We start from the raw sequence: 56,996 nt of genomic DNA on the forward strand, positions 1-56,996 counted from the left end.
CGAACTCATCAGGGTAAGATGTGCTGCGGACGCACGCCTGTGCAAACCCTGATTGCAGGGAAGGAGGCGTGGAGTGAGAAAGTCACCAGCTTGAATTTGATCTGACAATCCAGCACCGTCAGAACGGGAGACTGTCAGATCTGGTCGCGACTTCTACACTTTACCCCACCTTCGCGTCGTCCCCGCGCAGGCGGGGACCCAGGCAAGCGGCCACGGCGTGGCGATGGTGAAAGCTTGTTGACCGCTGCTTGTTGAGTCATTTACCTGCCCTACGCTGTTGCGCGACCTGGATTCCCCATCCCCCTGCCTCACCTCAATGCGCCCCCTCCCAGTTCTCCCCGCTGCCCACGTCCGCCACCAGCGGCACTTTCAATTCGGCCACCTGCGCCATGGCTGCCACTACGCCGGCTTTCACGGTTTCCAGCTCGGCATCCGGCACTTCCAGCACCAGTTCATCGTGTACCTGCATGATTAGCCGGCTGCGCAGGCCGCTGCTGTCCAGCCAGCCTTGCACGGCAATCATCGCCAGTTTGATCAGGTCGGCGGCGGTGCCTTGCATCGGTGCGTTGATGGCGGCGCGCTCAGCCCCTTGGCGTTTCATGGCGTTGGCGGCATGGATGTCGGGCAGCCACAGGCGGCGGCCAAACACGGTTTCCACATAGCCTTGCTCGCTCGCCTGTTCGCGGGTGCGCGCCATGTAGTCAGCCACGCCGGGGTAGCGGGCAAAGTAGCGGTCGATAAAGCCCTGGGCGGCGCTGCGTTCGATTTCCAGCTGGGCGGCCAGGCCGAAGGCGCTCATGCCGTAGATCAGGCCAAAGTTGATGGTTTTGGCGTAGCGGCGCTGCTGGCTGTTCACTTCGGCCAGCGGCACGGCAAACACTTCGGCGGCGGTGGCGCGGTGGATGTCTTCACCGTCGGCAAAGGCTTGCAGCAGGCGCGGGTCGTCGGACAGGTGCGCCATGATGCGCAGTTCGATCTGCGAGTAATCCGCCGACACAATCTGGCAGCCGGGCGGGGCGATAAAGGCCTTGCGCACGCGGCGACCTTCTTCGGTGCGCACCGGGATGTTCTGCAGATTGGGTTCGCTGCTGGCCAGCCGCCCGGTCACCGCCACCGCTTGCGAGTAATGGGTGTGTACCCGCCCGGTATCCGGGTTGATCATGGTGGGCAGTTTGTCGGTGTAGGTGGATTTCAGCTTGGCCAGGCCGCGATATTCCAGCAGCAGCTTGGGCAGCGGGTGGTCGGCGGCGAGTTTTTCCAGGGTGTCTTCGTTGACCGAAATCGCCCCTGTCGGGGTTTTTTTCAGGCCTTTGCTGCTGATGCCCAGTTTGCCGAACAGGATTTCCTGCAACTGCTTGGGTGAGTTCAGGTTAAACGGCTGGCCGGCCAGTTCGTATACCCGGTTTTCCAGCCCCTGGATGCGCAGGCCGATGTCGTGGCTTTGCCGGGCCAGTTCCTCGCGGTCGATCAGCACGCCGGTGCGCTCCATGGTGAATAGCACGTCGGCGGTGGGCAGTTCGATGCGGCGGTATACGTCGTCCAGCGCGCCGTGCAGTTGCGGGGCAAAGGTGTGCGCCAGGCGCAGGGTGATGTCGGCGTCTTCGCTGGCGTAATGGCTGGCGGTGGCGATGTCCACTTCGTCAAAGCCAATCTGCTTGGCCCCCTTGCCGCAGAGGGCTTCGTAGCTGACGGTGCTCACCCCCAGATGGCGTTCGGCCAGGTCGTCCATATTGTGGGTGAGGTGGCTTTCCAGCACGTAGGAGGCCAGCAGGGTGTCGTCCACCACGCCGGCCAGGGTCAGGCCGTGGTTGGCCAGTACATGGCGGTCGTACTTGAGGTTTTGCCCGAGCTTTTTGCAGTGGGGGTCTTCCAGCCAGGGTTTGAGTTCGGTCAGCGCGGTGGCCAGGTCCAGCTGGTCGGGCAGCAGGCCGCCAGCGTCGCGGTGCATCAGCGGCAGGTAGGCGGCTTCGCCGGGGGTGATGCTGAAGCTCAGGCCCACCAGCTTGGCGTGCAGTGGGTCGAGGCTGGTGGTTTCGGTGTCAAACGAGACCACTGGCGCGGCGCGCAGGCGGTGGATCCAGGCTTGCAGGCTGGCCAGGTCGGTGAGGGTGGTGTAGTGGCGTGCGTCGGGCGCGGCGCTGGGGGTCTCGGCGTGGTGTGCTGGGGCCACGCTGGCCGGCGCTGCCTGGGCTGGCGCACTGGCCACGGGCGCAGGGTCGGCAAACAGGTCGGTGTGGCTGCCTTGCGCCTGCGGGGCGGCGGCTGGGGGGCTGGCGGTGTCGCTGGCACTGCTGTCCAGTTCGCGCAGCCAGGTGCGAAAGCCGCACTGGCGGTACAGCGCAATCAGCTCGGCTGGGCGTGGGCTGCCATGTTGCAGCGCTTCCAGCCCGCTGGGCAGGTGCGGCTGCAGGTCCACATCGAGCTTGATGGTGACCAGCTGGCGTGACAGCGGCAGATGGCCCTGCGCAGCGCGCAGTTTTTCGCCAGCCTTGCCCTTGATGCTGTCGGCCTGGGTCATCACTCCATCCAGGGTGTCGAATTCGGCCAGCCATTTGGCGGCGGTTTTTGGGCCGCAGCCGTCCACGCCGGGCACGTTGTCCACTTTGTCGCCGGTGAGCGCCAGAAAATCAATAATGCGCTCGGGCGGTACGCCGAATTTCTCTTGCACCCCGGCGCTGTCCAGGGTTTCGCTGGTCATGGTGTTGACCAGCGAAACCAGCGGATTGACCAGTTGGGCCATGTCCTTGTCGCCAGTGGACACCACCACCTGCCAGCCCAGCGCGGCAGCCTGATGGGCCAGGGTACCAATCACGTCGTCGGCTTCTACGCCGTCCACCATCAGCAGCGGCCAGCCCAGCGCCTGCACCGCCTGGTGCACAGGCACCACCTGGGCGGCCAGCTCTGGCGGCATGGGCGGGCGGTTGGCTTTGTAGTCGGGGTAGAGATCGTCGCGGAAAGTCTTGCCTTTTGCATCAAAAACGACGGCGCTATAATCAAAGACCCTATCCTTCTCCAGCCTTTTCAGCATGTTTACCATGCCGTACACCGCGCCGGTGGGGTCTCCCGCTGGTGAGCGCAAGTCCGGCATGGCGTGGAATGCGCGGTAAAGATAAGAAGAACCGTCGACCAGTAACAGGGTTTTCATGAAAGCAATCCGCAATGAGCGTGTCTGATAAAGTGCCGCAGGCGAGCGATCGCCCGGACAGAATGCAGCGCTTCCGTTCCCGGGAAGCCTGGCATGTGATGAAAATCATGGCCGAATTTGTTGAGTCCACCGAGGAGCTCAGCGATATCGGCCCGGCGGTGAGCATTTTTGGCAGCGCCCGCACCGCCCGTGACCATGACTATTATAAGCTGACCGAGGAAATTGCCCGCCGGCTTTCCGACGCCGGGTTTTCGGTGATTTCCGGCGGCGGGCCGGGTATCATGGAGGCCGCCAGCAAAGGGGCTTTTTTTGGCAAGAGCCCGTCGGTGGGGCTGAACATCCAGCTGCCACACGAACAAAAACCCAATGCCTACCAAGACCTCAGCCTGACCTTCAATCACTTTTTTTCCCGCAAGGTGATGTTTGTCAAACACGCGGTGGCGTATGTGGTCATGCCCGGCGGCTTTGGCACGCTGGACGAAATGTTTGAAGCGCTCACCCTGGTGCAAACCGGCAAGAGCCGCAAAATCCCGATTATTCTGGTCTGCCGCGCCTTCTGGCAAGGCCTGGTGGACTGGTTTGCCGACCGGCTGGTGGCCGAGGGCATGATTGCCGCTGACGACCTGCATCTGATCCAGCTGATTGATTCGCCGGCAGAGATTGTCGAGGCGATTTTCCTGCACTACGAAAAACGCGGCTTTGCTCCCCTGCCGGAAGAGCGCGAACAACTGCTTAATCTTTAACCCTTGCGGGTTTGACTGCTTAATAGAGGCTCCCCTATGCGCCGCACCCTTGCCCTTGTTTGCCTGACCTTGCTGCCGGTTGCCGCCAGCCACGCCGCCCCGGCGGACGCGCCGCCGCCGCCGGTGATTCAGGACAATATTTCCGCCCAGTCTGAACCTGAAGTGCGCATCATCCAGAAAACCGGGCAAAAAATCGAAGAATACCGGCTCAATGGCAAGCTCTACGCCATCAAGGTGACCCCCAAGGTGGGTGCGCCCTATTATCTGGTGGACGAAGAAGGCAACGGCAAGATGAACCGCATTGACACCCACGGTGACAAGCTGGTGATTCCGCGCTGGGTGCTGCTGACCTTCTGAGCCGCGCGCTACCCTGACTGACGCCAGCCCGACCGCAGGTCGGGCTGGCTTTGCCCCCCATCCCGGAAACACACGAGACGCCCCATGTCGGTTTACACCACCGTCACGCCCGCCGAGCTGGAAAGCTGGCTGGCCCACTACACCCTTGGCAATCTGCTGGAGCTGAAAGGCATTGCCGCCGGCATTACCAACACCAATTACTTTGTCACCACCACGCAGGGGCGCTATGTGCTCACCCTGTTTGAAACGCTGACGCTGGACGAACTGCCCTACTACCTGAACCTGATGAGCCACCTGGCCCGTCATGGCGTGGCCTGCCCGGCACCGATGGCCGACCGCAGCGACCGGTTTGCCAGCCTGCTGGCCGGCAAGCCGGCGTGTCTGGTGTCGTGCCTGAACGGTGGCGATGTGCCCGAACCCGGTGCCGCGCACTGCCGCGCCGTGGGCGCAATGATGGCCGACATGCATCTGGCCGGCGACACCTACCCGGCACGCATGGCCAACCCGCGCGGCCCGGCCTGGTGGAGCGCCACCGCACAGGTGGTGTACCCGCACATGCCCAAGGCCGACGCCGAGCTGCTGCACGCCGAAATTGCCTTTCAAAGCCAGCACCGTTTTGACACCCTGCCCAGCGGGGTGATCCATGCCGACCTGTTCCGCGACAATGTGCTGTTTGCCGGCGAAACCGTGGCCGGCTTCATCGATTTTTACTATGCCTGCAACGATGTGCTGGTCTACGATCTGGCGATTGCGCTGAACGACTGGTGCAGCCTGCCCGACGGCGATATCGACCCGATCCGCGCCCGCGCCCTGCTGGCCGGTTATCAGTCGGTGCGCCCGCTGACCGAGGCAGAAAAGGCCGCCTGGCCAGTGATGCTGCGCGCCGCCGCCCTGCGCTTCTGGACCTCGCGCCTGTACGACAAATACCTGCCGCAGGCCGGCGAGCTGACCTTCACCAAAGACCCGGCCCAGTTCCAGCAGGTGATTGCCCATCATAGCCGCCGGGATGATTTCTGGTTGTTGTAAGGAGGCAGGCTGAAAAAATTGCATTCTGGCAGCAGATAAATCATGCATGAGTGGACAGGCTCGACGGGGCTGAACTGAATCTAAAATTTACCTATCAGGTAAAGATTGATAGACTGAGGTGGCCTTGCAAGTTCGATACAAGGACAAAAAGCTCCGCGAGCTGTGTGAAAAACAGGCCGTTGCCGAGAAAAAACTCGGGGCGGCCTCTGCACGTAAATTAAAGGTGCGGTTGGTCGCGCTGGAGGCGGCAACGCGTGTTACCGATCTGGTGGCTGGCAACCCTCACCCGCTCAAGGGTGATCGGCTCGGGCAGTTTGCGCTGGATCTTGCTGGTGGCTGGCGGTTGGTTTTTGCCCCCGCTCACGACCCGTGTCCTGCACGCCCTGACGGCAGTATCGAATGGTCCCTGGTCACGATTGTTAGCATTGAATATATAGGGGATTACCATGACTGAACTGAGTGTGCCTTTTGCGCCAGACTGGGTCTTGCCCCCTGGCGAATCGATTCTGGACATCGCCGAAGAACGGCGTTGGACGCAAGCGGAGTTGGCTCAACGTTTGGGTTACAGCGAAAAGCACATCAGCCAGCTCATCCACGGCAAGGTGCCCCTTTCCGTGGATGCCGCTCAACGCCTTGAGCGCGTGCTGGGCAGTACCCTGGAATTCTGGCTGTCGCTCGAAGCCAATTACCAAAAACATCAAGCCCGTCTGGAAGCCGCCGAGCGCCATGCTGGCTGGGTGCCCTGGCTGGATGAGTTGCCCATCAAGGAACTGATGGCATGCGAGGCCATTCCCAAACTACGCCTAGACAACAAGCACAAACCCGGCCTGGTGGAGGCTTGCTTGCGCTTCTTTGGTGTCGCCACGCCCGATGAGTGGCGTGCGCATTATGGCGGCATGCAAGTCGCTTTCCGCCGTAGCCGCGCAGAACAGAGTGATGTCGGTGCCATTTCGGCCTGGTTGCGCCTGGGTGAACAGCAGGCTGAAAAGATTGACGGCCCCAAGTACGACAAGGCTCGCTTTGAAAAGGCGCTACACACCATTCGCGGCCTGACCAGCGAACCTCCCGACGTGTTTGAGCCATACATGCGCAAATGCCTGCATGAAGCTGGCGTGCTGCTCATCTTGGTGCCGGCCATCCCTCGCGCTCATGTGAGTGGTGTGGCGCGCTGGCTAAACCCGACACGGCCACTTATTCAGCTTTCCCTGTACGGCAAAACCAACGACAAATTCTGGTTCAGCTTCTTTCACGAAGCCGCGCATATCCTGCTGCACGCCAACAGCAAGGAAGAAAAGAAGTCCATTTTTCTGGATGATCCCAATGCAGCGCACACCGACGACCCGCGTGAGCACGAAGCCAATGCATGGTCAGGCAGCTGGCTGATTCCGCACCAACACACTCCGGTATTGACCACCCTCAGAAGCAAAACGGCGGTCATCGACTTTGCCCGGCAAATCGGGGTGCATCCCGGCATTGTGGTGGGGCGGCTTCAGCATGATGGATTGATTGAACCCTCATGGATGAATGATTTGAAGCAGAGCTTCCGGTTCAAGGATGCTCCCGATGCATCGTGCAGCTGAATAACGCCACGCGCTGAACGCCCCCCCCCACATCGCTGCCAAGTGCGCCAGCGACGAATTGCCCAAGGGCTTTCGCCTGCGCCCGAAGGCAAATGACAAAGTGTGCAGGAGCCTATCCTGCTGCGCAAAGTGATCCACGAAGCGCCGGCCAACGCCGCGATGCACCACCGCAGATGCCCTGCCCCCTCGGCAGGCACCGCCACCTCAGCCGTTCAGCGCTCGCACCGCCAGGCAGATCTGGCAGCCGAATTCCCCCGTTTCCGGGTCAAAAAAGGCGTCTTCCGGGTAAAACTCGAAGCACGGTCGCGCATCCAGCGCCCAGCCGCTGTCTGGCAGCCAGCTGGCAAACAGCGCCGTCCAGGCCTGGGCAATTTCGGGCACGCCGCCGCGAAATTCATATACCGCATACACACCGCCCGGAATGGTCATGGTCAGCATGTCGGCTGGCGGGGTGTAGCCGGGCGGCAGGGCCACGCAGGCGTCGTAGCGGCATTGCGCCGGGTCGGTCAGTTGCGGGTTGTCGTAGCCGATGCCGTATTTGGCGTAGGGCAGCAATTGGTGGGCGTGCAGCCAGGGCACAAAGTGGTCGCGCCAGAAGGTGGCGATGGGCTGGCCATACGGGCCGGTGTGGCGCTGATAAGCCACGGTAACGGGCGGGCGTTGGCAAAGGGTGACGTGCATGGTGGGCTCCCGATCAGAAAAGACCGGCCTATCTTGCCGCAGTGCCTGATTGTCTGCCTGATCCAGATTGCGCAATTCTTGCCATCTGGCGGCGCTGGTGCGTCGCCACTGGCTGGGGCTGAGGCCAAAACGCGCCTTGAAGGCGCGGCTGAACGCTTCGCCAGAGGCAAAGCCGGCGCGCAGCGCCAGCATCAGCACCGAGGCTGCGGGTTCGTTGCATAGCCAGCAGGCCGCCAGCGTCAGCCGGCGGCGACTGAGGTAGTCACCCAGGTTCTCGCCGGTCCAGGCGTGAAACACCCGATGAAAATGAAACGGCGACACATGCGCCACCGCCGCCAGCGCCGGCAAATCCAGCGGCTGGTCGAGGTGGCTGTCGATATGGCGCAACACGGCATGCACGCGCCGCTGTTGACGCTGGCGTGCCGCCGGATGGCCAGATATGGGACGCTTATGCTGCGTGATAGCTGCGCGACAGCCGATGCACCGCTTCCACCAGCACGCCGGCGTTTTCCGGCGGGGTGAACTGGGAAATGCCGTGGCCCAGATTGAACACATGGCCGCTGCCATGGCCGTAGGCGGCCAGAATCCGGGCGGCTTCGGCTTCAATTGCCGCCGGGTTGGCAAACAGCGCGTTCGGGTCGAAGTTGCCCTGCAGGGCAACCTTGCTGCCTACCCGCTGCCGCGCCTGGGCAATGTCAGTGGTCCAGTCCAGCCCCACGCCGTCGCAGCCGATGGCGGCGATTTTTTCCAGCCACTGGCCGCCGTTCTTGGTAAACACAATCGACGGCACCCGACGGCCTTCGCGTTCACGCGGCAGGCTGGCAATGATTTCTGCCATATATGCCAGCGAGAAGGTTTCGTAAGCGGCGTGCGACAGTGCGCCACCCCAGGTGTCGAACACCATCACCGCCTGCGCGCCGGCTTCAATCTGCGCGTTCAGGTAGTCGATCACCGCGCGGGTGGTCACTTTCAGGATGTGGTGCATCAGGTCCGGGCGGTCGTACATCAGCGCCTTGACCTTGCGGAAGTCCGACGACGAACCGCCTTCCACCATATAACAGGCCAGCGTCCACGGGCTGCCGGAAAACCCGATCAGCGGCACCCGGCCATCCAGCGCCTTGCGGATGCTGGACACGGCGTCGAGCACATAGCGCAGGCGGTCGGTGGGGTCGGGGGCGGCCAGTGCCAGAATCGATGCTTCGTCGGTCAGCGGGCGCTCGAACTTCGGGCCTTCGCCTTCGGCAAAGTACAGGCCCAGGCCCATGGCGTCGGGCACGGTGAGGATGTCGGAAAACAGGATGGCCGCATCCAGCGGAAAGCGCTCCAGCGGCTGCAGGGTGACTTCGGTGGCCAGCTCCGGATTGGTACACAGGCCCATGAAGTTGCCGGCGCGGCGGCGGGTTTCACAGTATTCCGGCAGATAGCGCCCAGCCTGGCGCATCATCCAGATTGGGGTGTAGGGAACCGGCTCACGCAGCAGGGCGCGCAGGAACACATCGTTTTGCAGTGCAGTCATGGTGGCTTCAACAGGTCAGGATATGCCGCGATTATACGGGTTTCGGCCTGGCTGCGGACAGGGCGCACGCCATGGCCTGTCCGGTGCCAGAAGGTGAACCTTAGCCGGCGTCAGACATACGCGCGCCAGAAAAACACCCCGCTCATCAGCAGGCCAAAGCCCACCACGCCCCGGCGCAGCCAGTGCTGCGGAATGTGGTTCATCACCCGGCCCCCGGCGTAACCACCGAGTAAATAGCCCAGCGCCAGCGGGGGCAGGTGTTCCCAGGCCGCCAGGCCGGTGGCCAGCAGCACGATCACCGAGGCGGTGTTGAGCACCAGCGACAGAAAGATTTTCAGCGCGTTTTGCGTCAGCAGCGAGGGAATGCCGCTCAGGCTGAACAGGGTCATCATCATCACCCCCATGCCGCCACCAAAAAATCCACCGTATACGCCAATCAGCCAGCTGCCGGCGCGGAGAAGAGGGTGGTTGACCTGATGCGGCGCATGGCCCAGCCAGGCCAGCAGCGCCTTGCCCTGCCAGAACAGCAGGGTGGCCAGCAGCAGCAGCCAGGGCACCAGATAGCTGAAAAACCCCGGTGAAATCACCTTGAGCAGTGCCGCGCCGGTGATGCCACCGGTCACGCCGGTGATCAACAGCAGCCTGAGCCAGCGGCGGTGCTGGCCCAGCTCGCGGCGCATGGCCACGGCAGCGGACACATAGCCCGGCCATGAGGCAATATTGGCGGTGGCATTGGCCAAGAGTGGTGGCACACCCACCGCCACCAGTGCCGGAAAAGTGAACAGCAGGCCGCCGCCGGCCAGGGCGTTGACCACGCCGGCCAGGCAGGCGGCCAGAAACAAGGCCAGCGCGGTAAGCATCAGAAACTCTCTTTCGGTCGCACACACAGCGCCCCGATGCGGGTAGGGGCGTGGGCCGGGCCGCGCCTTTTGCATGGCGCGTATGGTCCGGAACGAAAGAAATTATACCGAATAATGGCTGAGGGTATCGCGCTGGTGGCTGGCTTGTTGTTCCAGCACATTGGCTGCCTGGGCGGCGTCGCCGGCAGCGGTGCTGGCATCCTGCGCCATGCGGGCAATGCGTTCTACCTGTTCGGCAATGCTGTTGCTGGCCTGGCCTTGTTCGCGGATGGCGGCGGAGATTTCATTCACCATCGATACGGTATTGCCGGAGGCCTCGCCCATCTGGCGGATGGCGTGATCGGCATGGTCGGCGCGGTCCACCCCGGTGGTGGCCAACTGCTCGGCAGACTGAATGAACTCCGACGCCTGGCGTGAGCACGAGGTCATCGCTTCCACAATCAGGGTGATTTCCTGGGTGGAGCTGGTGGTGCGTTCCGCCAGCTTGCGCACCTCATCGGCCACCACGGCAAAGCCCCGGCCCTGCTCGCCAGCGCGGGCGGCTTCAATCGCGGCATTGAGCGCCAGCAGATTGGTCTGGTCGGCCACGTCACGAATCATCTGCACCACATCGCCCACCTTGGCGCTATGCCCGCTGAGCTGATGAATGCTGCTGGCCACGGTGCCTACCGCCTGGGAAATATCGCGGATGTCCTGAATGGTTTCGCCAATCACCCGCGAGCCATCCTTGGCCAACTGGCCAGACTGGGTGGCCAGCGCCAGGGTTTCGTTGGCACGCTCGGCCACATGGTTGACGCTGACGGTCATTTCTTCCACCGCCGCCGCCACTTGCGACGAGGCATCGCTTTGCGCACGCGAGGTGTCCGACAGCTTGTTGGCGCTGCCGGCAATCAGGCTGGCCGCCTGCGACACTTCATTGGCCCCTTGTTTCAGGCTGCGCAGATTGTCCTGCAAGCGGTTGAGCAGGCTATTGAACGCCGTGCCGGTTTCGCCCATTTCGTCCATGCGTGCAATCTTGGCGCGCTGGGTAAAGTCCAGCGACTCGGCCACCTGTTGCGAGGTATTGCGAATGCCGTGCACCCCCTGGCGTACCGCCATTTGCAGCGAAATGGCCAGCCACAGATTCAGCGACAGCGCCACCACCACCACGCCGGCCATCACCCAGCGGGCGGTGTTGTACGACGCCTGACCATTTTCGCCCTGCTGATGCGCCAGTTCCACGTTGTACTTGATCATCTTGGTCAATGCGGCGCTGGCGTCTGCACCCTGCCGGCCATGTACCACGGTGTCCATGGCCAGCGCCAGCTGGCCGGATTTCAGCTGGCCGAGCGCCTGGCGGGTCATCTCGTGGTAGGCAGCCAGCGCCTTGCGGGCTTCGCCCAGCAGTTGGCGGTCGGTGTCGTCCGACAGCAGGTCTTTTTCATACTGGCTGAGCAGGCTATCCAGCGCCGTCCCGGCCTGGCCCAGGTGTTGTTCCAGCGTGGCCAGCTTGGCCGGGTCTTTTTCCATCATGGCCTTGTGCAACACCACCCGTTGTTCGGCCAGCGCCGCCTTGCTCTGTTCCAGCAGCTCCATGCTGGGCAGGGTGTTGTCCAGCGCATAGTCAAAGCGCGACTGCGCCTGACCCAGCTGGAGCAGACCGCCGCCGGCAATCAACAGCAGGGTGATCACGGTGACAATCAGGGAAAATACCAAGCGTTGCATGATGGACATGCCAGACTCCTTGTGCGACTGAGGCACTTGAATAGCAAAATCAATGGGTTCGCGGGATGATACGCGTCATGCATTTTTCTGTCATTACCCGGCGCAGGGGGTATGTTTATAGCATGGCGATGCGGCGGCAAACAGCTTCTGGCCCATCCTGACCGCAACAGGCTGTCAAGCCCGGCGCAAGCGGGTAGAATCCTCTGTTTCCTGCTTTGACATCCTGACCCTGACCGACTATGGCTGACGCTAAAAAACCCGAAGAGAAAAAAGACCCCTGGCTGAACTGGCTGGCACTGACCACGGTGATTTTTGCTGTGTGCGCCACGCTGTCCACCTTCAAGGGCGGGGGGTATTCCACCCGCAGCGTGATCAGCCAGGCGCAGGCTTCCGACCAATGGGCCTACTACCAGGCCAAGAGTATCAAGGCCAATCTGTACCAGATTCAGCGCGAACGCTTGCAGCTGGAATTCGACACCTTGCCGGCAGACGCAGCCGCCAGCAAGCGCAGCGCCTATCAGGCCAAGCTGGACGAGTACAGCAGCAAGATCAAAAAATACGACAGCGAAAAAGAACAGATTCAGCAAGCCGCCCACGATCTGGAAGCCAAGCGCGATGACGCCCAGCGCCATGGCCAGCCGATGGGGGTGGCGGTGATTTTCCTGCAGATTGCCATTTTGCTGTCGTCGGTGGCTGGCCTGTTCAAGCGCCGGGAGCTGTGGTTCTGCGCCCTGCCGCTGGGGGCGCTGGGCATGGTGTTTTTCGCCAATGGTTTCTGGCTGTTTCTGCCGTGAGTGTGGAGCGCGCCGTGTCTGCTTGTTCATCCGCTGAAACGCTGGATTCTGCCACCGCCGTCAAACTGCTGGCTGCGCTGGCGCAGGAATCGCGTCTGGCGATTTACCGTTTGCTGGTCGAGCGCGGCGAGGAGGGGATGACGGTGGGCAAGATTGGCGAAGCGCTGGGCATCTCGCCCACCACGCTGTCGTTTCACCTGAAAGAACTCAGCCATGCCGGGCTGCTGCATTCGCGCCAGCACGGCAAGTATGTGATTTACGCCATCCATGCCCGGCCCTTGTATCAGCTGGTGGATTTTCTGGCCGAGCGCTGTTGCGGCGGTACGCCGTGCCGTGATTGAAGCGGGGCGTCGGGGTGTCACTGCCTGTGTCAGTGGACGCCCAGCCAGTACAGCGCCACAAACAGCCCGGCGCTGATCAGCAGGGCCTGGGCCAGGGTGACGATCCATTCGCGCAGGCTGGGCCGCTGGCCGGGCGAAAACAGCAGGCGCACCAGCGCCAGCAGCACGCAGGCAATCACAAAAAATTTAAACAGGCGTCCGAGCATGATGGACCTTATCCAGAGGGCCGGCGGATTATCCGGCTCCGCTGGCCGGCCAGCAAGCGTGCCATCCTGCGCGGGCCGGCAGCCATGGGGCAAGCGGCGATGGGCGATTGCATGGCCCGCCACCGCCTGACGCATGCCTGACCAGTCTGATGTACAATTATGCGTTTAGCTTATTGCGTTTGCCCCACGGGCGCAGGCCGCGCGCCTGCCGTCGGGCGCGCATCCGATAACTGGGTTCAGACCCGCACCCGAATGATAATGTGATGACTCCTGATCCGCATTCCGTCGGCCTTGTCAGCCCGCAAACCGCTCACTTTGCCACGCCGTTGCCGCTGGCCAGTGGCGCGGTGCTTGACCATTACGACCTGGTGTTTGAAACCTATGGCCAGCTTAACGCCAGCGCCAGCAACGCCATCCTGATCTGTCATGCCCTGTCTGGCCACCACCATGTGGCAGGCCGCTACCAGCCAGACGACAAGGCGCCTGGCTGGTGGGACAATATGGTCGGCCCCGGCAAGCCAATCGACACCTCGCGCTTTTTTGTGGTCGGGCTGAACAACCTGGGCGGCTGCCATGGCAGCACCGGCCCCTCCAGCCTGAATCCGGCCACCGGCCTGCCCTGGGGGGCGGATTTTCCGGTGGTGACGGTGCCCGACTGGGTGACCGCACAAGCGCGGCTGGCCGACCGGCTGGGGATTGACCGCTGGGCGGCCATCATTGGCGGCAGCCTGGGCGGCATGCAGGCGCTGCACTGGACGCTGGCTTACCCGGAGCGGGTGGCGCATGCGCTGGTGATTGCCTCGGCTCCCAAGCTGACCGCGCAGAATATTGCCTTCAACGACGTGGCCCGCCAGGCCATCCTTACCGACCCGGATTTTCATGGCGGCCATTACTACGCGCACCACACCGTGCCGCGTCGCGGCCTGCGCCTGGCGCGCATGCTGGGCCACATCACCTATCTGAGCGACGACGGCATGGGTGAAAAATTTGGCCGCATGCTCAAAAGCGGCGAATACCGCTACGGTTACGAGGTGGAATTTGAAATCGAATCCTACTTGCGCTACCAGGGCGACAAGTTTGCCGATTACTTCGACGCCAACACTTATCTGCTGATGACCAAGGCGTTGGACTATTTCGACCCGGCCAAGGCCTTTGGCAGCGATCTGACCAGCGTGCTGGCGCGGGCGCAGGCGCAGTTTTTGGTGGCGTCGTTCACCACCGACTGGCGTTTTTCGCCGGCGCGCTCGAAAGAAATCGTCAAGGCGCTGATCGATGCCAAGCGGCGGGTGTCGTATGCCGAAATCGAATCCACCCACGGCCATGACGCCTTTCTGATGACCGACGAACCGTATGTCCGCCTGATGCGGGCCTACCTGAATAATGTGGCCCGGGAGGTGGGAGCATGACCCTGCGCAGTGACCTGCAACAGATTGCCGATGAAATTGCCCCGGATGCCCGCGTGCTCGATCTGGGCTGCGGCGATGGCGCGCTGCTGGCCCACCTGGCCTTGCGCGGGGTGAGCGGCTACGGGGTGGAAATTGACGTCAACAACGTGATTGCCTGCGTGGAAAAGGGCGTGGACGTGATCCAGGGCGACCTGGAAGCCGGCCTGGCCGGCTTTGCCGACCAGTCGTTTGACGTGGTGGTGCTGTCGCAGACCATCCAGGCGATGAAGCAGACCGAGCAAATCCTGCTCGACATGCTGCGGGTGGGCCGCGAGGCGATTGTCACGTTTCCCAATTTTGGCTACTGGCAAAACCGCTGGCAGATTTTTCTTGGGCGCATGCCGGTGTCGGAAACCATCCCCTACGCCTGGCACAACACCCCCAACCTGCATTTGTGCATGCTGGGCGACTTTGAAGCGCTGTGCGCCAAAAATGGCATCCGCGTGGTCGAGCGGGTGGTGATGGACGGCGAACAGAAAATTACCTTCCTGCCCAATCTGCTCGGCAGCCTGGCGTTTTACCGGGTGAGTTACTGAGCATCGCCGTCTGACGGCGTTTGCCAGCGCGCCCAGGTATCCTGCGGCGCAGCACCGGCCAGCCGTGCTTGCAGGCGCTGTTGCCAGCGCGCGGGCAATCCCGGCAGGGCGGCCAGTTGTGCCAGCGTTTCGCGCGGCACCGGCGCGCCGCGCAGTGCCAGCATCACCTGCGCCAGATTGGCCTGCGGCTGTGGGCGTGCCAGCAGGCGCAGGGTTTCCCCGCCCTGTAGCCAGCCCGGCGTCAGCACGCGGAAATACCAGCCGGTGCAGCCCGATTGCTCTACCCAGCGCGCCATGCCGGGCTGGCCAAAGCGCACATTCAGCTTCCAGCAAGGTTGCCGCCCCTGCGACAACTGCACCTGGCACGCACCCAGGCTAAACACATCGCCCACACACACGTCGGCTTCACCCAGGCCGTGGCCAGACAGGTTTTCGCCAAACGCGCCCACCACCCAGTTCAGCCCCGGCCAGTGCCGCGCCAACGTAACGTAGTGCTCGGCAGGAAAATAATGCAGCGCCTTGTCCGGCCCGCCATGCACCCGGCGATCCGCCTGCTGGTCGCCTGCCAGCCCCTGCCTATCCAGATAGATCGGCCCTGTCACCGCCTGTTTGTCGATGGCGCTGCTGTGGCCCGGCGGGCCAAATGGCCGCGTCTGGCCAACCCGCAGCGGCCCCAGCGTGGCGCTGAGCGTTGGCCGTGTCACTGTAGCGCCCACCAATCCGCCACACACTGTTGCGCCTGCTGGCGCAACGCCGGCCCCAGCGCGGCACTGGCCTGGCGCAACGCGGCCAGGTCGATCCGATGCTGGGCCAGCTCGCTGGCGTGGCCAATCAGCCAGGCTTCCAGCCGCTGGCTGTCGGCTTCCGGATGACACTGAAACGCCAGACAATGCCGGCCCCAGCTGAACACCTGGTTGGCGCAGGCCGGGGTGGACGCCAGCCGTTGCGCGCCGTCTGGCAAGTCGAAGGTGTCGCCGTGCCAGTGCAGCATGCTGGTGTGGGCACCATCCAGCGCCGCCACCGGCGATGCCCGCCCGGCGTCGGTCAGGCTGAGCGGCTGCCAGCCAATTTCCACCGCCGGGCCGGGGTACACCCTGGCCCCCAGGGCGCGGGCAATCAACTGCGCGCCCAGGCAAATGCCCAGCACGGGCCGGCCAGCGTCCAGCCGGGCGCGAATCAGCGCCAGCTCGGCGTGCAGAAACGGGTAGAGGGCTTCCTGATACGCGCCAATGGGCCCGCCCAGCACCACCAGCAAATCTGCCGCCAGCGGGTCCACTGTCTCCAGCGGGTCCAGCCCGGCGTCCAGATAAGCGATATTCCAGCCATGCTGGCTGAAATAGTCCTGCAAGGTGCCCAGGTCCTCAAAATGCACATGACGAATGGCCAGCAGCTGTTTCATGCGAGTTGCTCCAGGGGTTGAAATGACACGTCGTGTCATATATTACACTGTTTGTCTTCTGGGTAAAGAGGTATCGCATGAGTGTTCGCATCAAACTGCTCCGGCACCAGCATGGCCTGAGTCTGGAACAGCTGGCCCAACGCAGCGGGCTGACCAAAAGTTACCTGTCCAAGGTGGAGCGTGGCCTGTGTACCCCTTCCATCAGCAGTGCGCTGAAACTGGCGCAGGCACTGGCGGTGGACGTCGCCCTGCTGTTTGGCTCGCCCACGGATGACAGCCAGCTGTGCATCACCCGCGCCGGCGATGCGCTGCGGGTGAGCAGCGCCGAACCGGCTGGCCGGGTGATTGAGCTGCTGGCCAGCCAGATCAGCCACAAGCAGATGCAGCCTTTTGTGCTGACGCCGCCCGAAGACTTTGCCGATGGCCCGCAACTGCACGGCCATCCGGGCGAGGAACTGGTGTGGGTGCTCAGCGGCGACATCGAAATCGCCTTCCCCGAACGCACCGAACAACTGGCCTGCGGCGATTGCGCCTACTTTCGCGCACAACTGCCGCACCGCATCCGCCGGCTGGGCGATGCGCCGGCCAGGGTGCTGGTGGTGATTGCCCAGGGGGCATGACCCGCGTCAGGCGGGCTGGGGGGCGCATGGGGCCGCTGGCGAGGCTGTGACCCGGCAAAACGCCAGGTCAGCTATGGCATGCTGCCGCATTCCCGCATACAATCCGCCATTGCCGGCGGCATGCCGGATTCAAGCCATTGATTGCCATGACAAAAAATTCCAGCGCCAGCGAGCAGGCCGCGCACACCCCAATGATGCAGCAATACCTGGCGCTGAAAAGCCAGCATCCCGACAAGCTGCTGTTTTACCGGATGGGCGATTTTTACGAGCTGTTCTACGACGATGCCGAAAAAGCCGCCCGTTTGCTCGATATCACCCTGACCGCGCGCGGGCAGTCAGCCGGGCAGCCGGTGCGCATGGCCGGCATTCCGTATCACGCGGTGGAGCAATACCTGGCCAAGCTGGTCAAGCTGGGCGAATCTGCCGCCATTTGCGAGCAAGTGGGCGATCCGGCCACCAGCAAGGGGCCGGTGGAGCGCAAGGTGATGCGGGTGGTGACGCCAGGCACGCTGACCGACGCCGCGCTGCTGGACGATAAAACCGACAACCGCCTGCTGGCACTGGTGTTTCAGCAAGGCACCTTGGGCCTGGCCTGGCTGTCGCTGGCCAGTGGCGAATTTGTGGTGCAGGAAACCAAGGCCGAGCACTGCCTGAGCGAGCTGGAGCGCTTGCGCCCCGCCGAGGTGCTGGTGGCCGACGATGCCCGGCTGGCGGTGCTGGACGGGCTGCGCGTGCCGGTAAAACGCCTGCCGCCGTGGCAGTTTGAACGCCGTAGCGCCGTCGAGCGGCTGGCGCGGCATTTTGGCGTGCAGGATCTGGCCGGGTTTGGTGCCCAGGATTTAGGCCCGGCGCTGGGCGCAGCAGGGGCCTTGCTGGAATACGCCCGCGCCACCCAGGGCTCGCAGCTGCCGCATCTGGACAGCCTGCGGGTGGACAGCAGCAGCCAGTATGTGCAGCTGGACGCTGCCACCCGGCGCAATCTGGAACTCACCGAAACCATTCGCGGCGAAGCTGCGCCCACCTTGTTCTCGCTGCTGGACCAGTGCGCCACCAGTCTGGGCAGCCGCTTATTGCGCCACTGGCTGCACCACCCGCTGCGCGACCACGCCTGCATCCGCGCCCGGCTGGACGCAGTGGCGGCGCTGCTGCCCGCCTACGAGGCCCTGCTGGCCGCACTGCGCCCGGTGGCCGATATCGAGCGGATTGCCTCGCGCATTGCCCTGCGCAGCGCCCGCCCGCGTGACTTGTCCGCCCTGCGCGACAGCCTGCTGGCGCTGCCCGACCTGCACCCGCTGCTGGCCCGGCTGGATAGCCCGCTGCTGACGCAACTGGCCGGGCAGATTCCGGCGCACTCGCCGGTGGCGCAGCAGCTCAGCCTGGCCATTGCGCCCGAGCCGGCCAGCCTGGTGCGCGACGGTGGCGTGCTGGCCGATGGCTATGATGCCGAGCTGGACCAGCTGCGCGCGCTGCAAACCGACGCCGGCAGCTATCTGCTGGAGCTGGAAGCGCGGGAAAAAGCCCGCACCGGCATCAGCACGCTGAAAGTGGGCTTCAATGCCGTACACGGCTTTTACATCGAAGTGACCAAGGCGCAGGACGCCAAGGTGCCCGACGATTACCGCCGCCGGCAAACCCTGAAAAACGCCGAGCGCTATATCACCCCCGAGCTGAAAGCCTTTGAAGACAAAGCCTTGTCAGCCAAAGACCGTGCGCTGGCGCGGGAAAAACAGCTGTACGACGCGCTGCTGGACAGCCTGCTGCCGCAGGTGACCGACCTGCGCCTGACCGCGCAGGCGGTGGCCGGGCTGGACGTGCTGGCCACCTTTGCCCTGCACGCCGCCACCCGCCAGTATGTCAAACCCGAGCTGGTCAACCGCCCGTGCCTGGATATCCGCGCAGGCCGTCACCCGGTGGTGGAAGCCCAGGTGGAGCGCTTCATTGCCAATGACTGCACACTGGGCCCCACTCGCAAGCTGCTGCTGATTACCGGCCCGAACATGGGCGGTAAATCCACCTATATGCGCCAGACTGCGCTGCTGACCCTGCTGGCACATTGCGGCTGCTTTGTGCCAGCGGATGCCGCCGTGTTTGGCCAGGTAGACCGGATTTTTACCCGGATCGGTGCCTCGGACGACCTGGCTGGCGGGCGCTCCACCTTTATGGTGGAAATGACCGAAACGGCCAATATCCTGAATAACGCTGGTGAACAGGCGCTGGTGCTGATGGACGAAGTGGGCCGGGGCACTTCCACCTTTGACGGCCTGGCGCTGGCCATGGCCATTGCCCGCGCACTGATTGAAAAAAACCGCAGCTACACCCTGTTTGCCACCCATTACTTCGAGCTGACCCGGCTGGCACAAGACTATCCCACCGTGGCCAATGTGCATCTGTCCGCCGTCGAGCATCAGGACAAGATTGTCTTTTTGCACCATGTGGAAGACGGCCCGGCCAGCCAGAGCTACGGCCTGCAGGTGGCGGCGCTGGCCGGCGTGCCCGGCACGGTGATCCGCCAGGCCAGGCGCTATCTGGCTGCCCTGGAAAACCAGGCGGTCAGCCAGCACGGCCAGCCAGACCTGTTTGCCACGCCGCTGCCCGAGCTGCACCAGGCCGAACCCAGCCCGCTGCTGGCCAGCCTGGCCGAACTCGACGTGGACGCACTCACCCCGCGCGAGGCGCTGGCGCAGCTGTACCAGATTCAGCAGCAGGCCAGAGAGGCGCTTGGCAATGGCTGAATTCTGCCGCTATAACACTCTGTAGCAAGGCCGTGCGCGCCATCCCCCGTCGCACGGCTTGTGCGAGAAGGCCTTGGCGTGCATGGCCGCGTGTCCTGCCCTGACAGGGGCTGCCGCCAGTCTGGCGCTTCTGGATGCAATTTACCGGCCTGCCGGCAAGGCCGGAATCACCGGCGTTCCGCCGCCTTTCGATTGACCATGCGTCGCATTCGTATCTTGACGACGCCAGGAGACAGGCCATGCCTACCGAGCTGTTTGCCGGCAAGATGTCACGCCGGAGCCTTCCCGTTCCAGGTTATCGCCTGCGGACCGACGCCCCCCAACTGCAACGCCAGGCCGCCACCATGCTGCAAGCGTTTGCCCAGCGCCTGCTGACCGACCTGGGCCACCACGGCATTTTGCTGCCGCCGGCCATTGAGCTGTGGCTGGATCACACCGAGCAGTTTCAGGTGCGCCACAGCCACCCCGACGCCGACGAAATCCGTGCCGTGCTGGAAACGCCCTCTTACTATCTGCACTTCAAAACCCTGGAAACCCTGTACGAACTGCTGGAATGCACCCGCACCGGCACACTGGCCGACAGCAGCCACCTGCATATCGGCCTGAGCAGCGGCGGCCCGCTGGCATTTTTATGCGTGCGCGCCAATGGTACACACCCGGCAGGCCAGCAGATTCGACATCAAGGATGTGCCGCATCGGGGTAGGGAAAAAGGCGCGGGGGGCGCAATGGCCGATATCGCCGTTGCGCCGGGCGGCCATGGTGTTAATAGTCTGTCATGCGAGGGGGGGGGGGCTCGCCACAAACGCTCCGCCGTCTTCTCCACCCTTGCCAAGGACTCCCCACCATGACCCTCACCCCCGGCGAATCCTCCCCTCTGCTCGCGGTGGACCCCGCAGTACATTTCCACCCCACCGGCCTGGAGGTCACCCCCGGCGCGCATTACCGCTTTATCGCCAGTGGCCAATGGCGGGATGGTTTTCTCAAGCCCGTTGGTCCGGAGGGCTGGCACCTGCCCTGGGCCGAGCGCTTCAACCGTCTGCCTGGCCAGCCGTTTTTCCTGCTGTGCGGCTGTGTGGGCTGTGACCTGGCGCAGGCGTTTGCCATTGGTGCCGAGCTGGCGGATTGGGTGGCACCGGCGGCGCTGGCCGAGCAGGCTGACCGGCAACTGTATCTGTTTGCCAATGACTGGGCTGGAATGTACTGGAACAACCGTGCGCTACGTTCTGGTCAGGGCGAGCCCTTGTCGGTGCAGATCACCCGGCTGAGTTGAGCCCTACCGCCACACCACCGCACACGCAAACAAATACCCCGCCCCATACACCGTCTTGATCAGCTTCGGGTTTTGCGGGTCGTCTTCCAGTTTGCGGCGCAGGCGCGAGATGCGCACGTCGATGCTGCGGTCGAACGAGGATAAATTGCGCTCCCCCATCAGTTGTTCGCGGGTGAGGATGCGGTTGGGGTGTTGCAGCATGGTTTTCAGCAGCTGCGCTTCGGCGGTGCTGAGGGTGGAGCTTTCGCCGTCGGCTCCCGATAGGGTGTTGCTGCCGGGGGCAAAGCGCCAGCCGGCAAATTCGGCCACGGTGGCAGGCGGCAGCGGGGAGGTGTCGTTGCCGCGTCCGCTGCAGCGGCGCAGGATGCTGCGCACGCGGGCAATCAGTTCGCGCGGTTCAAACGGTTTGACCATATAGTCGTCAGCGCCCAGCTCCAGGCCCATGACCCGGTCGATGGTGTCGCCGCGTCCGGTCAGGATCAATACCCCGCAGCGGCCATCGCTGCGCAGGGTGCGCACCAGTTCCAGGCCATCCATGTCGGGCAGGCCCAGGTCAACAATGCACAGGTCCGGGGTGTCTGCGCGCAGGCGGCGCAGCAGGTCGGCACCGGTGCGGCACCAGTCGTGGGCAAAGCCAAAGTCCCGCAGGGTGTTGCCGATCAACCGGGCTACCTGAGGGTCGTCTTCCACCAGGCAGATGCGCTTGTGTAAATCTTCAGCCATATGCCGTCCTTCAATGTTTTCTGTGTGTGGCCTGCGCGGGGCACAGGCCGGATTACGGCAAACGTATGTCTGTCCGGGCGCGGGGCCAGGCAGTCACGCGCCTTGGTGCGCACGCGCGGTGACATGCGTTGCTCATGTCAGGGTGTCCTGCAGCGCGTTGGCCAGGGCTTCGCGGGTGAACGGTTTGCTTAAAAAGCGAAAACCATGGGTTTCGGCGTCGCCGTCTTCCAGGCCCTTGGCGTAGCCGCTGACCAGCACAATGCGCATGGCCGGGCGGAAGCGGCGGGCAAAGCGGGCCAGGGCGGTGCCGTCCATGCCGCCGGGCATGACGATGTCCGACAGCAGGATGGCGATGTCGGGGATGTTTTCAATCATGTCGGCGGCTTCCAGGCCGTTTTCGGCTTCCAGCACCGGGTAGCCCATGTCGGTGAGCAGCAGGCGTACCACCTTGCGCACTTCCGGGTTGTCTTCCACCAGCAGTACCAGCTGGCCACGGCCATCGCAGGGCGGGGTGACTTGCGGGCGTTCGGCGTCGCGCGGGGTTTGTCGGGTGCGTGGCAGCAGCAGCGCCACGGTGGTGCCGCGTGCCTGGCGGCTGCGCAGCAGGATGCCGCCGCCGGATTGCTTGACGAAGCCGTACACCATCGACATGCCCAGGCCGCTGCCCATGCCAAACTGCTTGGTGGTGAAAAAGGGTTCAAACACGCGGGTGAGCGTGCCCACGTCCATGCCGATGCCGTTGTCGCTGACGGTAATCTGCACATATTCGCCTGGTGCAGCTTCAATGTCGGCAGCGTCTTCGGCGTTGAGCTGCTCGCCGGACGATTCAATCCGCAGTTCGCCGCCATTGGGCATGGCGTCGCGGGCGTTCAGCGCCAGGTTGAGCAGGGCGTTTTCCAGCTGATGCGGGTCGGCCATCACAATCAGGTCGTCTTCGTGGGCAAACGGGGTGATGGTGATGGATTGCGGCAGCGAGCGGCGCATCAGCTGGGCCATGCCGCGAATCAGGCTGTTCACTTCCACGGGTTGTGGCTCCAGCGGCTGCTGGCGCGAGAAGGTGAGCAGGCGCTTGATCAGCTCCACGCCGCGCTGCGCCGCCTGCATGGCCGGGTCGAGGTAGTCGCCCACTTCGCTGCGCTCGCCCAGCTGCTGGCGCAGCGCCTGCAAGTTGCCCATCACCACGGTGAGCATATTGTTGAAGTCGTGCGCCAGGCCGCCGGTCAGCTGGCCGATGGCTTCCATTTTTTGCGCCTGCACCAGCGCGGCCTGGGTGCGGCGCTGTTCCGAAATATCAAACGAATGGACAAAGCAGCCCAGCGTGGCACCGCTGGCATCGATTTCCGGCACCAGCGTGCTGCGCGCGTACACGGTGCGGCCATCGCGCAGGTCCATGGAATATTCGTAGGTGACTTGCTGGCCGCTGAGTGCCACCTTGACGTGTTCTTTGACCGTGGCAAACACCTGTGCGCCGATGATGGTTTCAATTGGCTGGCCCACCACGTCGTCGGGCTGCCAGCCAAACCAGCGGGCGTAGCCACGGTTGGCGTACTGGTAGGTCCACTGGTGGTCAAAGTAGGCAATGTGCGCCGGGATGGTGTCGGTGATCAGCCGCAGCCGCGCTTCGCTGCGCTTGAGCGCACTGGTGATTTCGGCATTGGCCACCATGGCCTGGGTGAGCCGGGTGTAGGCGGTTTCCAGCTCGCTGGTGCGTGCGCGCACATGGCCTTCCAGCTCGGCGTTCTGCCGTTGCACCAGTTCGCGGTACAGCTTTTGTTCGGTGATGTCGGTGTACAGGGTGATGAAGCCCTGGTGCGGCAAGGGCGCGCCGCGTATGGCCAGCACCCGGCCATTGGGGCGGGTGCGCTCGGTGTAGTGGCCGCAAAAGGTGCGTGCGGCGTGTACCCGTTCGGCCACATGGGCGTTGACGTCGCCGGGGCCGTACTCGCCGCGCTCGGCGTTGTAGCGGATGAATGCCTCGAAAGGCATGCCGGCCATCGCCAGGGATTCGGGAAAGTCCAGCAGGCGCAAAAACGAGCGGTTCCACGCCACCATGCGCAGATCGTGGTCGAACACGGTCAGGCCGGGATCAAGCAGATCCAGCCCGGCCTGGACCATTTCACGGAACAGCCGGTCGGTTTCCGGCCTGGATTCACCCGCCATCGGAGCGCCTGTGTGCAAAGACAATTCACTTATTTTAAGAGTCTGGCGGCAATCTGTCGCGGCTGGCGCAGTGGCGGGGAAGATAAAGGTGGCGCTGTGACGGTGTCAGACCCGGTCTGATTGGGCTGTCAGGCAGGTCTGTGCCTTGCTGTAGGGCAAATTCTGCCTTATGGATCAAGCGGCTGTTTTAGTCTGCTGGCTGGCCTGGCAGCGGGTATCTGTTGATCTCACTTCTCTAGCCGGTGTGGCGTAACATCTACGCTGTTTGCCGTATTGACCGATTCTGCCGTTCGACGTAGCGTCGCCGCTCTGGCTGGCGGCCCCGGTAAAACACAACGGCCTGCTGGGGAAACAGCAGGCCGTCGGGCGCGACACCGGGGGCGGGTGTGGCGCGGAGGGTGCAAGCACCTTGGAGAAGTGTGCGTTGGGTTTCACTGTAGTCGCCAGCGGGGCATTTGCCAATGTGACATATCGTCGCAGTTGGCGCAGCGCATTGAGGGAGAGCGGCTGATCCGGTCTGGACGCAAGAAATATGACAAAAACAAGACGTTTCGTTGAAAGGTAAAGTTATGCAGCACATGAAAGTGGCTACCCGCCTGTCTCTGCTGGCGGGGGTGTTGCTGGCGCTGTCGGTGGCGGCGGCCTTGCTGGGCTTGCGTGGCATGGGGCTGGTGGTGGCCGGGCTGGACAGTGTGTACAAGGATCGCGTGGTGCCGCTGCGCGACATCAAACTGATTTCGGATAGCTATCTGGCGGTGCCGGGGCGCTTGCTGACCCAGGTGGAAAGCCGCGAGCTGCCTGGCCCGCAGGCCGCAGAAAAACTCAACGCCCAGCTCAGCCTGGCCCGCAGCCACTGGAAAGCCTACCTGGACACCTATCTGGTGGACGACGAACAGCGGGAAATCACCAAGCTGAAACCCTTGCTGGCCAACGCTGACCGGGTGCTGGCCAATCTGGCCACGGTGCTGAACCAGCAAGATCCGGTGGCGCTGGCCGAGTTTCCGCAGGGCGAGCTGGAAGCGGCGCGCCGGGCGCTGCAGGGGCCGCTGGACCGGCTGGTGGAGGTGCAGCTGGAAGTGGCCAAGGCCGAGTACGACCGGTCGCTGGATTTGTACCAGAGCAGCCAGCGCAACAGCCTGATTCTGCTGGGGGTGTCGCTGCTGCTGGGGCTGGGGATGGCCGGCTGGATGGCGCGTCAGCTTAACCGCCAGCTGGGGGCCGAGCCGCAGCAGGTGGCCGAGGTGGCGGCGCGGATTGCCGCTGGTGATTTGCGCACCCCGGTGGACGGTCGAACGCCGGGCAGCGTGATGCAGGCCATGCACACCATGCAGCACAGCCTGCAACAGCTGCTTGGCCAGATCAGCCAGGGCGCAGAACACCTGGCCAGCGCCGCCAGCGGCCTGGCCGGCACGGTGCAGCAGGTGGCGGCCAGCACCAGCGCACAAAGTGAATCCACCGCGTCGATTGCCGCTGCGGTGGAGCAACTGACCACCAGCATCAGCCATATTTCCGGCAGCGCCCAGCAGGCCGCGCACACCGCCAGCCATGCCGGCCAGCTGGGCCAGGAAAGCCATCTGGCGGTGCAGTCGGCCATGGGTGAGGTGAACAATATCACCACGGCAGTGAGCAGCAGCGCCGATACCCTGCTGGCGCTGGACCAGAAGTCGCGGGATATTTCGCTGGTGGTGAACGTGATTCGCGAGATTGCCGACCAGACCAATCTGCTGGCGCTGAATGCCTCGATTGAAGCGGCCCGCGCCGGCGAATCCGGGCGCGGCTTTGCCGTGGTGGCCGACGAAGTGCGCAAGCTGGCCGAACGTACCGCCCAATCCACCGGCCAGATCAGCGCCATGGTTGACGCCATCCAGCACGATGCCGAATGTGCCAAGCTGAGCATGTCGGAAGGGGTGGCCAAGGTGGATGCCGGGGTGGCCAGGGTGGCTGCGGTGGGCGAGGTGATGGGCCGGCTGGGCGCGGGCATTGATGAGTCGCTGGAGGCGATTCAGGATATTGCCAGTTCGCTGACCGAGCAGGGCAACGCCAGCAACGCCGTGGCTGACAATGTGGAAAAAGTGGCGCAAATGACCGAAGAAACCGCCGCCGCCGGCCACACCCTGCGTGACGCCGCCGATGGCCTGAGCCAGCTGGCGGCCAGCCTGCGCCAGACAGTGGGGCGTTTTCAGCTGTAGCAAGAAGCAGGCAGGCCGATAGGCGCAGCGCCCGCCGAAGAGACTCCTTCAGCGGGCGCTGCGCCTTCAGCCGGCCCATGTCCGGCACCAGACTCAGTTGACGATTGTGCCAAAGCCTTTCCACACGCTGGTGGTGCTGGTGCCACCCTGTACGCAGATCCAACCCACCGGATTGCCGACAGCCGGCGCGGTGTTGTAGACAATATCGCCCTGCGCAGCGGTGGTGCTCACCGAATTGTTTGGGCGGTAGTAATACATCACCCGCTGCATCTTGTCGCCGTTCACATCCTTGCCCAGCAGGCGATTGAAGCGCGACTGCGGTTCGTATACCACGGCAGCTTGCCCGTTGATGACCAGGCGGCCCACCACAATCGACGAAGTCAGCGGATTGTCACCGCTGCTCTCAATGGTGTTATCGCCGACAAACACCGCCTGGAGATGGGAGTCCCCGGTGTTATTGCTTTGCTTCATGCGGGTGTCGGTGATGGTCATCAGCCCATTGCTGTAGCCCAGTTTGGCCACCACGGTATCGATGCTGCACTCGGTGAGTTTCACCCCGGTGCTGGCGCTGCCAAAGTCCAGCAGATACCAGCTGGCATGGGTGTACACCTGGCCCTGATAGTCCAGCGCATCGGTAAACCGGCAGCGGGTGAACTGGGTGGCGCGGCCCCGGTCAGTGGCGGTATCCGCGTAGGGATAGACCACCTGGCCTGCCAGGGTGCAGTCGGTAAAGTGTACGCGCGGGCTGGTGGGAGAGGCCGCATACGAGTTGGTTCCAATCAGCGTGCTGGTATGAATCGACACGTCGGAACTGTTACTGCCGCTGCTGAAAAAGCCCGGCCCAATGTTGTTGATCATTTCGCAGTTCATGAACACCCCTTGCTGGGCGTAGCTGGTGGGCAGCGGCAGCACCGCCACCCCGGCAGCCACTGCGGTGGCCAATGCACCACGGCCACTGTGGTTGAAGCGGCAATCCATTGCCGTCAGCCCGCAACCTCCTTCCCAGCGCAAGCCATTGCGGCCATTGTAGACGCTGTCCACATTTTGCAGGGTAACCGGCATGCGCAGCGACTCGGCTGTCATGCCATCATCGCGCAACACCATGCCATCCAGTGCATGGTGATGAATGGTCAGCGTGTCCATCAGCAGCGAGGCATTGCCGCTGACCCACACGCCAGTGGCATCGAGTTCGCGGCTATTGCCCTGCAGCGTGCCCCACCAGCCCCCCAGCGACAGCGCGGCAGCGTTGCCGTCCAGCTCCAGGTGGTTGATCACCACGCCACCGCTGTTATTCTCCAGCTGGATCATCCGGCCAACACGGGCGGCGTAGTCGGCGCTGGTAAACGGCAGGGTGGTGCTTTCCGGCTGGCCGGTGACCGGATGAAAGGCACCATATTTCAGCCCGCTGGCGGCGCGCAGCACGGCACCATTGCCTTCGATCACCACCGGATAGGTGCAATTGGCAATGTGGATGATGTCGCTGGGTTTGTAGGCATAACCCAGCCCGGTCTGGCCGGCCAGGATTTGCTTGCCAACCATATAAACCCCCGGCGGGATGAGCAGGGTACCGCCGCGTTGGGTGTTGAGCACGGTGCAGGCGGCAATAAATGCATTGGTATCGTTGGTCACGCCGTCGCCAAGTGCGCCATAGGCCGGGTCTTTGACATTGATAATGTTTTGCATGATTCAATATGCTCCGAATGGAATGAATGCTGATTGGGTGATGGCGTTAATTGGCAATGGTGGCAAAGTCTTTCCAGACCCCTGGCGCACCGCTGCTTACGCACACCCAGCCTGCTGGCGCACCCGATACGGCATCGCAGTTGTACACAATGTCGCCGCGCTGGGCGCTATCGCTACCGAGAAAGTCGGTTGGGCTGGAACCATAACCTACACGTTGCAGGCTGCCGTTATTGCCGTCATTGGCCCAGATTTGCTGGCGGCGTTGCGGCATATTGGTGGGCTGGTGATACTCGGTGCCATTGAACAAGGCGTAGCCTAGCACCACTGAACTATCCAATTGATTTATCTCTGGTGCGTTCAGCGTGGTATGGCCCAGCAGGATGCCGCAGAAGAGACTCACCCCGGGTATTGATTGGTAAAACTGGCAGTTGGTGGCGGTGGTGTAGCCATTTGTGTAACCAATCCGGGTTTTGGTGGTTTCTACCACACAATCATTGAACTTCACACCCTGGCTGCCGGCCCCCAGGTCCAGCAGATAGGCGTTATTGGGTGCATAAACCTGGCCTTGGTAAGTCAGCGTATCGGTAAACCGGCAGCGACTGAAGCGAGTAGCATTACCCTCGCTGTTATAGTTGATCGGCAGGCTAGGATCCCCATAGCACTTGACTACCAACCCTGAAAAAGTGCAGTCAGAAAAATGCATGCGTTTTTTGAATGGCAGTGCGGCATAGCCGGTATTGGTGGTTGCCAGGAAGGTGCAGTTCATGAAGCTGATATCTGCCGAATCCCCGCTGTCAGCCCCCATGTTCAGGCCACCGTTATTGACCATTTCGCAGTTGGTGAACAGGCCATTGCGGTTGAATGCACCAGCGGACGCTTCGATATCCACCCCAGCCTGTGGGGAAGACCCAAATTTGCTTTTGCCGGTATGGTTGAATTTGCAGCCAATAGCCGTCAGACCATTGCCGCCCACCCATGACAGCCCCTGACGGGCGTTGTATTCAGCGCGAACATTGATCAGTGTGGCAGAGGTGCGCGGTGAAGTAGCCGTAGCCTGTGCTGCGACCTGTCCGATGTATACCCCATCCAGGCAGTGATGGTGAGCATGGATGTTACTCAGCAGCAGTTCGCGGTTGCCATAAGCGTAAATGCCATAGCCTGTCAGTTGATAACCGGTATCACCCCATTCGCCGCCCAGCTTGACGCTAGTGTTGTTGCCATCCAGTTCGAGGTTGCGTACAGCCACGCTGGCATGATTATTCACCAGCACAATCATCCGGCCAACGGTTGCCCGGTATTGGTAATTGGTGAACGGCTTACTTGGTGGAATATAAGATTCTCCCGTGACTGGATGAAAGCTGCCAAATTTCATGCCACCGGCCAAACGCAGCACTGCTGCACTACCATCAATCAGCACCGGATTCTGACAATCTTTGATCGTGATAATATCTTTGCCGAAATAGCAATAATCTAGGCTGTTAGGGCCAACATAGGTTTGCTCCCCCACCAGATAGGTGCCCGCCGGAATCAGCAGTGTGCCACCGTTTGCTGCCATCAGCGCGGCGCTGGCCGCGATAAATGCCTGGGTGTCATTGTGTACATTGTCACCGTAGGCGCCGTAGTCTTTTACGTTGAAAATTGCCATATCATTATCTCGTTAAGTTTTTACAATCATTTGTCAACTAGCATCCGTTAGCCAGCTTCAGCTGGCGATGACACCAAACCGCTTCCAGGTGCCTGGCGTGCTTGTAGACGGTTTGACAAATACCCATCCAACATATCCGCCAGGGCTGGGGTTCGTGTTGTAAACAATGTCACCTGGATTGGCCGTGCCATACGCAGACGCAAAGGCCGTGGCACTGTGGCAAAAGCCGATGTTCTGTGCCCGACCACCGCTACCGGTATTGGCATAAAAACGCAGGCGGCGCTGAACCTGGTCGTACTGCAGCACCTCGGTGCCGTTGAACAGCATCCGCCCCAGCACCACGCTGCTGCTCAGGTCATTGCTGCCGCTGGTATCAAAAATGCTGTCACCATGGAATACCGCCTGAATGGCCGATGCGCCGGCGATGGTTTGCCGGAAGCGGCAGTTGCTGGTCTGGATCATGCCGTTGGTTTGGCCAAGCACGCCGATGCCGGCTTCCACTGCGCAGCGATCCAGCTGCACGCCCTGGCTGGCGTTGCCCCAGTTGAGCAGATAGCCCCCTGCCGGCATGTATACCTGGCTTTGGTAGGTGTGCTGGTCGGTCAGCCGGCATGCCGAAAAACGGGTGGCATTGCCATCGCCAGCGCTTTGTGCCGGGTAAACCGTGCTGGTCTGGCCGGCAATCACGCTTTCCAGCAGATGCACGCGCGGTGCAGCAATCGCCAGCGGTGCGTTGGTGGTGCCCACCAGGGTGCAGCTTTGCAGGGTCAGGTCGGCCACATCACCACTGGCCACGTTCAGCCCCACGCCGCTGTTGTTCAGCCATTCGCAGTTGAGAAAATGGCCATTGCGTACGCTGCCGCTGGTGGCGGTGACCATCACGCCATGCGCCGGAGCGGTGTTGAGTGCGCCACGGCCACTGTGGTTGAAGGCGCAGTCCACTGCGCTCAAGCCATTGCCGCCCAGCCAGGCCAGGCCGTGCCGACCGTTGTATTCGCTGCGCACCTTGCGCAGCGACACGGGGGTGCGCGGTGTGGTACTGGTGCTGGCCGTGTGGCTCAGGTGCATGCCATCACGACCATGGTGATGCAGGTTCAGCTGCGTCAGCACCAGTTCGGCGTTGGCACTGGCGTCGATCCCATCGGCGGCCAGCGGTCGGCCACCTTCGCCCCATTCGCCGCCCAGGGTGAGATTGGCCGAATTGCCATCCAGCGCCAGACCATGCACGGTGACCGATGCGCTGTTATTGCTCACCACAATCATCCGGCCCACGCTGGCAGCGTAGTCCGGATCGTTGAACGGCAAGCTGGTCGGGGTATGTGCTGCGCCGGTGACCGGGTCGAAGCTGCCCAGCTTCAGGCCAGGGGCCAGGCGCAGGGTGGCACCTTCGCCCTGAATCAGCACGGGTGTGCTGCAGCCACTGATGGTGATCACATCTTTACCCTGATAGGCGTAGCCCAGGCCGGTTTGCCCGGCAAACAGCTGCTCGCCTACCAGGTAAGTGCCAGGGGGAATTTGCAAGACGCCACCGCCAGCCGCGCACAGATCGGTGCATGCCTTAATAAATTTGTCGGTGACATTGACATTGCCATTATTGATGGCATCAAGATAAATGGTTTTAGGAATAGGTGCAGTCATGGCATCCTCATCTGATGTTCATTGAGTGAAATACTCTGGTTCAGAAATAAGCTGTTGGCTTCCAGCAGGCTTATCCTGAGTATCAGTATTTCATCTGCACTCGGTGTTCAGCAGTTGAAGGTTGTCAGCAATGACATTTTGGTGGCAGGTAAGACGGTAAAAAAATCAGCCTGACTGCGTCAGTGCGGTCAGGCTGATTTTTATTTCAGATGAGTTAATGGTGGGTCAGGTCATTAGCTGGCAATCGCACCAAATGGCTTCCATTGGCCAGCCCCTACGCAAATCCAGCCCGCGTACCCTCCGGCCACTGCTGCCGTGTTGTAAATGATATCGCCTTGCAGCGCCGAATCAACGCCGGTAAAAGCGCTCGGATCGTAGGCGTAGCCCTGCGTTTGGCGCGAGCCGGTGGCGCTGCCATTATTGCTCTGCAGATACAGGCGCCATTGCGGACCCTGATAACTGGCCATCTCCTGACCATTGCACAACAAACGTCCGATCACCAGCAACCCGGAATTACCAAATACCCCGGCGGTCTGCACCTTGGATTGTCCGGAAAACAATGCTTCAATCGAGCAGGTGTAGGTGGTGGTCTGGATCAGATTGCAGCTGTGCAATATCACTTGCCCACCGGTGTACATCAAAGCGCCGATCCCGGTATGGATTGTGCAATGGTCCAGCGACACCCCCAGACTGCCGCCGCCCAGATCCAGCAAGTACCAGCCGGGATACATGTGCACCTGGTTGTTGTAGGTGATCTGGTCAGTCAGATAGCAGCCGGTAAAGCGCGTGGCATGGCCATTGCCAGGGGTTTGCTCGCCGCAGGTATTCACAATCTGGCCGGCGATGGTGCAGTCCATGAAGTGGATGCGCGGCTTGCGCGGCCAGATCGGGTAGTTGGTGGAGCCTATCAGGGTGCAGCGCTGCAAGGTGATATCCGCCGAATCGCCCGTGTCAGCCAGAAAGCCCACCCCGACGTTGTTGATGATTTCGCAATTGATGAACAGGCCATTGCGAATCACCCCATCCGACGCTTCAATGTCAATCCCGGCGGCCGGAGACGAGAAGAAGCCGCCTCTGCCTGTGTGGTTGAACTGGCAATCAATCGCGGTCAGCCCGTTGCCACCGCACCAGCTCAAGCCCTGGCGGGCATTGTATTCACTGCGGACATTGATCAAGGTAGCCGGAGTGCGTGGCGAATCTGCGGTGGTGCCCACTTGCAGCACCATCACCCCGTCCAGGCCGTGGTGATGGGTGTGGACATTTTCCACTCGCAGGTTCTGGCTATTGAACGAGTACACCCCGTAAGCGTTCAACTGTCGGCCAAGATCCCCCCAGCCTCCGCCCAGCACGATGGTGTCCGACTGGCCGTCCAGCTCCAGATCGCGAATCACCACCTGGCGATTATTGGCCACGACAATCATCCGGTAAGTCGATGCAGCATAATCCGGGTCAGTAAACGGCATGCTGGCGGGTTCATAGCTGTCGCCCGTTACCGGGTCAAAGCTGCCAAACTTCAGGCCTGGTGCCGCTTTCAGTACGGCCTGCTCACCCTGTATCACCACCGGCAGATCGCAGTCGTGAATGTAGATGATGTCTTTGCAGGAGTAGGCATAGCCTCGCCCAGCCTGACCGGCAAACGTCTGTTCGCCTACGATGTACACACCCGGCGGGATGTACAACGTGCCGCCACCTTGAGCGTTGATTGCCGCACTGGCAGCAATGAATGCTTGTGTGTCGTTGGTGACGCCATCGCCCATGGCACCGTAGACCGGATCTTTCACATTGATCAGCAAACTCATGATGTTACCTCTTTGCGTGAGTAAAATGACGGAGTGACAGAAACGGACACGGCCAGGACGGCATGCATCAATTCCGTTGCTGTCTTGATCATCTTCGGCAATGGCGGCTTGGCCATGCCAGCCGTCGGCTGTCAGCATGTCGCGCTGGCATCTTGCTCCTTGTCCGATCTGGATCAGCTTTTGTGTACAAAGCGCTTGTCCAGATGGTGTGGCTCAAGCAGAATCCGGGCGACGCCGGGGGATTCACGCCTAACCTGGCGTCAGAAATGGTGTGCCGGCGTGTGTGCTGAACCCGCCGAGCTGTGATGATTAACGCCCACCCCGCCCCGAATACCCGTCCTCACCTGAGCAAATGGCTGCTGGTCGCCACCGACCTGCTGATGTTCCTGCTGGCCCATCAACTGGGCTTCTGGCTGGCTGCTGCTGTGCGTCACTGGCGCGAGCTGCCGGCCTTTGTGGCCACCCCGGATGCTTCGCTGCGCCTGTCGGTCTGGCTGGGGCTGGTGCTGGCCGGTATTGGCTGGTTCTGGCTGGTGCGCGGCCACTACACCCAGCGCCGGCCATTCTGGGATGAAACCCGCGATGTGGTGATGGCCATGCTGGTGCTGGCGGTGCTGGACGCCGCGCTGATGTTCATGCTCAAGTCGCCGTTTTCCCGGTTGTGGTGGCTGACCACCTGGAGCGTGTCGCTGCTGGCCGTGGTGCTGGGTCGGGTGCTGATGCGCCGGCTGATGATGAGGCTGGGCTGGTGGGAGCGGCAGGTGCTGGTGTTCGGCTTTGGCGAAAACGCCCGTGAAGCGTTTGCCGCGCTGAAAAGCGAAACCTGGCTGGGCTACCATGTGCTGGGCTTTGTTGCTCCCTGCGCCGACGTGCGCGACGCGGAAAACCTCGATGAGCAGCCGATTTGCGGCAAACCGCTGCTGCCCTATCTGCTGGAAGAACCCGCCAGCCAGTTTCTGGCCCGCTACCACCAGCCTGCCATCCTGATTGCGCTGGAAACCGAACAGCTGGAGGTGCAGCAGCAGCTGGTGCAGCGCTTCAGCGTGGCGGGGGCCGATGTCAGCATTGCCCCGCCGCTGAAAGGCCTGCCGCTGTACGGCACCGAACTCACCCATTTTTTCAGTCACGAAGTGCTGCTGCTGCGCGTGCGCAATAATCTGTCGCGTCGCGCGTCGCGCTTTATCAAGCGCAGCTTTGATCTTGTTGCCTCGGCGGTATTGCTGCTGCTGCTTGCGCCGCTGCTGCTTGGCGTGGCCTGGCTGGTGTCACGCGACGGCGGCCCGGCCACCTTTGGCCACATCCGGATTGGCCGGCGTGGCGAACCGTTTCGCTGCCTGAAATTCCGCTCGATGGTGATCGACGCCCAGGCGCGGCTGGCCGAGCTGCTGGCGCGCGACCCGGACGCCCGCGCCGAATGGGAGCGCGACTTCAAACTGAAAAACGATCCGCGCGTCACTGCGCTGGGGGTCTTTATCCGCAAGACCAGCCTGGACGAACTGCCGCAGCTGATCAACGTGCTGCGCGGCGACATGAGCCTGGTGGGCCCGCGCCCGGTGGTGGCCGACGAAGTGGAGCGCTACGGTGACGACAAGGTGTTTTACCTGATGGCGCGGCCCGGCATCACCGGCCTGTGGCAAATCAGTGGCCGCAACGACATCGACTACGACAGCCGGGTGGCACTGGACTGCTGGTATGTGCGCAACTGGTCGCTGTGGTACGACATTGTAATTCTGATCAAAACCATCAAGGTGGTGTTGGGCCGCGACGGCGCGTATTGATCAAGCCCTCACCCACCAAACGCCCAAGCCCCTTGCCCCCCGGAAACCGCCATGCGTGACCTCACCCCGCTGATTAACCGCCTGAACAAGAACCATCGCCATCTGGCCAAGTGGGCTCGCCGGCAAGATACCGAATGCTACCGGCTGTACGACCGCGATATCCCCGAGTTTCCGGTGATTGTCGATGTGTACGCCAATAGCGCGCATATTCAGGAAGTGGACACTGGCTGGCAAATGGAAGACGACGAACACGCTGCCTGGATGCTGGCCATCCGCCAGACCGTGGCCGACGTGCTCGGTATTGCCCTGGACGACACCGCCATCAAGACCCGCCGCCGGCAAAAAGGCCTGGCCCAGTACGAAAAAACCGGCGAAACCGGGCGCGAGCGGATTGTCAGCGAAACCGGTCGCCGCTTTATCGTCAACCTGGAAGCCTACCTCGACACCGGCCTGTTTCTCGATCACCGCAATACCCGCCGCCTGGTGGGCGAGCAAGCTGCCGGCAAACGTTTTCTCAACCTGTTTGCCTATACCGGCAGTTTTACCGTCTACGCCGCCACGGGTGGCGCGGCGTCATCGGTAACGGTGGATCTGTCCAACACCTACCAGGACTGGTCACGCCGCAACTTCGAACTCAACGGCCTCGACCTCAGCCGCCACACCCTGGTGCGCGCCGACGTTTTCCGCTACCTGGAAGACGCTGCGGCTGCTGGCGAGCGCTTTGACTTGATCGTCATGGATCCGCCGAGTTTTTCCAACTCGAAAAAAATGCTCGACATCCTCGACGTGCAGCGCGACCACGTCAGCTTGATTGACGCCGCCATGGCCCTGCTCGCCCCTGATGGCGTGCTGTATTTTTCCAATAATCTGCGTGGATTCAAGCTGGAGGCCGAACTGGGCCAGCGTTATCTGGTGGATGACCTGAGCGCCAAGTCGGTGCCGGAGGATTTCCGCAACCGCAAGATTCATCAGTGTTTTCGGCTGCGGGCAACATAGCCAACACGCCAGGGGCATGAGGCGGCCCTGGCTTCCGACTGGCGCGCTGCATTCCATCACCCTCCGTTTTGTACCACTTCCGGCGAGGTGCCCAGCACCAGTTCGGTATAGGCATGGATATGCTGGTACAGCACCTGATCGACCCAGGCAATCGCTGTGGCGCTCTGGCCCGCCTGCATTTGCGCCGGGGTCAGCCAAACTGGCGCGCTGGGGGTGCCGGCATTCCAGGCAAACCCGGTTTCCGGGGTGGCATCCTGGTTGAGGATGCCGCTGATCTGTGCGCTGTGCAGGTGGGTGCACAGGCCATTTTCCAGTTCAAACAGCCCGGCCTTGACCTGGGCCATTTTCACCAGCGCCCAGATTTCTGCCAACTGCACATCACCATAGGCTTTTTGCCCCTGATAGCTGGCCTGGGCGTACAGCCCCGGCAAGGCGTCGAGGGTGGACAGCGCCCAGGCGCGGGGCACCACGTCAAACTGGTTCCAGACCACGGCGTTCCACACTTGCCACGGCGAGGCGCTGTCGCCGATGCTGGCGGGCAGGGTGTTCAGGTAGCGCTGCGCCAGCGCGGCATTGCCTGGCGTGGCACCGGCGGTGGCGTACACCCTGAGCTGATCTGCCTGCCAGTTGTCTTGCAGCGGGTGTTCCGGATCCACCAGCGCCAGCGCCAGGGTGGGCGACAACGCCCCGCCCAGCGAATGGCCGGTGACGGTCAGCGTGCAGCCGCTGGCGTTGACGCTCTGCAAAAAGCTCAGCAGGCCCTGACCGCCGGCATCGCGCATGGCCAACAGCTGGCTGACGCCGGTGAATGTGCCATTGTCCAGCGTGGCCAGCGCCGGGTTGCCCGATGTCAGCGCCGCGCCGGATCGCCAGTGCTTGAGCGCCGAGCGCCAGTCGTAGCCGGGCGTCAGGGTGAAGTCTTCCCGCAGCCAGTCGTAGGCCGAGTGCGGGTTGGTGCCGGCAATGGCAACGATGTAGCGCTGCTGACGGGCGCTATGCACCACCAACATGGCGTTGGTGGCTTCGAAGGTGGCTTGCGCGCTGAACGGCGTGACCAGCGGCCTGGCTCCCTTGACATACACCACCGGCCCCCACACGGCTTGCCAGTCGTCGCCAATCAGATCCTGACCTTGCAGCAGGGCTTGCCGCACCTTGTCGGTCAGGCGTTCGGTGAAAATCCGGGTGGCCTGCTCGCGGGCCTTTTCCAGGCATTGCGGCCATTTCTGGCTATGATCCAGCGGCACAAGCACATCGTGTTGCGACGCATCGTTGGCAAGCCATGACCAGTAAAAAGCAGTTTGCCAGGCATCGTAGCGGGGGGAGGGCATACTCATGAACAGGTTCCTTTAAGCGTCAGTATCAATGACATGCAGTAGAGAATATGACAAAAAATTCATATATATCAATGCAGTAGCGTCAAGGCTGACATGCAGGAACAGCGTGAATCAATAACACCTGATTGCACATGAAACCGGCATGGTGCTGGCGCTAATCCCATGCCGCTGGCCACCCGCTCAGCCGGGTTTGGCTGACGCCTTGCCCAGCACACTTTCGCGCAGCGCCCGCACCGTCGGGCCATCGCCGCCGGCCCGCCACACCAGCCAGGTGGGGCTGTCGGCGATGGTCGGCTGGAGCGCATGCACGGAAACCGACCCCGCTACTGCCAGGTTTTCCAGCAGGCTGAGCGGCATCATGGCAATGCCCATGCCCGAGGCAATGCAGCCCAGCATGGCGTGATAGGACGACAGTTCCACCACCCGCTCCGGCAGCACACCATCGCTGGCCAGCCAGTGTTCCAGCCGCTGCCGGTAGGCGCAGCCGGGGGCAAATGTCAGCAGGGTCAGTGTGCGCACGTCGCGGGCGCGGGCAATCGGCGGATGGTTGGCCGGGGCCACCAGCGCCAGCGTTTCGGCAAACGCCACCTCGCTGCACAGGCGCGGGTCGTCTACCGGGCCACTGACCAGCGCGCAATCCAGCTGGCCATTACGCACCCCGGTCAGTAACTGCGCGGTGGGGCCGGTGCGCAGTTCCAGTTGCACATCCGGGTAGCGCAGATGAAACGCCGCCAGCCGGCTGGGCAGCCGGGCGGCAGCGGTGCTTTCCATCGAGCCCAGTCGCAGCCGGCCACGCGGCATGGCGTCGGTGACGGCGGCGCGGGCTTCGTCGGCCAGGTCAAGCAGGCGCTCGGCGTAATTCACCAGCACATGTCCCGCCGGAGCCAGCGTCAGCCGCCGGCCTTCACGCACAAACAGCGGCACACCCAGGCCCGCTTCCAGCTGACGGATGCGGGTGGTGACGTTGGATTGCACCCGATGCAGACGGCTGGCGGCGCGGGTAATGCCGCCTTCCTGCACCACTGCCTGAAAAATACGCAGGTCGTCGAGATCCATGGTTCTGTTTTTGAGATGGTAATGTTCTGGATTATTCATTTTACTGAATTAACCGTTCCCCGCTACAGTCAGGGTCTTTGAGAGGGTGGAGCACACCGATGACGGCTTCTTCTCGCCCGGCCTGGACCGGTTATGCCGCCGCCTTGGGCGTGGTGCTGATCTGGACCGGATTTATCCTGATTTCCCGCTGGGGCGGCAAAAGCGCGCTGACCGGCTACGACGTACTGGCCCTGCGTCTGGGCACGGCGACGGTGCTGCTGCTGCCTTTTTGCCGCGACTTGCCGCTGAGTGTCTGGCGTGACCGCCGGCTGTGGACGTTGGCTGGCCTGGGCGGCCTGCTGTATGGCGTGCTGGTGTATACCGCGTTCAAATTTGCCCCGGCGGCGCACGGTGGCATCTTGCTGCCGGGCATGCAGCCGTTTCTGGTCACGGCGCTGCTGTGGGGCTGGCTGGGCGAACGCCCGCCGCGCAGCCGGCTGGTGGGCCTGAGCGCCATTGCCGTGGGCGTGCTGTGCGTGGCCTGGCCGTTACTGCAGGCCGGCGACTGGCGTACCTTGCCCGGCGATGCGCTGATGCTGGCGGCCTCGCTCACCTGGGCGGTGTACAGCGTGCTGGTGCGCCGCTGGGCGTTTTCGCCATGGACGCTGACCCGCTTTGTTGCGCTGGGGTCGGCGCTGGTGTATTTGCCGGTGTATGCGCTGTGGCTGCCCAAGGGGCTGACCGAAGTGAGCACTACCCAGCTGGTGGTGCAGGGGCTGTATCAGGGCATTGGCCCAACCATTATTGCCATGTGGCTGTTTTTGCTGGCGGTCAGCCAGCTCGGCCCGGCGCGCACGGGTGCGCTGATTGGCCTGGTGCCGGTGCTGGCCGGCCTGGCGGCAGTGCCCTTGCTGGGCGAGCCGCTGACTGCCAGCTTGCTGGTTGGTTTGTGTGCGGTCTCGGCGGGGGCGTGGTACGCGGCCAGGCCAGTGAAGGCGGCTTAGAGCACGCTCTTAGGGTTACCATCCGGTTTTATGGTTTTGATGGGTGCTCCATGCGCTACCCCCTGTTGATTATGGATTTTGACGGCACGCTGGCCGACAGCTTTCCGTTTTTTTGCCAGGTATTCAACCAGCTGGCGCAACAACATGGTTTTCGTCCGGTGGCCGGCGACGAGGTGGCGGCCTTGCGTCAGTGTTCGGTTCGTCAGATTGCCCGTCAGTTGGGCCTGCCGCTATGGAAGCTGCCGCGCGTGGCCCGGCATTTTACCCAGCTGATGCACGACGCACCGGACAGTGCGCCACTGTTTCCCGGCGTTGGCGCTGTGCTCGACCAGCTGTTGCAGCAAGGGGTGACGCTGGCGCTGGTGTCGTCCAACGTCCGGCGCAATGTGGCGCGCAGCCTGGGCGAGGCGCGGCTGGCGCGGTTTGCCGCCGTGGAATGCGGCAGCGCCTTGCTGGGCAAGGCGCACCGTTTGCGCCAGGTGGCGCAGCGCTGTCAGGTGCGCCCTGAGCAGGCGATTTACGTGGGCGACCAGCAGGCCGACGGCGATGCGGCCCGCCGCGCCGGCATGGCGTTTGCCGCCGTGAGCTGGGGCTACGCCAGTCTGGACAGCTTGCGCCCGTGCCAGCCGGTGCACTGCCTGCATCAGGTGGAAGATTTCTTGCTGCTGGGCAGGCCCGGCGGTCATCGACCCATCATGGCGTGACGCCTGGCGGCGCGCGCCGTTCGGTTTTATCCACTGCCCTATAGAAGGAACACGGCATGCCTTACGTCAACATCAAGATCACCCGCGAAGGGGCCAGCGCCGAGCAAAAAGCTGCGCTGATTGCCGGCACCACCGCCTTGCTGCGCGATATCCTGGGGAAAAACCCGGCCACCACGGTGGTGGTGATCGACGAGGTGGACACTGATAACTGGGGCATTGGTGGCGAGGTGGTGACCCAGTTGCGCCAGGCACAGGCTGCCGCGCGTTAAGCGTCGCGAACAAAACCCTCCTGGCGGTGTGGCCTTGGCGTAGGCCACAGGCGTGGCTCAGCCCTGGCCGGCCAGCGCCAGCGCATCGGTACACAGTGCATCCACGCCCATTACCCACAGCGCTTGCGCCGTGTCGGCGTCATTCACTGTCCAGCTCAGCAGCCACAAGCCCGCCTGATGAATGGCCGCTACCCGCTCGGCGGTCAGCTCGCGCCAGCCCAGATCGATGGCGCATACCGACAACGCCTGCGCTTGAGCCAGCCAGTCGTCGTGCCACTCGGCCAGCAGCAGGGCGCGGGGCAGCTGTGGCGCGGCGTCGCGGGCGGCCGCCAGCGCCGCGACGGAAAACGACGACAGCAAGGGCGGTTGCGGCTGGCCGGCAAACAGCCGGGCGCAGTCGGCAGCCACTCTGGCCCCGGTTTCTGCCTCGCGGCCTGGCCCCGGCTTGATCTCGACATTGGCGCACAGGCCATGGTCGTTGAGTAATTGCGCGGCGTCGGCCAGGCTGGGCAGTGGTTCGTCGGCAAAACGCGGCGAGAACCCCGCGCCGGCGTCCAGCCGGGACAGCGCCTTCCACGGCAGCGCATCGGCGGGGCCATGGCCATTGGTGGTGCGTTCCAGCGTGTCGTCGTGCAGCAAAAACGGCACGCCGTCGGCAGACAGGCGCACGTCAAACTCCACCATTTTTGCCCCGGCAAACGCCGCCAGCAGCATGCCGGCCAGGGTGTTTTCCGGGGCGGCGTCGCCACCACCACGGTGGAGGATCCAGCGTGGCCAGGGGAAGGGGGCAGTGGTCATTCAGCAACTCCTCAAAAAAGTGAAGTCCAGCTGAAGGCCGGTGCCATTCACGCTTGCAGGCACGGCCGCAGCGGCTGCCATTCTACCAAGCCATTGGCCTGCTGCAGCGCCATATTGTTCTGGGGAGGTGCAGATTGATTCAGGAAAATCGTTTTTGCCAAAAGCAATATCCAGCAAAATCAACATCCTGGATTCCCGCCTTCGCGGGTATAACGATGGTTTCAGTGTTTCCCTAGTCGTCAGTCACGTTGAAACATCAAGGGTTTATGCGAGCCAGTTTATGCCGGGTATCTCGGTTTAATTTCTGGGAAAACAAAACCTTACTTTGCCACAGCGAACTGTCTTTCGCTCCCTGTCCCGCCATGCGCCACGCCTACGGGGCACGCTGTGGTGCGGTCTGGGTTCCCGCCTGCGCGGGAACGACAAGTGGGTGAAACTCATTGTCAGAAGAGGGCTAGCCTCCGATGAGGAGTCCGGTTTAATTTATTTTAAAACAAAGCTTTACATGGAAGCAGCGAACTACCCGGCGCACCCCACCCCGTCATTCCCGCGCAGGCGGGAATCCAGGGGCATCCACAGCGTGCTGCGGGTAGGCGTGCTCACCACCGTCCCGCCATGCTAATCCCCCACGGCGCACGCGGTGGCGCGGTCTGGGTTCCCGCCTGCGCGGGAACGGCACGTCGGGTGAGGTTCAGCCGCAAGTGGTCGAGTCGCCGTCCCGTTGAAATACCCGCGTGCAGGCGAGTACGTGGGTATCTGTGCCAATGATTGGTTCATATCAGGGTGACTGACGACTAGGCTTTGGTGGCAGTGCATGTGCTGCAGCCAGGCACCAGCTTACCCCGCCACCGGCGGATGATCCGGGTGAATGCGCTGCTGCTGGGCAAAAAAGCCTTCGCTGTGTACCCATTCCGGCCTGGCCCCCAGCGCGGTCACGGCGCTGACGCAGCTGTCGACAAATTCCGGGCTGCCCGCCACAAAAATGGTGTGGCGCGACAGGTCGGCAAACAGCTTGGGCAGAATGTGCGGAATCCGCCCGGACAGATACCCATCCTGGCTGTCGCGGGTCAGGGTGATCTTGTAGTCAAAATGACGGTGCTTGGTGCGCCACCAGGCCATCAGGCCCTGGGCGTAGACATCCGCCGGGGTGCGGGCGGAAAACAGCAGGGTGACCGGCTTGCGAAAGCCCCGGCGCAGCGCGGCTTCGGTCAGCGCCAGGATGGGGGCCAGGCCGGTGCCGGCGGCCAGGCACAGTACCGGGGTGTCCACCGAAGGATCACCAATAAAGGTGCCATACGCGCCGGACAGTTTGAGGCTGTCGCCGGTGTGCAGTGCGTCGTGTACCCACTGGCTGGCCTGGCCGCCTTCGGCGCGGGCCACTTGCAGCACCAGTTCGCCATCCGGGCGCGGGGCGTTGGCAATTGAATACGCTCGTGCCGGGATGTCGCGTGGCGCGGGTTTGAGCATCACATACTGGCCGGGCCAGTGGCGGATGGGCTGGCCCACCGGGCGCAGGCGCAGCTCCACCACCCGTTCGGCCACTTCGCGCTTGTCCACCAGCACAAACAGGGCATCCTCACGCGGCGGAAACAGCTTGGGCTTGGCGTCTTCGGTGCCCCATTCGATGGTGAGTTCGTCAGAAATCGGCTTGGCCATGCACATCAGGCCGTAGCCCTGGCGGCGCTCTTCCTGCGACAGCGCCATGTCCAGCACCATGCCTTGGTCAAAATGGCCAGCGCTGACCTTGACCTTGCACTCGCCGCAAGCGCCGGCGCGACAGTTGTTGGGCAGGGCGTAGCCGGCTTTTTCAAGCGCCATCAGCACGGTGTCGCCGCTGGCGCACTCGACCGATTTGCCCGAGGGTTGCAGGATGATGCGGGGCATAAGAATCTCGTTGGGTTGATTGCAGTATGGGCGGGTCTGGCTACGCCAGCCCGCCTGTGTCCAGCAGGCGCGGCACCGGCAGCGGGGCATCGCTGCCGGTGCCGCGCCTGCTGATCAGAATACCGGAATGATGTCTTCCATTTCGATGTCGCTGACTTCTTGACCGGTAATGCCCACTTCCGGAATCGCCGGGAACGGGATGTTATAGCGGTCGAGCACGCCCTTCAGGTTGATCATCGCGTTACGCCAGTTTTCCAGCTTCATTTCGTAGGTGGGGATGCCAAAGCCGGCGGCGCGCGCCACTTCTTCGGCTTCACGCTGGTTGGCAATGAAGTCGGACGGCAGGTCCCAGAACTCCATCGGCGGTTCAAACAGCACGGCGGACAAGAACAGATAGCCGGCGCGGATCTGCTTGGTGACGATGGCCTTGGTCGAATCGTCCAGGCCCGGATAGTCACGCTCCATCACTGCCATGCAGATGGCCATGTGGCGGCCTTCGTCGCGGCCAATGTTCTTGAAGCCTTCCTTGAAAACCGCTTCACGCGAGTTGTCGTACATCTGTTTGAAGATGGTGGCGGCAGCAATTTCGCCCATCAGGAAGGAGCTGAACAGCACGGCCAGGTCGTACTTGGGCACTGCCTGCTTGTAGCCGGTCCAGTAGCGGCCACCGTTGAAGTACAGCCACTGCACATTCTTTTGCAGACGCTTGCCCAGCTCGGTTTTGGGCTGGTAGGTCAGCGGGTCCGGGTGGCCAAGCATCTTGGTGATGGCCAGGCCACACATGATTTCGTGGTTCTGCTCGTCGCGGGTCACCGAGAAGAAGCATTTGCGCACCGGGTCTTCTTCGTGCACTTCGTAGGTCTTGATCAGGGCTTCGGCAAATACCGGCGGGGCCGAGGCGTCGAACACCGACAGCAGGCTCCACCAGTAGGCGATGGATTCGCGCTCTTCCCAGCTGTAGCTGTCCACATCCAGGGTGTCCCAGGGCAGTTTTTCCGGGTCCCAGTTTTCGCGCAGTGCGGCTTCCCACACTTCCTGCAGTTTCTTGGTTTTGTTGTTCCACGAGAGCGGATAGACATTCGGCTGCACGGTGGCGGGCGGAAATTCCATCTTGTCGGCAAAACGTTCCTTGTGGCTGGACATACAGCTTCTCCTGAGTAGGCGGGTCACATCATCAACAGGGCGGCAAACCGGCTGGTTTGTGTCATTTATAGTGATACATAAATAATCGCATAGTCAACAAAAATTGTATCGCTTTGTGCAATGAGCTTTGCTGCATGGCAACATACCACCGGGAAAGTACAGCCGTTTTTCGCCTGAAAATTCCACATAACTTATTTATTTATAAGATATTTCTTTGATAGAAACTTATTTCCTGATACGTAATTTTATACATGACCCACAAAAAAATACGATACTAAAAGTTGACACAAGTTATGTTTGTTCGTAACGTTTGTCGCACTTGCCCACTTGTCTGGAGACACACCATGAGCCACCCCCTGCTGGAAAAGCACCGCGCCACCCTCGACGGCGCCCTGAACGCGATTGCCACCCGAGGCTACTGGTCGGCCTACCCGGAAATGCCCAGCCCCAAGCTGTATGGCGAAACCGCAGCAGAGGAAGGCAAGCAGGCATTTAACGCGCTGCTGGGCCAGCGCTTTGTGCTGGATCAGCCAGGGCAGACCGGCTGGCACGGTGGCGAAGCATCGCCCTACGGCATTGAACTGGGGGTGAGCTATCCGGTGTGTGACCCGGACGCGCTGATTGCCGGCGGGCTGATGGCCATGGCCGGCTGGCAGGCGCTGGGCGCTGCCGGGCGCACTGGCGTGTGTCTGGAAATGCTGGCGCGACTGAACCAGCACAGCTTTGCCCTGGCCCACGCGGTGATGATGACCACCGGCCAGGGCTGGATGATGGCGTTCCAGGCCGGCGCGCCGCATGCCCAGGATCGTGGACTGGAAGCCGTGGCCTACGCCTGGCGCGAACAAAGCTTTGTGCCGACCGACGCGCTATGGGAAAAACCGCAAGGCAAGAACCCGCCGCTGCAGATGCAAAAACACTTTGAGATTGTCGGGCGCGGCATTGGCCTGGTGATTGGCTGCGCCACCTTCCCCACCTGGAACACCTATCCCGGCCTGTTTGCCGCGCTGGCCACCGGCAATGCGGTCATCGTCAAGCCGCACAGCAACGCCATCCTGCCGGCGGCAATGACCGTGCGCATTCTGCGCGCCGTGCTCAGCGAACAGGGGCTGGATCCCAACCTGGTCAGCCTGTGCGTCACGCCGTCGCGACATATCACCCAGGCGCTGGCCACCCATCCGGCAGTCAAGTCAGTGGACTTCACTGGCGGCAATGGCTTTGGCCAGTGGCTGCACACCCATGCCCGCCAGGCCCAGGTGTATGCCGAACTGGCCGGAGTCAACAACATCGTCATCGACTCCACCGACCAGTACAAAGCCATGCTCGGCAATCTGGCCTTCACCCTGTCGCTGTATTCCGGGCAGATGTGCACCACCTCGCAGGCGATTTTTGTACCGGCTGCCGGTATCCACACCGAAGACGGCTCAAAAAGCTATGACGAGGTGTGCGCTGACCTGGCCAAGGCGGTCGAGCGCTTTCTGGGCAAGCCGGAAGTGGCCCACGCCGTGCTGGGGGCGATTCAATCCGCCGATACCCTGGCGCGCATCGAGCAGGCCAATGCTGGTGAACTCGGCCCGGTGGTGCTGGCGTCAGTCAAGCTGGACAACCCGGATTTTCCTGCCGCCCAGGTGCGCACCCCGGTGCTGCTGGCCTGCGACGCCGCCGACGAGGCGCGCTACATGGAAGAACGCTTCGGCCCGATCAGCTTTATCGTCAAGGTGGCTGACACCGCCGCCGGCATTGCCTTGTCCGAGCGGGTGGTCAGCCAGCATGGCGCGCTGACGGTAGGGGTGTATTCCACCCAGCCAGAGGTGATCGACGCCATGACCGCCGCCACCTGGCGCAGCAAGGTGGCGCTGTCGATCAACCTCACTGGTGGGGTGTTCGTCAATCAGTCCGCCGCGTATTCCGACTACCACGGCACCGGTGGTAACCCGGCGGCCAATGCGGCTTACGCCAATTCGGCCTTTGTGGCCAACCGCTTTGTGGTGGTGCAACGCCGCCGCCACGTATGAGGAACGGCCATGCGCTTTGAACATCTCCAGTTTGAGCTGCACGACGGCGTGGCCCGACTGACGCTGAACCGCCCGGACAAACTCAACAGCTTCAATAGTGACATGCACGCCGAACTGCGCGTGGCGCTGGACCAGCTGCAGGACACCCCGGCTGCGCGGGTGCTGGTGCTGACCGGCGCTGGCCGGGCCTTTTGTGCCGGCCAGGATCTGGCCGACCCGGCGATGCAGGCGGTGGACGGCAAGATGCCGGACATCGGCAATGTGGTGGAACGCCACTACAAGCCGCTGATTCTGCGCTTGCAGAACCTGCGCGTGCCCACCCTGGCAGCGGTCAACGGCATTGCGGCAGGCGCGGGGGCATCGCTGGCGCTGGCCTGCGACCTGGTGGTGGCCAGCCAGTCGGCCGCGTTTTTGCAGGCGTTTTCCAAAATTGGCCTGATTCCGGACACCGGCGGCACCTGGTTTCTGCCGCAACGGGTGGGCATGGCCCGCGCCATGGGGCTGGCCTTGCTGGCCGACAAACTGCCAGCAGCCAAAGCCGCCGAATGGGGGCTGATCTGGGAATGCGTGGAAGACGAACGCTTTGCCAGCCGGATTGACAGCCTGGCCGCCCAACTGGCCAGCGCACCGACCAAGGCGCTGGTGCGCACCCGCCAGGCCATGCACGCCGCCGCCAGCCACACCCTGGAACAGCAACTGTCGATGGAAGGCAGTTTCATGCGCGAACTGGGCTGGAGCGCCGACTACGCCGAAGGCGTGCAGGCGTTCATCGACAAGCGCGCGCCGCGCTTTGGCGGGGTGTAAGCATGAGCGCCCCGTCTGTTTCTGCCGCCCTGCCGCTGTCGGCGCGGATTGCCGTGGTCGGCGCGGGGGCCATGGGCACCGGCATTGCCCAGGTGGCCGCCGCCGCCGGCCATGCGGTCAGCCTGCTGGACAACCGCCCTGACGCCGCCGCCCACGCCGTGGCGGCCATCCGCGCCCAGTTTGCCCGGCTGGCCGACAAGGGCCAGCTCAGCGCCGACGCCGCCCAGGCGGCCGCCAGCCGGCTGCAGGCGGTCACCGAGCTGGCCGAACTGGCCGACGCCGATCTGGTAATCGAAGCCATTGTGGAAAACCTCGACGCCAAGCAGGCGCTGTATGCCGCGCTGGAAGCGCTGGTGGGCCCGGACTGCCTGTTTGCCACCAACACCTCGTCGATTTCGGTCACTGCCATCGCCGCCAGACTGCAACGCCCGGAACGGCTGGCCGGCCTGCACTTTTTCAATCCGGCACCGCTGATGGCGCTGGTGGAAATTGTCTCTGGCCTGGCCACCGACCCCGCCGTGGCCAACACCCTGTTTGCCACCGCCGCCGCCTGGGGCAAAACCCCGGTCCACGCCAAATCCACCCCCGGTTTCATCGTCAACCGGGTGGCGCGGCCCTACTACGCCGAAGCCTTGCGCCTGCTACAGGAAGGCGCGGCAGACATTGCCACCCTGGATGCGCTGCTGCGCGAAGCCGGCGGATTTCGCATGGGGCCGTTCGAGCTGATGGACCTGATTGGCCACGACGTGAACTTTGCCGTCACCCAGTCGGTGTGGCGGGCGTTTTACCACGACCCGCGCTTTACCCCATCGCTGATCCAGCAGGAACGGGTGGACGCCGGTTTTTACGGTAAAAAAACCGGGCGCGGCTTTTACGACTACCGCGACGGCGCAGTGCGCCCGCTGCCGCACAGCGAAGCGGCCCAGCCCCAGCCTGGCACCATCGTGCTGTATGGCAGCAGCCCCGCCAGCCAGGCGCTGGCGCAGCGGCTGGGCGAACGCGGCGTGGCGTTTGCGCAAGCGCAGGCCAGCGATGCACGGGTGGCCGACGTGGACGGCGCAACGCTGTTTGTCAGCGATGGCCGCAGCGCCACCCAGCGCGCCCACGACAGCGGCATCGCCAACACCGTGCTGCTCGATCTGGCGCTGGATTATCGCCAGGCCAGCCGGCTGGGGGTGACGGTGGCCGAGGGCTGCAGCGACAGCGCCGCTCAGGCCGCCATCGGCCTGCTGCAGGCCGCCGGCCTGGCGGTGTCGCGCCTGCGCGATGTGCCGGGGCTGGCGGTGATGCGCACCGTAGCCATGCTGGCCAACGAAGCAGCCGACGCGGTGAATCAGTCGGTGTGCTCGGCCACGGCAGTCGATGCCGCCATGCGCCTGGGAGTGAATTACCCCCTGGGGCCGCTGGCCTGGGCCGAGCAAATTGGCGTGGGCCAGGTGTGTGCCGTGCTCAGCCATCTGGCCGCCAGCTATGGCGAAGACCGCTACCGGCTGTCGCCCTTGCTGCAACACCACGCCCTGACCGGAAAGGCACTGTCATGACCGACACCGTATTGCCCCCCGACGACCCCCAGGCGCTGGCCGAGGCCACCGCCCAGGCCATGTGGTCACGCGACCGCGCCGCCCAGGCGCTGGGCATGCAGATTGTTCAGGTGCAGCCAGGCCGCGCCACGCTGAGCATGCAGGTGCGCGCCGACATGGTGAATGGCCACCATATCTGCCACGGCGGCATGATTTTCAGCCTGGCCGACACCGCCTTTGCCTACGCCTGCAACAGCGGCAACCACAACACCGTGGCATCGGCCTGCCACATTGATTTTCTGGCCCCGGCGCGCGAGGGCGAGCGGCTGCTGGCCGACGCGGCGGTCCAGTCGCAGGCCGGGCGCACCGGGGTATACGACGTGACGGTGCGCCGCGAGGACGGCAGCGTGATTGCCCTGTTCCGGGGCAAATCCTGCCGCATTCCGGGCGAGGTGATAGCCGGTTTGCAGCAGGCGGATTCGGCGCACTGACTGACCCCCGGCTACGCCGGGGCATAACAATATCCAGGAGGAGACCCCCATGCCCGTCAAGCAACCCCGCCCCGGCGAGCTCGACCCGATTGAAACCGCCAGCCGTGATGAAATTTCGGCGCTGCAACTGCAGCGCCTGCAATGGTCGCTGCGCCACTGTTACGACAATGTGGCCGCCTACCGGAAAAAATGCCAGGACAAGGGCGTGCATCCGGATGACCTCAAGCAGCTGTCCGACCTGTCGCGTTTTCCGTTCATGACCAAATCCGACCTGCGCGACCACTACCCGTTTGGCCTGCTGGCGGTGCCACGCGAACAGGTGGCCCGCCTGCATGCCTCCAGCGGTACCACTGGCAAATCGGTGGTGGTGGGCTACACCCGCAATGACCTGGACCACTGGGCCAATGTGGTGGCGCGCTCGATCCGCGCCGCCGGGGGGCGGGCGGGCGATATGGTGCATGTGGCCTACGGCTACGGCATGTTCACCGGCGGACTGGGCGCGCATTACGGTGCCGAACGGCTGGGCTGTACCGTGGTGCCGATGTCGGGCGGGCAAACCGAAAAACAGGTGCAGCAAATCCTGGATTTCCGCCCGGATATCATCATGGTCACCCCGTCGTATTCGCTGGTGATTGCCGAAGAATTCGAGCGGCTGGGCATTGCCCCGCAGGACATCTCGCTGAAGGTAGGCATTTTTGGTGCCGAACCATGGGGCGAGGGCATGCGCGGCGAAATTGAACGCAAGCTGGGCATCGACGCGGTGGACATCTACGGCCTGACCGAAGTGATGGGGCCAGGGGTGGCCTGTGAATGCATCGAGAGCAAGGATGGCCCGGTGATCTGGGAAGACCATTTCTACCCCGAGATCATCGACCCGAACACTGGCGAAGTGTTACCCGATGGCAGCGAAGGCGAGCTGGTGTTCACCTCGCTGACCAAGGAAGCCTTTCCGGTCATCCGCTACCGCACCCGCGACCTGACCCGGCTGCTGCCGCCGACGTCGCGTGCGTTCCGCCGCATTGGCAAGATCACGGGCCGCTCGGACGACATGCTGATTGTGCGCGGGGTGAATGTGTTTCCCACTCAGATCGAAGAGCAAATCCTGCGCGATGCGCGCCTGACCGGCAACTACCAGATTGTGCTGGCCCGTGATGGCCATCTGGACCATGTGGAAGTGCGCTGCGAGCTGCAGCGCGAAGTGTCCGGGAAACTGCCACCGGCCACGGTGGACGATATCCGCCGCCGCCTGCAACACCACATCAAGACCCTCATCGGCATTTCCACTCGGATTGAAGTGATGGAATTCGACACCCTGCCGCGCACGCAAACCGGCAAGGCCCGCCGGGTGATCGACCAACGCCCAAAGCAGCTGTAAGGAGCCCATGATGACTGATGCGTATCTGTGCGACGCCATCCGCACCCCGATTGGCCGCTACGGCGGCGCGCTGGCCGGCGTGCGCGCCGATGACCTGGGTGCCATCCCGCTCAAGGCGCTGATGGCACGCCATCCGCAGCTGGACTGGGCGCAGGTGGACGACCTGATTTACGGCTGTGCCAACCAGGCCGGCGAAGACAACCGCAATGTGGCACGCATGGCCGGGCTACTGGCCGGGCTGCCCGTCGAGGTGCCGGGCACCACGGTGAACCGGCTGTGCGGCTCCGGCATGGACGCCGTGGGGCTGGCCGCGCGCTCGATCAAATCCGGTGAAACCCACCTGATGCTGGCCGGCGGGGTGGAAAGCATGTCGCGCGCGCCGTTTGTGCTGGCCAAGGCCGACAGCGCGTTTTCCCGCCAGGCGGCGATTTACGACACCACCATCGGCTGGCGCTTTGCCAACCCGAAGATGAAGGCGCTGTACGACACCCATTCGATGCCGCAAACCGCCGACAACGTGGCGCAGGAATTTGCCATCAGCCGCATCGACCAGGACGCCTTTGCCTGGCGCAGCCAGCAACGCTGGGCCGCCGCCGACGCCGCCGGGCGCTTTGCCGACGAGCTGACGCCGGTACTGATCGCCCAGAAGAAAGGCGAGCCCAAGGTGGTGGACCACGACGAACACCCGCGCCCGGACACCACGCTGGAACAACTGGCCCGGCTCAAGGGCGTCAACGGCCCGGAACTCAGCGTCACCGCCGGCAACGCCTCCGGGGTGAATGACGGTGCGTGTGCGCTGCTGCTGGCCTCGGGCGCGGCAGCAGCGCAGCACGGCCTGACCCCGCTGGGCCGGGTGGTGGGCATGGCCACCGCCGGCGTGCCACCACGCATCATGGGCTTTGGCCCGGCCCCGGCAGTGAAGAAGGTGCTGGCCCAAACCGGCCTGACCCTGGCGCAGATGGACGTGATCGAACTCAACGAAGCCTTTGCCGCCCAGGCGCTGGCCGTACTGCGCGACCTCGGCCTGGCCGACGACGCCGAACACGTCAACCCCAACGGCGGTGCCATCGCCCTGGGCCACCCACTGGGCATGAGCGGTGCCCGGCTGGTGACCACCGCCCTGTACGAACTGCGCCGCCGGGGCGGGCGCTACGCCCTGTGCACCATGTGCATCGGCGTTGGCCAGGGCATCGCCATGGTGATTGAGCGGGTGTGATTGCCTGCGCGCACCGGTTTGTTTCAGTGGTTTTGCATGGTGCGCACATATCAAGCATGCCATTTGCCGCAAACCGTTGCGCTTAACCGCTTTACCCCCCCGTATGCAGCGCCGAGCATCGCAGACCCTCAGGGGGACGTCCGGCACGGTTGTTTGAGCGGCGGCGTAGCCGACGCGAGTTCCCGGGCCGGCCCTGAGGGTCGAGAAGCGCAGGGCACCCAGCCGCAGGCTGGGCGCGGAAGTCGGGTCGCCTTTCTTTGCCTTCTTTCTTTGGCGAAGCAAAGAAAGAAGGGCGGATGCGAGACGCACTCTCGCCTCAATCAAGCCTGCGCGCAGCGCAGCCAACTCAACCCAACACATAACAAATAGAGCCGTCCACACAAGGAGAGACAACATCATGCAACAGCTTACCCGCACCACCCTGCTCGGCCTGGCGCTCAGCCTGACCGCACTCAACACCCAGGCCGCAGACCCGATCAAAGTAGGCTCGGTGCTGTCAGTCACCGGCCCCGCCGCCTTCCTGGGCGACCCCGAACTGAAAACCCTGCAACTGTACGTGGACGAACTGAACAAAAAAGGCGGCGTACTTGGCCGCCCCCTGCAACTGGTCCACTACGACGACGGCAGCGATGCCAACAAGGCCAACGGCTTTGCCAAACGCCTGATCGAAGACGACAAGGTGGACGTGATGATTGGCGGCACCACCACCGGTGCCACCATGTCGATGGCCCCGCTGGTCGAGCGCGCTGGCGTGCCATTCATCTCACTGGCCGGTGCCGTGGTCATTGTCGAACCCGTAAAAAAATGGGTGTTCAAAACCCCGCACACCGACCGCATGGCCGCCGAAAAAGTGTTTGAAGACATGAAAAAACGCGGCATCAGCAAAGTGGCGCTGCTGGCAGAAACCTCCGGCTTTGGCCAATCGGGCAAAAAAGAAACCGAAGGCGTGGCGGGCAAGTACGGCATCACCCTGGTGGCCAGCGAAACCTACGGCCCCAAAGACACCGACATGAGCCCGCAACTGACCAAGATCAAGAATACGCCGGGGGTGCAGGCAGTATTCATCTTTGGCCTGGGCCAGGGCCCGGCCATTGCCACCAAAAACGTCAAGCAGCTGGGCATCAGCCTGCCGCTGTACCACGCCCACGGCGTGGCCTCGGAAGAATTCCTCAAGCTGGCCGGCCCGGCAGCCGAAGGCGTGCGCCTGCCTGCCGCCGCGCTGCTGGTGGCCGACAAGCTGGACAGCAAAGACCCGCAAAAACCGGTGGTGACCGGCTACGCCAAAACCTTTCAGGACAAATGGAAAACCGAGGTGTCGTCATTTGGCGGCCATGCCTACGACGGCCTGATGCTGACCGTAGACGCCATCAAGCGCGCCAACAGCGTGGACAAGGCCAAGGTGCGCGACGCCCTCGAAGCCACCAAGGGCTATATCGGCACCAGCGGCAAGGTGACCATGAGCGCCAGCGACCACATGGGCCTGGACCTGAGCGCGTTTCGCATGCTGGAAGTGAAGTCCGGCGACTGGACGCTGAGCCATTAAGGCTACGCTGAAAAAATCGTCATTCCCGCGAAGGCGGGAATCCAGGGTGTTGATTCTGCTGTGTTTTGCTTTTGGCGAAAACGATTTTTCTGAATAAACCCGCACATCCTTAAGCCCACGCGGCTTGCCCTTTCTTTGATGACCACGCGGGTGGCCCGCCCACCCGCCGGAGTGTTGCCATGAGCCACTTGATTTTGACCGAAACCCATGGCCGGGTGGGCCTGATCCGCTTTAACCGCCCCGAGGTGATGAATGCACTGAACGCCGAGGTGGTGGCCGCGCTGGCGGCGGCCATCGACGCCTTTGAAGCCAGCCCGGACATTGGCTGCCTGGTGCTCACCGGCAGCGACACCGTGTTTGCCGCTGGCGCCGACATTGGCGCGATGAAAGACCTCAGCTATCGGCAAGCCTATCTGGATGACTTTGTCACCACTGGCGGCTGGGAGCGGCTGAAAACCACCCGCAAGCCAGTGATTGCCGCCGTGGCCGGCTTTGCCCTGGGCGGCGGCTGCGAGCTGGCGATGATGTGCGACATGATTTTTGCCGCCGACACCGCCAAGTTTGGCCAGCCGGAGATCCGCCTGGGCACGATGCCCGGTGCCGGCGGCACCCAGCGCCTGCCACGCGCGGTGGGCAAGGCCAAGGCGATGGACCTGTGCCTGAGTGCACGGATGATGGACGCCGAAGAAGCCGAACGCGCCGGCCTGGTGGCGCGCATTTACCCGGCGTCGCAACTGCTGGAAGAAACCCTGAAAGCCGCGCAGACCATTGCCGGGTTTTCCCTGCCGGTGGCAATGATGATCAAGGAATCGGTCAACCGTGCGTTTGAATCCTCGCTGAACGAAGGCCTGCTGTTCGAGCGCCGGGTGTTCCACACCACCTTCACCCTGGATGACCAGCGCGAAGGCATGGCGGCGTTTGCCGACAAGCGTAAGCCGGTGTTCCGCCACCAGTAAGCGCCGCCACGCTCACCGCATCACCCGCCGGGACGGGCGCTTGCGCACGTCTTTTTATGATCACTTGCCTGCAGAAACGCACCGATGACCGCCCAGTATAAAACCCTTGAACTCACCCGCGATGGCGCGGTAACCACCGTGTGGATGAACCGCCCGGAAGTCTTCAACGCCTTTGACGAACAACTGATTGCCGAACTGACCGAAGTATGCCGCCTGCTGGACCACGACGACAGCGTGCGCGTGGTGGTGCTGGCCGGACGGGGCCGGCATTTTTCTGCCGGTGCTGACCTGAACTGGATGCAGCGCGCCGCCAATTACAACGAAGCCGAAAACCTGGCCGACGCCCGCGCCTTTGCCGGCATGCTGCGCACCCTGTTCAACCTGTCCAAACCCACCATCGCCCGCGTACACGGCGCGGCGCTGGGCGGCGGCACCGGGCTGACTGCCGCCTGCCAGATGGCCATTGCCAGCGACGACGCGGTGTTTGCCACCTCGGAAGTCAAGTTCGGCATCATCCCGGCGGTGATCAGCCCCTATGTGCTGCAGGCCATCGGCCCACGCCAGGCGCTGCGTTACTTTCAGAGTGGCGAGCGCATTCACGCCGAGCGGGCGCTGGCCATCGGCCTGGTCAGCGAAGTGACGCCCGTCGATCAGCTCGACGCCCGCGTGGCGGCGCTGGCCGACGCGCTATGCAGCGGCGGCCCGCATGCCCAGCACGCTGCCCGCGCCTTGATCAGCGCAATCCAGGGCCGTCCGCTGAATGGGCAAACCGACGAAGACACCGCCCAGCGCATTGCCCGCCAGCGCGCCACTGCTGAAGCGCGCGAGGGCATTGCCGCGTTTTTGCACAAGCGCCCACCCAGCTGGATGGCCTGATTTCACCCCAACCCCAATAAAACTAAAGAGAGAGGAAGACCGCATGACATCCCAACGCACCCTGCTGGCCATCGCCATTGCCAGCCTGAGCAGCGCCGCCCTGGCCGACGTCACCCTGTACGGCTCCATCGACGAAACCCTGGAAAGCGTCTCCGCCCGGGGCGCGGCCAACAGCGCACAAAACATTGGCCAGACCACCCGCATCAACTCCAACAGCACCTTCATCGGCTTCAAGGGCAGCGAAGACCTCGGCAACGGCCTGAAAGCCATCTGGCAGGTGGAAAGCGCCATCGCCCTGGACACCGGTGCCGGCAATTTTGCCACCCGCGACAGCTTTGTTGGCCTCACCAGCCCGAGCATGGGCATGCTGCAGCTGGGCTTGCTCACCTCGTCGGCGCGTGCCATGGGTGGGATTTACGACATCAACAAGGCCGCCACTGGCATTGGCCTGTCCGCTGCCCTGCTGGGCAAGCTGGGCAACTTTGCCATTACCGACCCGGCGCTGAAAACCCAGGCTGCCGGCCAGATCGGCCAATTTGACAACCGTCTGCGCAACTCGGTGCAGTACACCACGCCCACCTTCAGCCACTTTTCGGCCAGCGCGCTGTACAGCGCCGGCGAGAACGGCAGCGGCCCACGCGCCTACAACGCCAACCTGGGGGTGAAATACGACAACGGCAGCCTGTATGCCGGGCTGGCTTATACCCGTTCCACCACCGGGGTGGACGATGGCGCAGCGCTGAGCACCAGCGCCTTCCGCCGGGTGGACGACCTGCGCGCCGCCGCGATTTACCGCTTCTCGGCCAACACCCGCATCGGGGTGATCTACGACCGCACCGAAGGCGATCTGACCCAGGCCGGGGCCAGGCTGTACGGCAACCGCAGCCTGAAGCAGTCGGTATGGTATGTGAATGGCTCGCTGGGCATCGGTGCCAATGGCCGGCTGATTGCGCAATACGGCCAGGCGGGCAAGCTCAGTGGCGGCAACAGCAGCCTGGCCGACAGCGGCAAGGCGCAGCACTACGAACTGGGCTACGAACATGATCTGTCCAAGCGGACCCTGGTGAAGGTGCTGTACAGCGAGATTCGCAACAACAGCGCGGCAAAGTACGACTTTGCCATTGGCAGTATCGGCGGTGTGGCCGCCGGGGCGGATCCGAAGGGCTTTGCCGTGGGCCTGCGCCATTCGTTTTAAGGTGCCGGGGGGCGCATACCCGCCTTTCCCGCTCTGCCGGCGTGCGCCCCACGCGTCCGGTGAGCGTCCGCCCCTTGTGTGAACACAGACTTGACGTGGATTGTGCTTTTCCCAGCTTGGGCCTCCGCCGCCAGACGGAGGTCTTTTTTTGCCCGCCCTCTCAGCGCGGGCGCGGTGTCGAGGAGGATATCCGATGGCCCTCACCCTGCCCGGCATGACCGGCTCAGTGGAACATCCGTTTCCACGCGGCCAGGTCGTCGTCTGCCTGTATGACTTCAACTTCAACCTGACCTACGTCAACCCGGCGTTTGCCCGCATGCTCGGCTATACCCGTGAAGCACTGATCGGGCAAAACCTGAAGCTGATTGCCCATCCGTCCATCCCGCCCGCGCTACTGGCCGATATCCGCCAGACCACGGCCAAGGGCCGACCCTGGCGCGGCATGGCCAAAACCCTGCGCCGCGATGGCGGCTATGTGTGGTCGGACTCGCTGATCATTCCGGTGCTGCGCCAGGGGAAAATCACCGGCTATATGGCGATTCGCAGCGAAGCCAGCCCGCAGCGGATTGCCGCCGAGGAACAACGCTACCGCGACATCCACGCCGGCGTGCAGCGCTACCGGCCCGCCTTCCGGCTGGACTGGACCCGCGTGCGCGCGTTTCATCTGCTGGGCGTACTGGGCGGATCGGCCACCCTGCTGGCGGCGGGGGTGCTGGCCCTGCTGTGGGGCGGCGACAGTCTGGCCGGCTATCGGCCCTGGCTGTTTGGCCTGGCGGTGGCCAGCTGGGGCAGCACCTTGCTGGCCGCGCACTGGCTGGGCCGACGCACCTTGGGTGGCCTGAGTGAAATCAGCCGGCACTTTGGCCTGATGGCCGAGGGGGATTTAAGCCATCGCATCCCGGTAGGCGGCGAGGATGAAGTGGGCCATGTGCTGGAGTCGCTGGGGGTGATGCAGGGCCATTTGCAAGTGCTGCTGGACGAAATCCGCACCGCCGCCAGCCTGACCGAACAGGACAACCGCCAGTTGATGGCGCAGATTGCCCAGCTGGGCCAATCGGCCACCGCCCAGCAAGCAGGCATCCTGCGCGTGCGCCAGGCCAGCGAAGACAACCGCGCAGCAGTAGACCGGGTGGCCGACGCCGCCCACGCCGCCGCCCAGGCGGCAGAGGCTTCGCTGACGCTGATTCACGACGGCTGCCAGCAGCTGGACGCCGCTGCCGCATCGGCCCGCCAGGCCGCCGACGCGGTGGACGACAGCAGCCAGGCGCTG

51 protein-coding genes (2 of these 51 only partly in view) are annotated in these 56,996 nt (G+C 63.1%); 31 read left to right on the top strand and 20 right to left on the bottom strand.

Annotation, left to right across the window (positions count from 1 at the left end):
* Positions 1–105, top strand: partial view of an IS481 family transposase gene (locus tag BXU06_RS01280; protein WP_077296144.1) — the 3' end only. The gene continues 942 nt to the left of window position 1, outside the view; 105 of the gene's 1,047 nt are visible here — the last part of the coding sequence; its start codon lies beyond the left edge, outside the window; the stop codon is at positions 103–105.
* Positions 106–313: 208 nt separating this feature from the next.
* Here the strand turns inward: BXU06_RS01280 and polA are convergent, their stop codons facing one another.
* Positions 314–3,145: a DNA polymerase I gene (gene polA, locus BXU06_RS01285; RefSeq protein ID WP_077296145.1), complete on the bottom strand. Its 2,832-nt coding sequence runs from the start codon at positions 3,143–3,145 to the stop codon at positions 314–316.
* 14 nt (positions 3,146–3,159) lie between these two features.
* Between polA and BXU06_RS01290 the strand changes: the two genes are divergently transcribed.
* From BXU06_RS01290 to BXU06_RS01310, 5 genes are all read left to right on the top strand, one after another.
* On the top strand, positions 3,160–3,888 hold the full coding sequence (locus tag BXU06_RS01290; protein WP_077296146.1) for a TIGR00730 family Rossman fold protein: 729 nt from the start codon (positions 3,160–3,162) through the stop codon (positions 3,886–3,888).
* 36 nt (positions 3,889–3,924) lie between these two features.
* Positions 3,925–4,245, top strand: a complete 321-nt coding sequence (locus BXU06_RS01295) for a DUF2782 domain-containing protein (protein WP_077296147.1) — start codon at positions 3,925–3,927, stop codon at positions 4,243–4,245.
* Positions 4,246–4,329: 84 nt separating this feature from the next.
* Positions 4,330–5,271 (top strand): homoserine kinase, encoded by a 942-nt coding sequence (locus tag BXU06_RS01300; RefSeq protein ID WP_077296148.1) that lies wholly within the window; start codon positions 4,330–4,332, stop codon positions 5,269–5,271.
* A 118-nt stretch (positions 5,272–5,389) separates the two neighbouring features.
* Positions 5,390–5,725 (top strand): type II toxin-antitoxin system RelE/ParE family toxin, encoded by a 336-nt coding sequence (locus BXU06_RS01305; RefSeq protein ID WP_216352520.1) that lies wholly within the window; start codon positions 5,390–5,392, stop codon positions 5,723–5,725.
* Entirely contained in the window at positions 5,718–6,851 is a 1,134-nt protein-coding gene (locus tag BXU06_RS01310) for a helix-turn-helix domain-containing protein (protein ID WP_077296149.1), read from the top strand. The genes BXU06_RS01305 and BXU06_RS01310 overlap by 8 nt, the downstream gene beginning before the upstream one ends.
* A 204-nt stretch (positions 6,852–7,055) precedes the next feature.
* Here the strand turns inward: BXU06_RS01310 and BXU06_RS01315 are convergent, their stop codons facing one another.
* From BXU06_RS01315 to BXU06_RS01330, 4 genes are all read right to left on the bottom strand, one after another.
* Complete coding sequence (locus BXU06_RS01315; RefSeq protein ID WP_253189493.1) at positions 7,056–7,931, bottom strand: GyrI-like domain-containing protein; 876 nt, start codon at positions 7,929–7,931, stop codon at positions 7,056–7,058.
* Positions 7,932–7,980: 49 nt separating this feature from the next.
* Positions 7,981–9,048: a uroporphyrinogen decarboxylase gene (gene hemE, locus BXU06_RS01320; RefSeq protein WP_077296151.1), complete on the bottom strand. Its 1,068-nt coding sequence runs from the start codon at positions 9,046–9,048 to the stop codon at positions 7,981–7,983.
* A gap of 110 nt (positions 9,049–9,158) precedes the next feature.
* Complete coding sequence (locus BXU06_RS01325; RefSeq protein WP_171982073.1) at positions 9,159–9,908, bottom strand: sulfite exporter TauE/SafE family protein; 750 nt, start codon at positions 9,906–9,908, stop codon at positions 9,159–9,161.
* Positions 9,909–10,010: 102 nt separating this feature from the next.
* Complete coding sequence (locus BXU06_RS01330) at positions 10,011–11,621, bottom strand: methyl-accepting chemotaxis protein (RefSeq protein ID WP_077296153.1); 1,611 nt, start codon at positions 11,619–11,621, stop codon at positions 10,011–10,013.
* Positions 11,622–11,851: 230 nt separating this feature from the next.
* Here BXU06_RS01330 and BXU06_RS01335 point away from each other — a divergent pair, with 230 nt between their 5' ends.
* Both BXU06_RS01335 and BXU06_RS01340 read left to right on the top strand, forming a co-directional pair.
* Positions 11,852–12,406, top strand: a complete 555-nt coding sequence (locus BXU06_RS01335; RefSeq protein ID WP_077296154.1) for a DUF4337 domain-containing protein — start codon at positions 11,852–11,854, stop codon at positions 12,404–12,406.
* Between the two features lie 14 nt (positions 12,407–12,420).
* A complete protein-coding gene (locus BXU06_RS01340; RefSeq protein ID WP_253189494.1) occupies positions 12,421–12,747 on the top strand; it encodes a helix-turn-helix transcriptional regulator in 327 nt (108 codons plus the stop codon).
* A 29-nt stretch (positions 12,748–12,776) separates the two neighbouring features.
* On the opposite strand, the gene BXU06_RS17640 is transcribed toward BXU06_RS01340, so the two are convergent.
* Positions 12,777–12,953, bottom strand: a complete 177-nt coding sequence (locus BXU06_RS17640; RefSeq protein WP_171982074.1) for a hypothetical protein — start codon at positions 12,951–12,953, stop codon at positions 12,777–12,779.
* A gap of 263 nt (positions 12,954–13,216) precedes the next feature.
* On the opposite strand from BXU06_RS17640, the gene BXU06_RS01345 reads away from it, so the two are divergent.
* On the top strand, positions 13,217–14,359 hold the full coding sequence (locus BXU06_RS01345; protein WP_077296155.1) for a homoserine O-acetyltransferase: 1,143 nt from the start codon (positions 13,217–13,219) through the stop codon (positions 14,357–14,359).
* Positions 14,356–14,934 (top strand): methionine biosynthesis protein MetW, encoded by a 579-nt coding sequence (metW, locus tag BXU06_RS01350; protein WP_077296156.1) that lies wholly within the window; start codon positions 14,356–14,358, stop codon positions 14,932–14,934. Before BXU06_RS01345 ends, metW begins: the two co-directional genes overlap by 4 nt.
* Here metW and BXU06_RS01355 read toward each other — a convergent pair.
* Together BXU06_RS01355 and BXU06_RS01360 are read right to left on the bottom strand one after the other, a co-directional pair.
* Complete coding sequence (locus tag BXU06_RS01355) at positions 14,928–15,638, bottom strand: MOSC domain-containing protein (RefSeq protein WP_077296157.1); 711 nt, start codon at positions 15,636–15,638, stop codon at positions 14,928–14,930. The two genes, metW and BXU06_RS01355, sit on opposite strands and share 7 nt — an antisense overlap.
* The gene (locus BXU06_RS01360; protein ID WP_077296158.1) at positions 15,635–16,333 is read right to left on the bottom strand and encodes a glutamine amidotransferase; all 699 of its coding nucleotides are present in this window, start codon (positions 16,331–16,333) and stop codon (positions 15,635–15,637) included. The genes BXU06_RS01355 and BXU06_RS01360 overlap by 4 nt, the downstream gene beginning before the upstream one ends.
* Before the next feature lie 77 nt (positions 16,334–16,410).
* On the opposite strand from BXU06_RS01360, the gene BXU06_RS01365 reads away from it, so the two are divergent.
* From BXU06_RS01365 to BXU06_RS01380, 4 genes are all read left to right on the top strand, one after another.
* Complete coding sequence (locus tag BXU06_RS01365; protein WP_077296159.1) at positions 16,411–16,953, top strand: helix-turn-helix domain-containing protein; 543 nt, start codon at positions 16,411–16,413, stop codon at positions 16,951–16,953.
* A 146-nt stretch (positions 16,954–17,099) separates the two neighbouring features.
* A complete protein-coding gene (gene mutS / locus BXU06_RS01370) occupies positions 17,100–19,685 on the top strand; it encodes a DNA mismatch repair protein MutS (protein ID WP_253189495.1) in 2,586 nt (861 codons plus the stop codon).
* A 239-nt stretch (positions 19,686–19,924) separates the two neighbouring features.
* Entirely contained in the window at positions 19,925–20,389 is a 465-nt protein-coding gene (locus tag BXU06_RS01375) for a hypothetical protein (protein WP_077296160.1), read from the top strand.
* Positions 20,390–20,530: 141 nt separating this feature from the next.
* Positions 20,531–20,956 (top strand): hypothetical protein, encoded by a 426-nt coding sequence (locus tag BXU06_RS01380; protein ID WP_077296161.1) that lies wholly within the window; start codon positions 20,531–20,533, stop codon positions 20,954–20,956.
* A gap of 3 nt (positions 20,957–20,959) precedes the next feature.
* On the opposite strand, the gene BXU06_RS01385 is transcribed toward BXU06_RS01380, so the two are convergent.
* Positions 20,960–21,679, bottom strand: a complete 720-nt coding sequence (locus BXU06_RS01385) for a response regulator transcription factor (protein ID WP_077296162.1) — start codon at positions 21,677–21,679, stop codon at positions 20,960–20,962.
* A gap of 132 nt (positions 21,680–21,811) precedes the next feature.
* Positions 21,812–23,839: a PAS-domain containing protein gene (locus tag BXU06_RS01390; RefSeq protein ID WP_077296163.1), complete on the bottom strand. Its 2,028-nt coding sequence runs from the start codon at positions 23,837–23,839 to the stop codon at positions 21,812–21,814.
* A gap of 569 nt (positions 23,840–24,408) precedes the next feature.
* Here BXU06_RS01390 and BXU06_RS01395 point away from each other — a divergent pair.
* Positions 24,409–26,028, top strand: coding sequence for a methyl-accepting chemotaxis protein (locus tag BXU06_RS01395; protein ID WP_077296164.1), 1,620 nt, complete (start codon positions 24,409–24,411; stop codon positions 26,026–26,028).
* A 93-nt stretch (positions 26,029–26,121) separates the two neighbouring features.
* Here the strand turns inward: BXU06_RS01395 and BXU06_RS01400 are convergent, their stop codons facing one another.
* The 4 genes from BXU06_RS01400 to BXU06_RS01415 form a co-directional block, all read right to left on the bottom strand.
* Positions 26,122–27,711 carry a right-handed parallel beta-helix repeat-containing protein gene (locus BXU06_RS01400; protein ID WP_077296165.1) on the bottom strand — a complete coding sequence of 530 codons (1,590 nt, stop codon included), beginning with the start codon at positions 27,709–27,711 and terminating at the stop codon, positions 26,122–26,124.
* Positions 27,712–27,757: 46 nt separating this feature from the next.
* Positions 27,758–29,356, bottom strand: coding sequence for a glycosyl hydrolase family 28-related protein (locus BXU06_RS01405; protein WP_077296166.1), 1,599 nt, complete (start codon positions 29,354–29,356; stop codon positions 27,758–27,760).
* Positions 29,357–29,413: 57 nt separating this feature from the next.
* The gene (locus tag BXU06_RS01410) at positions 29,414–30,994 is read right to left on the bottom strand and encodes a hypothetical protein (protein WP_077296167.1); all 1,581 of its coding nucleotides are present in this window, start codon (positions 30,992–30,994) and stop codon (positions 29,414–29,416) included.
* A 233-nt stretch (positions 30,995–31,227) separates the two neighbouring features.
* The gene (locus BXU06_RS01415; protein WP_171982075.1) at positions 31,228–32,793 is read right to left on the bottom strand and encodes a right-handed parallel beta-helix repeat-containing protein; all 1,566 of its coding nucleotides are present in this window, start codon (positions 32,791–32,793) and stop codon (positions 31,228–31,230) included.
* A 305-nt stretch (positions 32,794–33,098) separates the two neighbouring features.
* Between BXU06_RS01415 and wbaP the strand changes: the two genes are divergently transcribed.
* Positions 33,099–34,571 carry an undecaprenyl-phosphate galactose phosphotransferase WbaP gene (wbaP, locus tag BXU06_RS01420; RefSeq protein WP_077296169.1) on the top strand — a complete coding sequence of 491 codons (1,473 nt, stop codon included), beginning with the start codon at positions 33,099–33,101 and terminating at the stop codon, positions 34,569–34,571.
* 51 nt (positions 34,572–34,622) lie between these two features.
* Positions 34,623–35,567 (top strand): class I SAM-dependent methyltransferase, encoded by a 945-nt coding sequence (locus BXU06_RS01425; RefSeq protein ID WP_077296170.1) that lies wholly within the window; start codon positions 34,623–34,625, stop codon positions 35,565–35,567.
* A gap of 56 nt (positions 35,568–35,623) precedes the next feature.
* Here the strand turns inward: BXU06_RS01425 and BXU06_RS01430 are convergent, their stop codons facing one another.
* Entirely contained in the window at positions 35,624–36,901 is a 1,278-nt protein-coding gene (locus BXU06_RS01430; protein WP_077296171.1) for a hypothetical protein, read from the bottom strand.
* A 180-nt stretch (positions 36,902–37,081) separates the two neighbouring features.
* Positions 37,082–37,957 carry a LysR family transcriptional regulator gene (locus BXU06_RS01435; protein WP_077296172.1) on the bottom strand — a complete coding sequence of 292 codons (876 nt, stop codon included), beginning with the start codon at positions 37,955–37,957 and terminating at the stop codon, positions 37,082–37,084.
* A gap of 98 nt (positions 37,958–38,055) precedes the next feature.
* Between BXU06_RS01435 and BXU06_RS01440 the strand changes: the two genes are divergently transcribed.
* Genes BXU06_RS01440 through BXU06_RS01450 form a run of 3 tightly spaced genes read left to right on the top strand, consistent with a single transcriptional unit; the run spans position 38,056 to position 39,913 of the window.
* On the top strand, positions 38,056–38,940 hold the full coding sequence (locus BXU06_RS01440; RefSeq protein ID WP_077296173.1) for a DMT family transporter: 885 nt from the start codon (positions 38,056–38,058) through the stop codon (positions 38,938–38,940).
* 50 nt (positions 38,941–38,990) lie between these two features.
* Complete coding sequence (locus BXU06_RS01445) at positions 38,991–39,644, top strand: HAD hydrolase-like protein (protein WP_077296174.1); 654 nt, start codon at positions 38,991–38,993, stop codon at positions 39,642–39,644.
* A gap of 56 nt (positions 39,645–39,700) precedes the next feature.
* Positions 39,701–39,913 carry a 2-hydroxymuconate tautomerase family protein gene (locus BXU06_RS01450; RefSeq protein WP_077296175.1) on the top strand — a complete coding sequence of 71 codons (213 nt, stop codon included), beginning with the start codon at positions 39,701–39,703 and terminating at the stop codon, positions 39,911–39,913.
* Positions 39,914–39,970: 57 nt separating this feature from the next.
* On the opposite strand, the gene ugpQ is transcribed toward BXU06_RS01450, so the two are convergent.
* From ugpQ to BXU06_RS01465, 4 genes are all read right to left on the bottom strand, one after another.
* Positions 39,971–40,711: a glycerophosphodiester phosphodiesterase gene (gene ugpQ, locus BXU06_RS01455; protein ID WP_077296176.1), complete on the bottom strand. Its 741-nt coding sequence runs from the start codon at positions 40,709–40,711 to the stop codon at positions 39,971–39,973.
* A complete protein-coding gene (locus tag BXU06_RS17170) occupies positions 40,712–40,897 on the bottom strand; it encodes a hypothetical protein (RefSeq protein WP_150125060.1) in 186 nt (61 codons plus the stop codon).
* A gap of 651 nt (positions 40,898–41,548) precedes the next feature.
* Positions 41,549–42,595 carry a 2Fe-2S iron-sulfur cluster-binding protein gene (locus tag BXU06_RS01460; protein ID WP_077296177.1) on the bottom strand — a complete coding sequence of 349 codons (1,047 nt, stop codon included), beginning with the start codon at positions 42,593–42,595 and terminating at the stop codon, positions 41,549–41,551.
* Positions 42,596–42,709: 114 nt separating this feature from the next.
* Complete coding sequence (locus BXU06_RS01465) at positions 42,710–43,738, bottom strand: hypothetical protein (protein ID WP_077296178.1); 1,029 nt, start codon at positions 43,736–43,738, stop codon at positions 42,710–42,712.
* A gap of 344 nt (positions 43,739–44,082) precedes the next feature.
* Between BXU06_RS01465 and paaN the strand changes: the two genes are divergently transcribed.
* The 11 genes from paaN to BXU06_RS01520 form a co-directional block, all read left to right on the top strand.
* Positions 44,083–45,750, top strand: coding sequence for a phenylacetic acid degradation protein PaaN (paaN, locus tag BXU06_RS01470; RefSeq protein ID WP_077296179.1), 1,668 nt, complete (start codon positions 44,083–44,085; stop codon positions 45,748–45,750).
* 9 nt (positions 45,751–45,759) lie between these two features.
* Positions 45,760–46,554, top strand: a complete 795-nt coding sequence (gene paaG / locus BXU06_RS01475) for a 2-(1,2-epoxy-1,2-dihydrophenyl)acetyl-CoA isomerase PaaG (protein WP_077296180.1) — start codon at positions 45,760–45,762, stop codon at positions 46,552–46,554.
* 2 nt (positions 46,555–46,556) lie between these two features.
* Positions 46,557–48,095, top strand: a complete 1,539-nt coding sequence (gene paaH, locus BXU06_RS01480) for a 3-hydroxyacyl-CoA dehydrogenase PaaH (RefSeq protein ID WP_077296181.1) — start codon at positions 46,557–46,559, stop codon at positions 48,093–48,095.
* Entirely contained in the window at positions 48,092–48,565 is a 474-nt protein-coding gene (gene paaI, locus BXU06_RS01485; RefSeq protein WP_077296182.1) for a hydroxyphenylacetyl-CoA thioesterase PaaI, read from the top strand. Before paaH ends, paaI begins: the two co-directional genes overlap by 4 nt.
* Before the next feature lie 49 nt (positions 48,566–48,614).
* Positions 48,615–49,940, top strand: a complete 1,326-nt coding sequence (paaK, locus tag BXU06_RS01490; RefSeq protein ID WP_077296183.1) for a phenylacetate--CoA ligase PaaK — start codon at positions 48,615–48,617, stop codon at positions 49,938–49,940.
* A 10-nt stretch (positions 49,941–49,950) separates the two neighbouring features.
* On the top strand, positions 49,951–51,156 hold the full coding sequence (gene pcaF / locus BXU06_RS01495; RefSeq protein WP_077296184.1) for a 3-oxoadipyl-CoA thiolase: 1,206 nt from the start codon (positions 49,951–49,953) through the stop codon (positions 51,154–51,156).
* A 397-nt stretch (positions 51,157–51,553) separates the two neighbouring features.
* Positions 51,554–52,699, top strand: coding sequence for an ABC transporter substrate-binding protein (locus BXU06_RS01500; protein ID WP_077296185.1), 1,146 nt, complete (start codon positions 51,554–51,556; stop codon positions 52,697–52,699).
* 179 nt (positions 52,700–52,878) lie between these two features.
* The gene (locus BXU06_RS01505) at positions 52,879–53,655 is read left to right on the top strand and encodes an enoyl-CoA hydratase (protein WP_077296186.1); all 777 of its coding nucleotides are present in this window, start codon (positions 52,879–52,881) and stop codon (positions 53,653–53,655) included.
* Positions 53,656–53,739: 84 nt separating this feature from the next.
* Positions 53,740–54,531: an enoyl-CoA hydratase/isomerase family protein gene (locus BXU06_RS01510; protein WP_077302549.1), complete on the top strand. Its 792-nt coding sequence runs from the start codon at positions 53,740–53,742 to the stop codon at positions 54,529–54,531.
* 43 nt (positions 54,532–54,574) lie between these two features.
* Entirely contained in the window at positions 54,575–55,726 is a 1,152-nt protein-coding gene (locus BXU06_RS01515) for a porin (protein ID WP_171982076.1), read from the top strand.
* A 193-nt stretch (positions 55,727–55,919) separates the two neighbouring features.
* Positions 55,920–56,996, top strand: partial view of a methyl-accepting chemotaxis protein gene (locus tag BXU06_RS01520; RefSeq protein ID WP_077296188.1) — the 5' portion only. Its footprint extends 555 nt past the window's final position; only the first 1,077 of its 1,632 coding nucleotides appear in the window; its start codon is at positions 55,920–55,922; its stop codon lies off the right edge, out of view.

It is taken from the genome of Aquaspirillum sp. LM1, from assembly GCF_002002905.1.
Classification (GTDB): Bacteria; Pseudomonadota; Gammaproteobacteria; order Burkholderiales; family Aquaspirillaceae; genus Rivihabitans.

What these genes read in the sequence shown, in the direction of transcription:
- BXU06_RS01465 (WP_077296178.1), bottom strand. Translation starts at nt 43,738, where the DNA reads ATGTCCAGCCACAAGGAACGTTTTGCCGACAAGATGGAATTTCCGCCC.
- wbaP (WP_077296169.1), top strand. Translation starts at nt 33,099, where the DNA reads ATGATTAACGCCCACCCCGCCCCGAATACCCGTCCTCACCTGAGCAAA.
- BXU06_RS01330 (WP_077296153.1), bottom strand. Translation starts at nt 11,621, where the DNA reads ATGTCCATCATGCAACGCTTGGTATTTTCCCTGATTGTCACCGTGATC.
- BXU06_RS01505 (WP_077296186.1), top strand. Translation starts at nt 52,879, where the DNA reads ATGAGCCACTTGATTTTGACCGAAACCCATGGCCGGGTGGGCCTGATC.
- BXU06_RS17640 (WP_171982074.1), bottom strand. Translation starts at nt 12,953, where the DNA reads ATGCTCGGACGCCTGTTTAAATTTTTTGTGATTGCCTGCGTGCTGCTG.
- metW (WP_077296156.1), top strand. Translation starts at nt 14,356, where the DNA reads ATGACCCTGCGCAGTGACCTGCAACAGATTGCCGATGAAATTGCCCCG.
- BXU06_RS01395 (WP_077296164.1), top strand. Translation starts at nt 24,409, where the DNA reads ATGCAGCACATGAAAGTGGCTACCCGCCTGTCTCTGCTGGCGGGGGTG.
- BXU06_RS01515 (WP_171982076.1), top strand. Translation starts at nt 54,575, where the DNA reads ATGACATCCCAACGCACCCTGCTGGCCATCGCCATTGCCAGCCTGAGC.
- BXU06_RS01360 (WP_077296158.1), bottom strand. Translation starts at nt 16,333, where the DNA reads ATGAAACAGCTGCTGGCCATTCGTCATGTGCATTTTGAGGACCTGGGC.
- paaK (WP_077296183.1), top strand. Translation starts at nt 48,615, where the DNA reads ATGCCCGTCAAGCAACCCCGCCCCGGCGAGCTCGACCCGATTGAAACC.
- mutS (WP_253189495.1), top strand. Translation starts at nt 17,100, where the DNA reads ATGACAAAAAATTCCAGCGCCAGCGAGCAGGCCGCGCACACCCCAATG.
- BXU06_RS01385 (WP_077296162.1), bottom strand. Translation starts at nt 21,679, where the DNA reads ATGGCTGAAGATTTACACAAGCGCATCTGCCTGGTGGAAGACGACCCT.
- BXU06_RS01400 (WP_077296165.1), bottom strand. Translation starts at nt 27,711, where the DNA reads ATGCAAAACATTATCAATGTCAAAGACCCGGCCTATGGCGCACTTGGC.
- BXU06_RS01415 (WP_171982075.1), bottom strand. Translation starts at nt 32,793, where the DNA reads ATGAGTTTGCTGATCAATGTGAAAGATCCGGTCTACGGTGCCATGGGC.
- paaH (WP_077296181.1), top strand. Translation starts at nt 46,557, where the DNA reads ATGAGCGCCCCGTCTGTTTCTGCCGCCCTGCCGCTGTCGGCGCGGATT.
- BXU06_RS01290 (WP_077296146.1), top strand. Translation starts at nt 3,160, where the DNA reads ATGAGCGTGTCTGATAAAGTGCCGCAGGCGAGCGATCGCCCGGACAGA.
- BXU06_RS01450 (WP_077296175.1), top strand. Translation starts at nt 39,701, where the DNA reads ATGCCTTACGTCAACATCAAGATCACCCGCGAAGGGGCCAGCGCCGAG.
- BXU06_RS01300 (WP_077296148.1), top strand. Translation starts at nt 4,330, where the DNA reads ATGTCGGTTTACACCACCGTCACGCCCGCCGAGCTGGAAAGCTGGCTG.
- BXU06_RS01440 (WP_077296173.1), top strand. Translation starts at nt 38,056, where the DNA reads ATGACGGCTTCTTCTCGCCCGGCCTGGACCGGTTATGCCGCCGCCTTG.
- BXU06_RS01310 (WP_077296149.1), top strand. Translation starts at nt 5,718, where the DNA reads ATGACTGAACTGAGTGTGCCTTTTGCGCCAGACTGGGTCTTGCCCCCT.
- polA (WP_077296145.1), bottom strand. Translation starts at nt 3,145, where the DNA reads ATGAAAACCCTGTTACTGGTCGACGGTTCTTCTTATCTTTACCGCGCA.
- BXU06_RS01500 (WP_077296185.1), top strand. Translation starts at nt 51,554, where the DNA reads ATGCAACAGCTTACCCGCACCACCCTGCTCGGCCTGGCGCTCAGCCTG.
- BXU06_RS01435 (WP_077296172.1), bottom strand. Translation starts at nt 37,957, where the DNA reads ATGGATCTCGACGACCTGCGTATTTTTCAGGCAGTGGTGCAGGAAGGC.
- BXU06_RS01430 (WP_077296171.1), bottom strand. Translation starts at nt 36,901, where the DNA reads ATGAGTATGCCCTCCCCCCGCTACGATGCCTGGCAAACTGCTTTTTAC.
- hemE (WP_077296151.1), bottom strand. Translation starts at nt 9,048, where the DNA reads ATGACTGCACTGCAAAACGATGTGTTCCTGCGCGCCCTGCTGCGTGAG.
- BXU06_RS01460 (WP_077296177.1), bottom strand. Translation starts at nt 42,595, where the DNA reads ATGCCCCGCATCATCCTGCAACCCTCGGGCAAATCGGTCGAGTGCGCC.
- paaN (WP_077296179.1), top strand. Translation starts at nt 44,083, where the DNA reads ATGAGCCACCCCCTGCTGGAAAAGCACCGCGCCACCCTCGACGGCGCC.
- BXU06_RS01365 (WP_077296159.1), top strand. Translation starts at nt 16,411, where the DNA reads ATGAGTGTTCGCATCAAACTGCTCCGGCACCAGCATGGCCTGAGTCTG.
- BXU06_RS01325 (WP_171982073.1), bottom strand. Translation starts at nt 9,908, where the DNA reads ATGCTTACCGCGCTGGCCTTGTTTCTGGCCGCCTGCCTGGCCGGCGTG.
- BXU06_RS01345 (WP_077296155.1), top strand. Translation starts at nt 13,217, where the DNA reads ATGACTCCTGATCCGCATTCCGTCGGCCTTGTCAGCCCGCAAACCGCT.
- BXU06_RS17170 (WP_150125060.1), bottom strand. Translation starts at nt 40,897, where the DNA reads ATGTTGATTTTGCTGGATATTGCTTTTGGCAAAAACGATTTTCCTGAA.
- BXU06_RS01375 (WP_077296160.1), top strand. Translation starts at nt 19,925, where the DNA reads ATGCCTACCGAGCTGTTTGCCGGCAAGATGTCACGCCGGAGCCTTCCC.
- BXU06_RS01295 (WP_077296147.1), top strand. Translation starts at nt 3,925, where the DNA reads ATGCGCCGCACCCTTGCCCTTGTTTGCCTGACCTTGCTGCCGGTTGCC.
- BXU06_RS01390 (WP_077296163.1), bottom strand. Translation starts at nt 23,839, where the DNA reads ATGGCGGGTGAATCCAGGCCGGAAACCGACCGGCTGTTCCGTGAAATG.
- BXU06_RS01410 (WP_077296167.1), bottom strand. Translation starts at nt 30,994, where the DNA reads ATGACTGCACCTATTCCTAAAACCATTTATCTTGATGCCATCAATAAT.
- paaG (WP_077296180.1), top strand. Translation starts at nt 45,760, where the DNA reads ATGCGCTTTGAACATCTCCAGTTTGAGCTGCACGACGGCGTGGCCCGA.
- paaI (WP_077296182.1), top strand. Translation starts at nt 48,092, where the DNA reads ATGACCGACACCGTATTGCCCCCCGACGACCCCCAGGCGCTGGCCGAG.
- ugpQ (WP_077296176.1), bottom strand. Translation starts at nt 40,711, where the DNA reads ATGACCACTGCCCCCTTCCCCTGGCCACGCTGGATCCTCCACCGTGGT.
- BXU06_RS01380 (WP_077296161.1), top strand. Translation starts at nt 20,531, where the DNA reads ATGACCCTCACCCCCGGCGAATCCTCCCCTCTGCTCGCGGTGGACCCC.
- pcaF (WP_077296184.1), top strand. Translation starts at nt 49,951, where the DNA reads ATGACTGATGCGTATCTGTGCGACGCCATCCGCACCCCGATTGGCCGC.
- BXU06_RS01510 (WP_077302549.1), top strand. Translation starts at nt 53,740, where the DNA reads ATGACCGCCCAGTATAAAACCCTTGAACTCACCCGCGATGGCGCGGTA.
- BXU06_RS01405 (WP_077296166.1), bottom strand. Translation starts at nt 29,356, where the DNA reads ATGGCAATTTTCAACGTAAAAGACTACGGCGCCTACGGTGACAATGTA.
- BXU06_RS01425 (WP_077296170.1), top strand. Translation starts at nt 34,623, where the DNA reads ATGCGTGACCTCACCCCGCTGATTAACCGCCTGAACAAGAACCATCGC.
- BXU06_RS01335 (WP_077296154.1), top strand. Translation starts at nt 11,852, where the DNA reads ATGGCTGACGCTAAAAAACCCGAAGAGAAAAAAGACCCCTGGCTGAAC.
- BXU06_RS01445 (WP_077296174.1), top strand. Translation starts at nt 38,991, where the DNA reads ATGCGCTACCCCCTGTTGATTATGGATTTTGACGGCACGCTGGCCGAC.